Source organism: Streptomyces sp. NPDC002499 (genome assembly GCF_053595415.1).
Genome location: NZ_JBSFXO010000019.1, coordinates 57,672 through 114,363, shown reverse-complemented (window position 1 = coordinate 114,363; position 56,692 = coordinate 57,672). Strand labels below are relative to the sequence as shown.

The 56,692-nt window shown below is 70.9% G+C and carries 53 protein-coding genes (2 of these 53 only partly in view); 24 read left to right on the top strand and 29 right to left on the bottom strand.

Annotated elements, in window-relative coordinates; translation table 11 throughout:
• Window positions 1-549 carry the 5' end (the start) of a BACON domain-containing protein gene (locus tag ACWD5F_RS43530; RefSeq protein WP_451261665.1) on the bottom strand. Its footprint begins 1,158 nt before the window's first position, so the window shows 549 of its 1,707 coding nt (coding positions 1-549); the start codon lies at window positions 547-549; the stop codon falls past the left edge of the window.
• A 241-nt stretch (window positions 550-790) separates the two neighbouring features.
• Between ACWD5F_RS43530 and radA the strand changes: the two genes are divergently transcribed.
• Together radA and disA are read left to right on the top strand one after the other, a co-directional pair.
• Window positions 791-2,200 carry a DNA repair protein RadA gene (gene radA / locus ACWD5F_RS43525; RefSeq protein WP_451261664.1) on the top strand — a complete coding sequence of 470 codons (1,410 nt, stop codon included), beginning with the start codon at window positions 791-793 and terminating at the stop codon, window positions 2,198-2,200.
• Window positions 2,201-2,281: 81 nt separating this feature from the next.
• The gene (gene disA, locus ACWD5F_RS43520; protein ID WP_123998572.1) at window positions 2,282-3,406 is read left to right on the top strand and encodes a DNA integrity scanning diadenylate cyclase DisA; all 1,125 of its coding nucleotides are present in this window, start codon (window positions 2,282-2,284) and stop codon (window positions 3,404-3,406) included.
• A gap of 68 nt (window positions 3,407-3,474) precedes the next feature.
• Here the strand turns inward: disA and ACWD5F_RS43515 are convergent, their stop codons facing one another.
• Complete coding sequence (locus ACWD5F_RS43515) at window positions 3,475-4,296, bottom strand: hypothetical protein (protein ID WP_451261663.1); 822 nt, start codon at window positions 4,294-4,296, stop codon at window positions 3,475-3,477.
• 194 nt (window positions 4,297-4,490) lie between these two features.
• Here ACWD5F_RS43515 and ACWD5F_RS43510 point away from each other — a divergent pair, with 194 nt between their 5' ends.
• The 5 genes from ACWD5F_RS43510 to cseC all read left to right on the top strand — a co-directional run bounded on the left by ACWD5F_RS43510 (window position 4,491) and on the right by cseC (window position 9,054).
• Entirely contained in the window at window positions 4,491-5,438 is a 948-nt protein-coding gene (locus ACWD5F_RS43510; protein ID WP_401718610.1) for an HhH-GPD family protein, read from the top strand.
• A 271-nt stretch (window positions 5,439-5,709) separates the two neighbouring features.
• Entirely contained in the window at window positions 5,710-6,249 is a 540-nt protein-coding gene (locus ACWD5F_RS43505; protein ID WP_123998575.1) for a SigE family RNA polymerase sigma factor, read from the top strand.
• Entirely contained in the window at window positions 6,237-6,887 is a 651-nt protein-coding gene (locus ACWD5F_RS43500; RefSeq protein ID WP_401718613.1) for a hypothetical protein, read from the top strand. Before ACWD5F_RS43505 ends, ACWD5F_RS43500 begins: the two co-directional genes overlap by 13 nt.
• Window positions 6,888-6,967: 80 nt before the next feature.
• Entirely contained in the window at window positions 6,968-7,672 is a 705-nt protein-coding gene (gene cseB / locus ACWD5F_RS43495) for a two-component system response regulator CseB (protein ID WP_401718616.1), read from the top strand.
• A gap of 17 nt (window positions 7,673-7,689) precedes the next feature.
• On the top strand, window positions 7,690-9,054 hold the full coding sequence (gene cseC, locus ACWD5F_RS43490) for a two-component system sensor histidine kinase CseC (RefSeq protein ID WP_451261662.1): 1,365 nt from the start codon (window positions 7,690-7,692) through the stop codon (window positions 9,052-9,054).
• Window positions 9,055-9,359: 305 nt separating this feature from the next.
• Here cseC and ACWD5F_RS43485 read toward each other — a convergent pair whose 3' ends face one another.
• From ACWD5F_RS43485 to ACWD5F_RS43470, 4 genes are all read right to left on the bottom strand, one after another.
• Window positions 9,360-10,220 carry a class I SAM-dependent methyltransferase gene (locus ACWD5F_RS43485; protein WP_451261683.1) on the bottom strand — a complete coding sequence of 287 codons (861 nt, stop codon included), beginning with the start codon at window positions 10,218-10,220 and terminating at the stop codon, window positions 9,360-9,362.
• Window positions 10,217-10,663, bottom strand: coding sequence for a VOC family protein (locus tag ACWD5F_RS43480; RefSeq protein WP_451261661.1), 447 nt, complete (start codon window positions 10,661-10,663; stop codon window positions 10,217-10,219). Before ACWD5F_RS43480 ends, ACWD5F_RS43485 begins: the two co-directional genes overlap by 4 nt.
• A 59-nt stretch (window positions 10,664-10,722) precedes the next feature.
• On the bottom strand, window positions 10,723-11,145 hold the full coding sequence (locus ACWD5F_RS43475) for a helix-turn-helix transcriptional regulator (RefSeq protein WP_451261682.1): 423 nt from the start codon (window positions 11,143-11,145) through the stop codon (window positions 10,723-10,725).
• Window positions 11,146-11,385: 240 nt separating this feature from the next.
• Window positions 11,386-12,963: an MDR family MFS transporter gene (locus tag ACWD5F_RS43470; protein ID WP_451261660.1), complete on the bottom strand. Its 1,578-nt coding sequence runs from the start codon at window positions 12,961-12,963 to the stop codon at window positions 11,386-11,388.
• Window positions 12,964-13,154: 191 nt separating this feature from the next.
• On the opposite strand from ACWD5F_RS43470, the gene ACWD5F_RS43465 reads away from it, so the two are divergent.
• The gene (locus ACWD5F_RS43465; RefSeq protein WP_451261681.1) at window positions 13,155-13,763 is read left to right on the top strand and encodes a TetR/AcrR family transcriptional regulator; all 609 of its coding nucleotides are present in this window, start codon (window positions 13,155-13,157) and stop codon (window positions 13,761-13,763) included.
• Window positions 13,764-13,767: 4 nt separating this feature from the next.
• Here ACWD5F_RS43465 and ACWD5F_RS43460 read toward each other — a convergent pair whose 3' ends face one another.
• Window positions 13,768-14,472 (bottom strand): M23 family metallopeptidase, encoded by a 705-nt coding sequence (locus ACWD5F_RS43460; RefSeq protein ID WP_451261659.1) that lies wholly within the window; start codon window positions 14,470-14,472, stop codon window positions 13,768-13,770.
• A 371-nt stretch (window positions 14,473-14,843) separates the two neighbouring features.
• On the opposite strand from ACWD5F_RS43460, the gene ACWD5F_RS43455 reads away from it, so the two are divergent.
• The 4 genes from ACWD5F_RS43455 (at window position 14,844) to ACWD5F_RS43440 (ending at window position 22,279) form a co-directional block, all read left to right on the top strand.
• Window positions 14,844-17,801, top strand: coding sequence for an NACHT domain-containing protein (locus ACWD5F_RS43455; protein ID WP_451261658.1), 2,958 nt, complete (start codon window positions 14,844-14,846; stop codon window positions 17,799-17,801).
• Between the two features lie 111 nt (window positions 17,802-17,912).
• Window positions 17,913-18,530, top strand: coding sequence for an HAD family acid phosphatase (locus ACWD5F_RS43450; RefSeq protein ID WP_451261657.1), 618 nt, complete (start codon window positions 17,913-17,915; stop codon window positions 18,528-18,530).
• Window positions 18,531-18,635: 105 nt separating this feature from the next.
• A complete protein-coding gene (locus tag ACWD5F_RS43445; RefSeq protein ID WP_451261656.1) occupies window positions 18,636-18,986 on the top strand; it encodes a trypco2 family protein in 351 nt (116 codons plus the stop codon).
• Window positions 18,983-22,279 carry an NACHT domain-containing protein gene (locus ACWD5F_RS43440; protein ID WP_451261655.1) on the top strand — a complete coding sequence of 1,099 codons (3,297 nt, stop codon included), beginning with the start codon at window positions 18,983-18,985 and terminating at the stop codon, window positions 22,277-22,279. Before ACWD5F_RS43445 ends, ACWD5F_RS43440 begins: the two co-directional genes overlap by 4 nt.
• 62 nt (window positions 22,280-22,341) lie before the next feature.
• On the opposite strand, the gene ACWD5F_RS43435 is transcribed toward ACWD5F_RS43440, so the two are convergent.
• Window positions 22,342-24,870, bottom strand: coding sequence for an ATP-dependent Clp protease ATP-binding subunit (locus ACWD5F_RS43435; protein WP_280875617.1), 2,529 nt, complete (start codon window positions 24,868-24,870; stop codon window positions 22,342-22,344).
• Window positions 24,871-25,310: 440 nt separating this feature from the next.
• On the opposite strand from ACWD5F_RS43435, the gene ACWD5F_RS43430 reads away from it, so the two are divergent.
• On the top strand, window positions 25,311-25,940 hold the full coding sequence (locus ACWD5F_RS43430) for an SCO3374 family protein (RefSeq protein ID WP_451261654.1): 630 nt from the start codon (window positions 25,311-25,313) through the stop codon (window positions 25,938-25,940).
• A 37-nt stretch (window positions 25,941-25,977) separates the two neighbouring features.
• Here the strand turns inward: ACWD5F_RS43430 and ACWD5F_RS43425 are convergent, their stop codons facing one another.
• The 10 genes from ACWD5F_RS43425 to ACWD5F_RS43380 all read right to left on the bottom strand — a co-directional run bounded on the left by ACWD5F_RS43425 (window position 25,978) and on the right by ACWD5F_RS43380 (window position 34,228).
• Window positions 25,978-26,313: a histone-like nucleoid-structuring protein Lsr2 gene (locus ACWD5F_RS43425; RefSeq protein ID WP_401718648.1), complete on the bottom strand. Its 336-nt coding sequence runs from the start codon at window positions 26,311-26,313 to the stop codon at window positions 25,978-25,980.
• Window positions 26,314-26,553: 240 nt separating this feature from the next.
• Window positions 26,554-27,102: an amino-acid N-acetyltransferase gene (locus ACWD5F_RS43420; RefSeq protein ID WP_401718650.1), complete on the bottom strand. Its 549-nt coding sequence runs from the start codon at window positions 27,100-27,102 to the stop codon at window positions 26,554-26,556.
• 9 nt (window positions 27,103-27,111) lie between these two features.
• Entirely contained in the window at window positions 27,112-27,519 is a 408-nt protein-coding gene (locus tag ACWD5F_RS43415) for a BlaI/MecI/CopY family transcriptional regulator (protein WP_401718653.1), read from the bottom strand.
• 147 nt (window positions 27,520-27,666) lie between these two features.
• A complete protein-coding gene (locus ACWD5F_RS43410) occupies window positions 27,667-27,846 on the bottom strand; it encodes a hypothetical protein (RefSeq protein WP_451261653.1) in 180 nt (59 codons plus the stop codon).
• 54 nt (window positions 27,847-27,900) lie between these two features.
• Complete coding sequence (locus tag ACWD5F_RS43405; RefSeq protein ID WP_451261680.1) at window positions 27,901-28,539, bottom strand: hypothetical protein; 639 nt, start codon at window positions 28,537-28,539, stop codon at window positions 27,901-27,903.
• A gap of 229 nt (window positions 28,540-28,768) precedes the next feature.
• On the bottom strand, window positions 28,769-29,566 hold the full coding sequence (locus ACWD5F_RS43400) for a type III pantothenate kinase (protein WP_123998592.1): 798 nt from the start codon (window positions 29,564-29,566) through the stop codon (window positions 28,769-28,771).
• A gap of 9 nt (window positions 29,567-29,575) precedes the next feature.
• Window positions 29,576-30,565, bottom strand: coding sequence for a carboxylating nicotinate-nucleotide diphosphorylase (gene nadC, locus ACWD5F_RS43395; RefSeq protein WP_451261652.1), 990 nt, complete (start codon window positions 30,563-30,565; stop codon window positions 29,576-29,578).
• A 5-nt stretch (window positions 30,566-30,570) separates the two neighbouring features.
• Window positions 30,571-32,286, bottom strand: a complete 1,716-nt coding sequence (locus ACWD5F_RS43390; protein WP_451261651.1) for an L-aspartate oxidase — start codon at window positions 32,284-32,286, stop codon at window positions 30,571-30,573.
• Complete coding sequence (gene panC / locus ACWD5F_RS43385; RefSeq protein ID WP_401718660.1) at window positions 32,283-33,275, bottom strand: pantoate--beta-alanine ligase; 993 nt, start codon at window positions 33,273-33,275, stop codon at window positions 32,283-32,285. The genes ACWD5F_RS43390 and panC overlap by 4 nt, the downstream gene beginning before the upstream one ends.
• A complete protein-coding gene (locus tag ACWD5F_RS43380) occupies window positions 33,272-34,228 on the bottom strand; it encodes a Rossmann-like and DUF2520 domain-containing protein (RefSeq protein ID WP_401718663.1) in 957 nt (318 codons plus the stop codon). Before ACWD5F_RS43380 ends, panC begins: the two co-directional genes overlap by 4 nt.
• Window positions 34,229-34,413: 185 nt before the next feature.
• Between ACWD5F_RS43380 and ACWD5F_RS43375 the strand changes: the two genes are divergently transcribed.
• Complete coding sequence (locus ACWD5F_RS43375) at window positions 34,414-35,616, top strand: threonine aldolase family protein (protein WP_451261650.1); 1,203 nt, start codon at window positions 34,414-34,416, stop codon at window positions 35,614-35,616.
• On the opposite strand, the gene ACWD5F_RS43370 is transcribed toward ACWD5F_RS43375, so the two are convergent.
• A complete protein-coding gene (locus tag ACWD5F_RS43370; protein ID WP_401718669.1) occupies window positions 35,606-35,821 on the bottom strand; it encodes a hypothetical protein in 216 nt (71 codons plus the stop codon). The two genes, ACWD5F_RS43375 and ACWD5F_RS43370, sit on opposite strands and share 11 nt — an antisense overlap.
• 192 nt (window positions 35,822-36,013) lie before the next feature.
• Here ACWD5F_RS43370 and ACWD5F_RS43365 point away from each other — a divergent pair, with 192 nt between their 5' ends.
• Window positions 36,014-37,117 (top strand): DUF5937 family protein, encoded by a 1,104-nt coding sequence (locus ACWD5F_RS43365; RefSeq protein WP_451261649.1) that lies wholly within the window; start codon window positions 36,014-36,016, stop codon window positions 37,115-37,117.
• 51 nt (window positions 37,118-37,168) lie between these two features.
• On the opposite strand, the gene ACWD5F_RS43360 is transcribed toward ACWD5F_RS43365, so the two are convergent.
• On the bottom strand, window positions 37,169-37,840 hold the full coding sequence (locus tag ACWD5F_RS43360) for a response regulator (RefSeq protein ID WP_401718674.1): 672 nt from the start codon (window positions 37,838-37,840) through the stop codon (window positions 37,169-37,171).
• Window positions 37,841-37,936: 96 nt separating this feature from the next.
• Window positions 37,937-39,139, bottom strand: a complete 1,203-nt coding sequence (locus ACWD5F_RS43355; protein WP_451261647.1) for a DUF7134 domain-containing protein — start codon at window positions 39,137-39,139, stop codon at window positions 37,937-37,939.
• 200 nt (window positions 39,140-39,339) lie between these two features.
• Between ACWD5F_RS43355 and ACWD5F_RS43350 the strand changes: the two genes are divergently transcribed.
• Window positions 39,340-40,392, top strand: a complete 1,053-nt coding sequence (locus ACWD5F_RS43350; protein ID WP_451261646.1) for an SAM-dependent methyltransferase — start codon at window positions 39,340-39,342, stop codon at window positions 40,390-40,392.
• Between the two features lie 73 nt (window positions 40,393-40,465).
• Here ACWD5F_RS43350 and ACWD5F_RS43345 read toward each other — a convergent pair whose 3' ends face one another.
• Window positions 40,466-41,626: an NADH-quinone oxidoreductase subunit D gene (locus ACWD5F_RS43345; protein WP_451261645.1), complete on the bottom strand. Its 1,161-nt coding sequence runs from the start codon at window positions 41,624-41,626 to the stop codon at window positions 40,466-40,468.
• 31 nt (window positions 41,627-41,657) lie between these two features.
• On the opposite strand from ACWD5F_RS43345, the gene ACWD5F_RS43340 reads away from it, so the two are divergent.
• Window positions 41,658-42,170 (top strand): PH domain-containing protein, encoded by a 513-nt coding sequence (locus ACWD5F_RS43340; RefSeq protein ID WP_401718685.1) that lies wholly within the window; start codon window positions 41,658-41,660, stop codon window positions 42,168-42,170.
• Entirely contained in the window at window positions 42,167-43,504 is a 1,338-nt protein-coding gene (locus tag ACWD5F_RS43335) for a PH domain-containing protein (RefSeq protein WP_451261644.1), read from the top strand. Before ACWD5F_RS43340 ends, ACWD5F_RS43335 begins: the two co-directional genes overlap by 4 nt.
• A gap of 95 nt (window positions 43,505-43,599) precedes the next feature.
• Here the strand turns inward: ACWD5F_RS43335 and ACWD5F_RS43330 are convergent, their stop codons facing one another.
• Both ACWD5F_RS43330 and ACWD5F_RS43325 read right to left on the bottom strand, forming a co-directional pair.
• Entirely contained in the window at window positions 43,600-45,123 is a 1,524-nt protein-coding gene (locus tag ACWD5F_RS43330; protein WP_451261643.1) for a hypothetical protein, read from the bottom strand.
• Between the two features lie 193 nt (window positions 45,124-45,316).
• The gene (locus ACWD5F_RS43325; RefSeq protein WP_401718694.1) at window positions 45,317-46,444 is read right to left on the bottom strand and encodes an alpha/beta hydrolase; all 1,128 of its coding nucleotides are present in this window, start codon (window positions 46,442-46,444) and stop codon (window positions 45,317-45,319) included.
• A gap of 223 nt (window positions 46,445-46,667) precedes the next feature.
• Here ACWD5F_RS43325 and ACWD5F_RS43320 point away from each other — a divergent pair, with 223 nt between their 5' ends.
• From ACWD5F_RS43320 to ACWD5F_RS43295, 6 genes are all read left to right on the top strand, one after another.
• On the top strand, window positions 46,668-48,479 hold the full coding sequence (locus tag ACWD5F_RS43320; protein WP_401718697.1) for a phosphatidylglycerol lysyltransferase domain-containing protein: 1,812 nt from the start codon (window positions 46,668-46,670) through the stop codon (window positions 48,477-48,479).
• Window positions 48,480-48,625: 146 nt separating this feature from the next.
• Window positions 48,626-49,516, top strand: a complete 891-nt coding sequence (folP, locus tag ACWD5F_RS43315; protein ID WP_401718700.1) for a dihydropteroate synthase — start codon at window positions 48,626-48,628, stop codon at window positions 49,514-49,516.
• On the top strand, window positions 49,513-50,016 hold the full coding sequence (locus tag ACWD5F_RS43310; protein ID WP_451261642.1) for a nuclear transport factor 2 family protein: 504 nt from the start codon (window positions 49,513-49,515) through the stop codon (window positions 50,014-50,016). Before folP ends, ACWD5F_RS43310 begins: the two co-directional genes overlap by 4 nt.
• 248 nt (window positions 50,017-50,264) lie before the next feature.
• Complete coding sequence (gene folB / locus ACWD5F_RS43305) at window positions 50,265-50,624, top strand: dihydroneopterin aldolase (protein WP_401718706.1); 360 nt, start codon at window positions 50,265-50,267, stop codon at window positions 50,622-50,624.
• On the top strand, window positions 50,621-51,232 hold the full coding sequence (gene folK / locus ACWD5F_RS43300; protein WP_451261641.1) for a 2-amino-4-hydroxy-6-hydroxymethyldihydropteridine diphosphokinase: 612 nt from the start codon (window positions 50,621-50,623) through the stop codon (window positions 51,230-51,232). The genes folB and folK overlap by 4 nt, the downstream gene beginning before the upstream one ends.
• 58 nt (window positions 51,233-51,290) lie before the next feature.
• A complete protein-coding gene (locus ACWD5F_RS43295; protein WP_401718712.1) occupies window positions 51,291-51,776 on the top strand; it encodes a DUF3180 domain-containing protein in 486 nt (161 codons plus the stop codon).
• 22 nt (window positions 51,777-51,798) lie between these two features.
• Here the strand turns inward: ACWD5F_RS43295 and folE are convergent, their stop codons facing one another.
• From folE to ACWD5F_RS43270, 5 genes are all read right to left on the bottom strand, one after another.
• Window positions 51,799-52,404: a GTP cyclohydrolase I FolE gene (gene folE / locus ACWD5F_RS43290; RefSeq protein ID WP_123998613.1), complete on the bottom strand. Its 606-nt coding sequence runs from the start codon at window positions 52,402-52,404 to the stop codon at window positions 51,799-51,801.
• Between the two features lie 139 nt (window positions 52,405-52,543).
• Window positions 52,544-54,583: an ATP-dependent zinc metalloprotease FtsH gene (gene ftsH / locus ACWD5F_RS43285; RefSeq protein ID WP_401718715.1), complete on the bottom strand. Its 2,040-nt coding sequence runs from the start codon at window positions 54,581-54,583 to the stop codon at window positions 52,544-52,546.
• Window positions 54,584-54,790: 207 nt separating this feature from the next.
• Entirely contained in the window at window positions 54,791-55,351 is a 561-nt protein-coding gene (gene hpt / locus ACWD5F_RS43280) for a hypoxanthine phosphoribosyltransferase (RefSeq protein WP_451261640.1), read from the bottom strand.
• Window positions 55,352-55,444: 93 nt separating this feature from the next.
• On the bottom strand, window positions 55,445-56,467 hold the full coding sequence (tilS, locus tag ACWD5F_RS43275) for a tRNA lysidine(34) synthetase TilS (protein WP_451261639.1): 1,023 nt from the start codon (window positions 56,465-56,467) through the stop codon (window positions 55,445-55,447).
• Window positions 56,468-56,659: 192 nt separating this feature from the next.
• A protein-coding gene (locus ACWD5F_RS43270) for a zinc-dependent metalloprotease (protein WP_401718721.1) crosses the window boundary here: on the bottom strand, window positions 56,660-56,692 show its 3' end. The gene runs 1,092 nt beyond the window's last position; only the last 33 of its 1,125 coding nucleotides appear in the window; its start codon lies off the right edge, out of view; its stop codon occupies window positions 56,660-56,662.

The following is a 56,692-nucleotide window of genomic DNA, read 5'->3' as shown; positions in this document are numbered from 1 at the left end:
TTCGCGGGCGGCGGCGAGGTCCAGGCCGAGGACGGCGGCGACCTCGTGGGCGGCGAGGTGGTGGCGCACGGCGAGTTCGAGCGCCTCGCGCTGCTCCGGGGTGGTGCCGGCGGCCTCCGGCCAGGCGAGCAGGGCGAGTTCACGCCGCCGCTCCTCCTGGACCTCGATGGCGATCAACGGGACGGCGGTCTCCCGGTGACCCTCGTGCCGGCCCGCCGCGTGGGTGCCCTGACGTTTCTGCTTGGCCTCGGCCAGCTTGCGCAGACAGGCCCAGCGGGCCAGCGCGTACAGCCAGGCCCGGCGGTCGCCGTCCGCTTCCGGACCGCGGCGCCGCTCGGCGAGCGCGAGGACGTCGCCGAGCGCCGCGGTGGCCGTGTCGTGGTCGCACAGGACGGACAGACAGTAGGTGAACAGCCCGTCCAGATACGGCTCGTAGCGCGCGGGCGGCCGCTGCGCCAGCGTGCGCGCCGCGGCACGGTCACGCGCCTCCCGACGCGCCCGGTGCGCGCCGGTGGTGCGGGGCGAGGTCTCCGGACTGCTGCTCATCATCCGTGGACCGTAGGCGGCCCGCGAGGGCCCCTTCCGGCACCTTGAGCACTTTTAATCCGTACGGGTGAAACGATCCCTCAATCGGGTACAGGAACCCCGAATTCCGTGGCCTGTTCCTGACAGGAGGTGGCCGAATCCCGGGGGCGCGCACCGCGCGCCGGCCCGCCCGGACCGGTCGGCGGCCGCGATGTCGTCCCGGCGTCCGGCGGCGATGTCAGTGGCCTCGACTACGGTTCCGTCCATGGCTGCCCGTACGAAGACCACCAAGGACCGTCCGTCCTACCGCTGCACCGAGTGCGGCTGGCAGACGGCCAAGTGGCTCGGCCGCTGCTCCGAGTGCCAGGCGTGGGGGACGATCGAGGAGTACGGCACGCCCGCCGTCCGTACGACGGCACCGGGCCGCGTCACCACCTCCGCGCTGCCCATCGGCCAGGTCGACGGCCGCCAGGCCACCGCCCGCTCGACCGGTGTGCCCGAGCTGGACCGGGTGCTCGGCGGCGGTCTGGTCCCCGGCGCGGTCGTCCTCGTCGCGGGCGAACCCGGCGTAGGGAAGTCGACCCTGCTGCTCGACGTCGCGGCCAAGGCGTCGAGCGACGAGCACCGCACCCTCTATGTCACCGGCGAGGAGTCGGCGAGCCAGGTCCGGCTGCGGGCCGACCGCATCAAGGCCATCGCCGACCACCTCTATCTCGCCGCCGAGACCGATCTGGCCACCATCCTCGGTCACTTGGACGCGGTGAAGCCCTCGCTGCTGATCCTGGACTCGGTGCAGACGGTGGCCTCCCCGGAGATCGACGGCGCCCCCGGCGGCATGGCCCAGGTCCGCGAGGTGGCCGGCGCCCTGATCCGCGCCTCCAAGGAGCGCGGCATGTCCACCCTCCTCGTCGGTCACGTCACCAAGGACGGCGCGATCGCCGGCCCCCGCCTCCTGGAACACCTCGTGGACGTGGTGCTCTCCTTCGAGGGCGACCGCCACGCGCGCCTGCGTCTCGTACGGGGCGTCAAGAACCGCTACGGCACGACGGACGAGGTCGGCTGCTTCGAGCTGCACGACGAGGGCATCACGGGCCTGGCCGACCCCAGCGGCCTGTTCCTCACCCGCCGCGCGGAGCCCGTTCCCGGCACCTGTCTGACCGTCACCCTGGAAGGCCGCCGCCCCCTGGTGGCCGAGGTCCAGGCGCTCACGGTCGACTCCCAGATCCCCTCCCCCAGGCGCACCACCTCGGGCCTGGAGACCTCCCGCGTCTCGATGATGCTCGCCGTCCTGGAGCAGCGCGGCCGGATCAGCGCCCTCGGCAAGCGTGACATCTACTCCGCGACGGTCGGCGGAGTAAAACTCTCGGAACCGGCCGCGGATCTGGCGATCGCGCTCGCCCTGGCCTCCGCGGCGAGCGACACCCCCCTGCCGAAGAACCTCGTCGCGATCGGCGAAGTCGGCCTCGCGGGCGAGGTCAGACGGGTCACGGGCGTGCAGCGCAGGCTCTCCGAAGCACACCGCCTGGGCTTCACCCACGCCCTCGTCCCGGGCGACCCGGGCAAGATCCCCAGCGGCATGAAGGTGCTGGAAGTCGCGGACATAGGGGACGCTCTGAGGGTCCTTCCGAGCTCCCGTAGGAGAGAGGCCCCACGGGACGCGGAGGACCGCCGGTAGACTTTGCCCTGGTCTCGCCCGTCCGTACGAACGTGAAGTGCGAACGGCGGTGCCCCAGCAACCTGCGACCGGAGGAGTGCAGTGGCAGCCAACGACCGGGCAGCAGCTCCCGGGAAGCCCGGTGGGAGTTCCGGTGCCGATGGCCTGATGCGCGCCTCCCTGAGCGCCGTGGCACCCGGCACGGCGATGCGCGACGGCCTGGAGCGGGTGCTCCGCGGCAACACCGGCGGACTCATCGTGCTCGGCTTCGACCGGACGGTCGAGGCGATGTGCTCGGGCGGATTCGTCCTGGACGTCGAGTTCACGGCCACCCGTCTGCGTGAGCTGTGCAAGCTCGACGGCGGCATCGTGATCTCCTCGGACCAGTCGAAGATCCTGCGCGCGGGCGTGCAGTTCGTGCCCGACGCGACGATCCCGACCGAGGAGACGGGCACCCGGCACCGCACGGCCGACCGCGTCTCCAAACAGGTCGGCTTCCCCGTGGTCTCCGTCTCCCAGTCCATGCGCCTGATCGCCCTCTACGTCGACGGCCAGCGCCGCGTCCTGGAGGACTCGGCCGCGATCCTCTCCCGCGCCAACCAGGCCCTGGCGACCCTGGAGCGCTACAAGCTCCGCCTGGACGAGGTCGCGGGCACGCTCTCCGCCCTGGAGATCGAGGACCTGGTGACGGTCCGGGACGTCTCCGCCGTGGCCCAGCGCCTGGAGATGGTCCGCCGTATCGCCACCGAGATCGCCGAGTACGTCGTCGAACTGGGCACGGACGGCCGTCTGCTGGCCCTCCAGCTCGACGAACTGATCGCGGGCGTGGAGCCCGAACGCGAGCTGGTGGTCCGCGACTACGTCCCCGAGCCGACGGCCAAGCGCTCCCGCACGGTGGACGAGGCGCTCTACGAGCTGGACGCCCTCACCCACGCGGAGCTCCTCGAACTCCCCACGGTGGCCCGGGCGTTGGGCTACACCGGCTCCCCCGAAGCCCTCGACTCGGCGGTCTCCCCGCGCGGTTTCCGCCTCCTGGCCAAGGTCCCGCGGCTCCCCGGAGCCATCATCGACCGCCTGGTCGAGCACTTCGGCGGGCTGCAGAAGCTCCTCGCCGCGAGCGTGGACGACCTTCAGACGGTGGACGGCGTGGGCGAGGCCAGGGCCCGCAGTGTCCGCGAGGGCCTCTCCCGCCTGGCGGAGTCGTCGATCCTGGAGCGCTACGTCTGACGCCGGAGCGCCAGGTCTGACGCGGGAACGCCACGTCCGACCGACCGCCCGGCGACCGCCGGTCGCGGTCAGTCGTTGTCGAGCACGAACGAGGTCTGCAGCTTGGCGTACCCCGCCGCCTGGACCTCCACCAGATACGTGCCGGCCCCCGCGGACCCGGCCGGCGGCGTGGCGCACTCGGGCGCGCTCGGCTTGCGGTCCCACTTCACCGTGTAGGTGACGCTGCTCCCAGCGGGCACGCGGTACAGCAAACTGCCCGACGTCTTGGGGCAGTCGGCGGAGGACCAGTACGCGGTCCCGCCCTTGAGGATGGTCACGACCGCGCTCTTGGGTCCCAGGTCGACCTTGCAGTCGCTGCCGGCGGAGCTCTTCGCGGTGAGCAGCAACGAGGGCGTGTCGTCGGGCCCGTAGTTGTTGTGGAGGCTGCGCAGGCTCAACGTCACGTTGCTCGCGGTGCAGTTGGGCAAGGTGGAGTCGACGGGCACGGTGTCACCCGTACCGACACCACCACCTGAGCCACTGCCGCCGTCCGAGCCGGAAGCCGACCCCGTGTCACCCGAACTGCCGCCGGAGTCACCGCCGTTCGAGTCGCCGGAACCCCCGCCGGTGTCGCCGCTCGCACCGCCGTCGGCGCTGCCGCCGCTCGACTCGTCGCGCCCGCCCGGGGCTTCACTGATCGCGGGCCCCGAACCGGACGGCCCCGCGGAGATCGTGGGCGCGGGAGTCTTGCCGTTGGCCCCGTCGTCGTCCTTCTTGCCGCCCCCGCCGTCTGAGGTCACGATCCACGTGACCAGCAGCGCCAACAGGACGAGTACGGACAGCAGTACGGCCCTCCGACGCCAGTAGATGGTGGAGGGAAGCGGCCCGACCGGATTGCGCATAGATCCCACGGCGCAAACTGTACGAGAGATCGGAACGTTCCCTCGCCCCACCCGCCGCCAGTACCTCAACTTTTCCGGATCATCATCCCGGCACCCCCACACACGCGAGCACGCCGACGCACCGCCACGCCCCCGACCCACCCACCGGCACACAGCGCAACGGCGGTCCAACGACCGCGCACCATGGCAGGATCGGAAGCGCCATGACTGCGCCCACGAAACCCCCACACGACAGCCCCGCCGCCGGCTCCTCCTCCGACTCCCCCGTCGGAGAGACCGCCGGCGACCTCCACGCCCCCGTGATCGACTGGTTCGAGGAGCACGCCCGGGACCTCCCGTGGCGCCGCCCCGAAGCCGGTCCCTGGGGCGTGATGGTCAGCGAGTTCATGCTCCAGCAGACGCCCGTCAACCGCGTCCTGCCCGTCTACGAACAGTGGCTGGCCCGCTGGCCCCGCCCCGCCGACCTCGCCGCGGACGCCCCCGGCGAGGCGGTCCGCGCCTGGGGCCGGCTCGGCTACCCCCGCCGCGCCCTGCGTCTGCACGGCGCCGCGGTCGCGATAACGGAACGGCACGACGGCGACGTACCCACCGATCACGCCCAGCTGCTCGCCCTGCCCGGCATCGGCGAGTACACGGCGGCGGCGGTGGCGTCCTTCGCCTACGGACAGCGGCACGCGGTGCTGGACACCAATGTGCGCAGGGTCTTCGCGCGCGCGGTCACCGGCGTCCAGTACCCGCCCAACGCCACCACGGCGGCCGAACGCAGGCTGGCCCGCGCCCTGTTGCCCGACGACGAGCACACGGCGTCCCGCTGGGCCGCGGCGTCCATGGAGCTGGGCGCGCTGATCTGCACCGCGAAGAACGAGACCTGTCAGCGCTGTCCGATCGCCGCGCAGTGCGCGTGGCGGCTGGCGGGCAAGCCCGCGCACGAGGGTCCGCCGCGCCGCGGACAGACGTACGCGGGCACGGACCGCCAGGTGCGCGGCAGGCTGCTGGCCGTTCTGCGCGAGGCCCACGCGCCCGTGCCGCAGTCGGCGCTGGACCGGATGTGGCACGAGCCGGTGCAGCGGGCGAGGGCACTGGACGGACTCGTGTCGGACGGTCTGGTGGAACCTCTCCCAGGTGGTCTGTATCGACTCCCGTTGACGTGACGACGGCCGCGACAGCCGATGTCACGACAGACGTAACGTCCTCACCCCGCCCGCAAATCCCCCCACACCCTCACTAATCACCGCACCCGCTTACCCCGTCCCTACGGCTGTTACACAACCGACGGACAGCCGATTGCTAGCCGCGCGCTGCTTCGGACAGGCCCGTGACAACCCCTCCGTAGCTTCATCTACGTACCCGGCAGGTCCGGGGCGACTACGGACTGACCGCCGGCGAACGTCGGCGGAAACGGGGATCGGAAGGCGGTTCGACATGGCGCAGGGCGAGGTGCTCGAGTTCGAGGAGTACGTCCGCACCCGGCAGGACGCGCTGCTGCGCAGTGCCCGTCGGCTGGTCCCGGACCCGGTGGACGCCCAGGACCTGCTCCAGACGGCGCTCGTCCGGACGTACGGCCGCTGGGAGACCATCGAGGACAAGCGGCTGGCGGACGCCTACCTGCGCCGAGTCATGATCAACACGCGGACCGAGTGGTGGCGGGCCCGCAAGCTCGAAGAGGTGCCCACCGAGCAGCTGCCGGACGCCAGCGTCGACGACTCCACCGAGCAGCACGCGGACCGCGCGCTCCTCATGGACATCATGAAAGTTCTCGCACCGAAGCAGCGCAGTGTGGTGGTCCTGCGACACTGGGAGCAGATGTCCACGGAGGAGACCGCCGCCGCCCTCGGTATGTCGGCGGGAACGGTCAAGAGCACGCTGCACCGGGCGCTCGCCCGGCTCCGAGAGGAGCTGGAGAGCCGCGATCTGGACGCACGCGCGCTGGAGCGTGAGGAGCGGGAGCGGTGCGCGGTCTGACCGGCCGAGGGACCTTGCAGGCGGCGTTCACGGCGGTGGTCGTGCTCGCCGCCCTCGCCCTTTTCGTCTCCGCCTGCGCGACCGGCGGCACCGGCGCCCGTGACGAGGGCCCGGCGCACGAGGGTGCCTCGGACTCGGTGGCGGGCGCCGCGGTCTCGGCTGCGCCCACGCCGAGCCCGACCTCGACGACCGCGCGTGTGGACGCGGTCAAGCTGGTCGAGGACGATCCCGCGGTCGCCACGGAGGTCAAGCGCGAGCTGAAGCCGTGCGTGGCCGACGAGTACCCGGTCGACGTGTCGTACGGCGACCTCACCGGCGGGCGCGCGGACGATGTCGTGGTGAACGTACTGACCTGCGGCGACGCGGTCGGGATCGGCTCGTACGTCTATCGCGAGGTGAGCGGTCGGTACGAGAATGTGTTCAAGGTCGAGGAGCCTCCGGTCTACGCGGAGATAGACCGCGGCGACCTCGTGGTGACCAAGCAGGTCTACGAGAAGGGCGATCCGGTGTCGAGTCCGTCCGGCGAGAACGTGATCACGTACCGCTGGGGCTCGGGCCGCTTCACCGAGGAGTTCCGCACGCACAACGACTACAGCAACGCGGTCGGGGGCGACGCGACGCCGGCACCGGCGCCGTGAACCGTTCGTAGTCCTCGGACCGAACCCTCTTCAGCCGCACGCCTGCGCCACCAACCGAAACGAGAGCTGAGAACACCGGGATGGCAGACCAGACCCACGTCCTGTTCGTGGAGGACGACGACGTCATCCGTGAGGCCACCCAGCTCGCTCTGGAGCGGGACGGTTTCGAGGTCACCGCCATGCCCGACGGGTTGTCGGGTCTTGAGGCGTTCCGGGCCAAGCGCCCCGACATCGCGCTCCTCGACGTCATGGTGCCGGGTCTGGACGGTGTGAGCCTGTGCCGCCGGATCCGCGACGAGTCGACCGTGCCGGTGATCATGCTGTCCGCGCGGGCGGACTCGATCGACGTGGTGCTGGGCCTGGAGGCGGGCGCGGACGACTACGTGACCAAGCCGTTCGACGGTGCCGTGCTGGTGGCGCGGATCCGGGCGGTGCTGCGCAGGTTCGGGCACGCGAGCGGCGGCGACAAGGCCGAGGAGGCGCCCGCCGAGGTGGCCGGCGGGGTGCTGACCTTCGGCGAGCTGGAGATCGACACCGAGGGCATGGAGGTGCGCCGGTCCGGCGAGACGGTGGCGCTGACGCCGACCGAGATGCGGCTGCTGCTGGAGTTCTCCTCGGCGCCGGGCACGGTCCTCTCGCGCGACAAGCTCCTTGAGCGCGTGTGGGACTACGGCTGGGGCGGCGACACCCGGGTGGTGGACGTCCATGTGCAGCGGCTGCGGACGAAGATCGGCCAGGACCGGATCGAGACGGTCCGTGGCTTCGGCTACAAGTTGAAGGCCTGAGCGGGGACGTCAGGGACATGCGGGGGATCTTCCGGAACCCGGGGACGGGCGGCGACGCGAGCGGCGGCCCGGGCAGTGGCGCGGGCGGCATCCGCACCGGCCTGCGCTGGAAACTGAGCGCGGCGATCGCGCTGGTCGGCGCGCTGGTGGCAATCGCGCTGAGCCTGGTCGTGCACAACGCGGCCCGGGTGTCGATGCTGGACAACGCGCGCGACCTCGCCGCCGAGCGGGTGCGGATCGCGCAGCGCAGCTACGAGCTGTCCAACCGCCTGAACTTCCCGAACGTACGGATCGACGACCCGGATCTGCCGTCGGCGCTGCGCGAGAAGGTCGCGGAGGGCCGGCGGGCGACGTACGTGACGGACCTGGCGAACGGCGTGCCGGACATCTGGGCCGCGGTGCCGGTCAACGACGGGCATGTGCTGTCCCTGCACACCGGGTTCACCGACCGCAGCACCGACATCCTCAACGACCTCGACCAGGCCCTCGTCATCGGCTCCATCGCGGTGGTCCTCGGCGGCAGCGCGCTCGGCGTGCTGATCGGGGGGCAGCTGTCGCGCCGGCTGCGCAAGGCGGCCGCCGCGGCGAACCGGGTGGCCAGGGGCGAGACGGACGTACGGGTGCGGGACGCCATCGGCGGGGTGGTGCGGGACGAGACGGACGACCTCGCGCGCGCGGTGGACGCCATGGCGGACACGCTCCAGCAGCGCCTCGAGGCGGAACGCCGGGTCACGGCGGACATCGCGCACGAGTTGCGTACGCCGGTGACGGGACTGCTCACCGCGGCGGAACTGCTGCCCCCGGGCCGGCCCACGGAGCTGGTCCTGGACCGCGCGAAGGCGATGCGCACGCTGGTCGAGGACGTCCTGGAGGTGGCCCGCCTCGACGGGGCCTCCGAGCGTGCCGAGTTGCAGGACATCGTGCTGGGCGAGTTCGTGGCCCGGCGGGTGGCGGCGAAGGACCCGGACATCGAGGTGCGGGTGGTGCACGAGTCGCTGGTCACCACCGACCCGCGCCGCCTGGAGCGCGTGCTGTTCAACCTGCTGGCGAACGCCGCGCGGCACGGCAAGCCGCCGATCGAGGTCACCGTCGAGGGCCGCGTGATCCGCGTCCGCGACCACGGGCCCGGCTTCCCGGCCGACCTCCTCGCGGACGGCCCCAGCCGCTTCCGCACCGGCAGCACGGACCGCGCGGGCCACGGCCACGGCCTCGGCCTCACCATCGCCACCGGCCAGGCCCGCGTCATGGGCGCCCGCCTCACCTTCCGCAACATCCGCCCACCGGGCGCCCCGGACCACGTCCCGTCCGAGGGCGCGGTAGCGGTGCTGTGGCTCCCGGAACACGCACCGACGAACACGGGCAGCTATCCGATGCTGCCGTAGCCGTGCCCTCCGGGGGTTCGGCAGGGAGGGTGGTCGGCGAGGGGGCTGTACGAGGAAGCCGACCCCTCCCACGGCCCCCGGGACCGAACCAGGCGGACCGCGGCCGGGCGCGGCGGAACCAGACCTACGGGCTCGGGCCCGACAACACTCGCGGCACCGGCACCCGCAGTTCCGCCAGGCGGGACCGAGGGGGCAGCTCCGCCAGGCCGGACCAAGAGGGCCGGCGTCACGGTGCGGCAGCCCTCACGCCGTCCACGGCTCCGTGAGGCGGGACCGGATGGCGGGCGTCCCCGCGCCCCCGCCCCTCACACCCCCGCCACCACCAACTCCTCCCCCCGAGAAGGCCGCACCCCGTCCGTCCGCCCCGCGAAGTACCGCTCCGCCAGTTCCTCCGCCGACACGTGCCGGGCCGTTCGGAAGCCGGTCTCTCGGGCCAGGGCGAGGATCTGCGGCGGCCGGAAGAAGGTCTGGAAGGGCGTGCCCGCGGCCCGTGCGCCCTTCATCGCCGCCCTGAGCTGGGGCTGTTCCTCCGGCTCGACGTCCTCGATGGGGCGCAGGAAGGTCGACACCAGCGTCGATCCGGGTGCCAGGCCGGCGACAAGGGCGAAGGTCGCCTTGATGGCCTCCGGTGTGAGGTACATCGTGACGCCGGCGGAGGCCACCACCGCGGGCCGGCCGGGGTCGAGCCCGGCATCGAGCAGCCGCCCCCACCAGTCGCCCTCGAAGTCGACCGGCACGAGCCGCAGCCAGTCAGGCACGCCGAGGCCGAGCGCCTCCAGTCGCCGCCGCTTGAAGGCCTGCGGTCCGGGCCGGTCGACCTCGAAGACGCGCAGCCGGGCGGCGACGTCGGGCCGGCGCTGGGCGAAGGTGTCCAGCCCCGCCCCGAGGACGACGTACTGGTCCACGCCCTCCCCCGCCCGCTCCACCACCAGGTCCTCGACGAACCGGGCCCGCGCCACGATCGACGCCCGGACCCGCCGCGTGGCCCGCTCGTCCATGTCGGGACGGTCCCGCCAGTCGTCACCGGGATCCGCGAGCCGCAGCCCGAGTTCGTCCTCCAGCACGTGCGGCGCCGCGTCGGCCCGGACGTGCAGGGCCCGCCACAGCGCGGTCCGCACGGCGGTGTGGTCGGCGCCGGCGTGTCCCTGTCCGGTGGCGTCGCTCAGCACGCCCAGTCCTTCGACAGGTCGAGGTCACCCTCGCGGGGCTGGGTGAAGGAGAACCAGTTGCCGGAGTCGTCGCGGAACACCGCTTCGATGCCGTACGGACGCTCCTGCGGCTCCTGAAGGAACGCCACGCCCCGGTCCTTGAGCTTCTTGCAGTCCCCGTGGATGTCGTCCGTCGTCAGCGCGCCCGCGCCGAGGACTCCCTTGGCCACGAGCTTGCGGACCATCTCGGCGGACTCCGGGTCCATCGCGGGCGGTCCCGGCACCATCAGCGTGAGATCGACGTCCGGCTGGTTCTCGGCACCGACGGTGAGCCAGCGCATGCCGCCCTCGCCCATCGTGATGTCCGAGCGGACCTCAAGGCCCAGCTTCTGGGTGTAGAACTCCTTGGCCCGGTCCTGGTCGAGAACCCAGACGGTCGAGATCTTGAGTCCCTTGATCACGGTGTGCTCCTGCCGACGGTGACTGTCCTCCTGCCCCGTCACCGTAGGCAGCGGCGGAGTCAGCCCGCTTCTCCAGAATTGCGCCGCTCCCCGCCGGGTCCGCTTCTGAAGCCACCGGCCCAGAGCATGGCGTAGCACCCCGGTATGAGCGCGGCCCCGCGGCCCACGTGCTTGGCGCGGTACTCCGTGGGGGTCAGCCCGGTCCATGCCTTGAACCGGGTCGAGAACGTGCCCAGACTGCTGAAGCCGACCAGGTTGCAGATCTCGGTCACCGACAGATTCGCGGTGCGCAGCAGATCCTCGGCCCGGTCGATCCGCCGGTGCGTGAGGTACTGGCCCGGCGTCTCCCCGTACGCCTCCTTGAAGGCGCGGATGAAGTGGTACCGCGAGTACCCGGCATGCGCGGCCACCGCGACCAGGTCCAGTTCCGCGTCGGCCCAGTCACGGTCCATCGCGTCCTTGGCCAGCCGCAACTGCCGCATTTTGTCCATACGGCGATGGTGGCACGGGCCACTGACAATCAGACTTCGCTCACATCAGCCCGTCCGGCGTTCGAGGACGAGGCCCTCCGGGCCGAAAGGGGGGGCCCGGGGGCACAGCCCCCGGCAACGGCGCCGCACCCGGACACGAAGACGTACCCGAACACACCGAACCGCCCCCGAACACGAAGAAGGCCCCCCGGGGCGGACACCAACCGGGGGACCTTCGGCTCATTGTGACGTTCAGACGGCCTCGACAAGCGGCGCCGGGGCCGACCCTTCCTCGCCAGGCTTAGGCGCAGCCGGCCCCGCTCCACGGAGCGTGACCTCCTTGACGAACACCGCCGCCACCAGCGCGGCCACCGCCACGATCGCGCCCAGCAGGAACGCGGAGTGGACGCCCGCGGAGACCGCGTGCTGGTAGGCCTCCCGCGCAGCGGCCGGCAGCTTCGCCAGGCTCGCCGCGTCCAGCTGTGCCGACTGCTCGGTGACCTTGGAGCCCAGCGCGCCGGCCCGCTCGGACATGACGTCCTGGACCCGGTTGTTGAACAGGGCACCCATGATCGCGACACCGAAGGAGGAGCCGAGCGTGCGGGACAGCGTGCTCGTGGAGGACGCGACGCCCATGTCCTTCATCTCGACGCTGTTCTGCGCGACCAGCATGGTGATCTGCATCAGGCAGCCCATGCCGAGTCCGACGACGGCCATGAAGACACCGGACATGAAGCGCGAGGTGTCGGTGTCCATGGTCGACAGCAGGTAGAGCCCGATGATCATCGCGATGCTGCCGACGACCGGGAACACCTTGTACTTGCCGGTGTTGGTGGTCACGCGCCCCGCCACCATCGAGGTGACCAGCATCGCGCCGAGCATCGGCAGGAGGAGCAGCCCGGAGTTGGTCGCGGACGCGCCCTGCACGGACTGCTGGTACAGCGGCAGGAAGAGCGTCGCGCCGAACATCACGAAGCCGGTGATGAAGCCGATGATCGACATCAGGGTGAAGTTGCGGCTGCGGAAGATGTGCAGCGGCACGACCGGCTCGGCGGCCTTGGTCTGCCAGTACACGAACCCGACCAGCGAGACCACGCCGATCCCGATGAGCTCCATGATCCGCGCGGAGGACCAGGCGTACTCGGAGCCGCCCCAGGTGGTGACGAGGACGGTGGAGGTGATGCCGACGGTCAGCAGGATGACACCGAGGTAGTCGATGCCCGCCTTGGACCGCTTCTTCGGCAGGTGCAGCACGACGCTGATCAGGCCGAGCGCGAACACGCCGAGCGGCAGGTTGATGTAGAAGGACCAGCGCCAGCCCCAGTTGTCGGTGATGGTGCCGCCGACCAGCGGACCGCCGATCATCGCGAGCGCCATGACGCCGGCCATCATGCCCTGGTACTTGCCGCGTTCCCGCGGCGGGATCAGGTCACCGATGATCGCCATGACGCCGACCATCAGACCGCCGGCGCCCAGACCCTGGATGGCCCGGAAGCCGATCAGCTCGCCCATGTTCTGGGCCATGCCGCTGAGCGCGGAGCCGATCAGGAAGATCACGATCGAGGTCATGAAGGTGGCCTTGCGGCCGTACATGTCGCCGAGCTTGCCCCAGACCGGGGTCGAGGCGGCGGTCGCGAGCGTGTACGCCGTCACCACCCAGGAGAGATGCTCCAGGCCGCCGAGTTCGCCGACGATCGTCGGCATCGCGGTGCCCACGATCATGTTGTCGAGCATCGCCAGCATCATGGTGATCATGAGCGCCAGCAGCACGACCCGTACGCTGCGCGGCTGTTTGCCCGTGTCCACGTCCACCGTCTGTGTGTCCGCCATTGTCGTCACTCCCCTGTACTTCCCTGTACATCCCCCCGGCCGGCTACTTACTTGCCGCCCGGCTAGTTGACTACACTGCAGGAAGGTAGACCCGGAACTAGCCGGGCGTCAAGTAAGTTTTCTAGTCGGGCGGCAAGTAAGTTAGGTACCGGTCGCCAGGTAATTTTTCAGGGGCCCCGATGACCGCGAGGATGGTTGGCACCATGGACGGCACGAAGCAGCAGCGCCGCGGCAACACCCGCCAGCGCATCCAGGACGTCGCGCTCGAACTCTTCGCCGAGCAGGGGTACGAGAAGACCTCGCTCCGCGAGATCGCCGAGAGCCTCGACGTCACCAAGGCGGCCCTCTACTACCACTTCAAGACCAAGGAAGAGATCCTCGTCAGCATCTTCGACGATCTGACGCAGCCGATCCTCGACCTGACCGAGTGGGGCAGGCAGCAGCCGCACACGCTGGAGACGAAGCAGGAGATCGTACGGCGGTACAGCGAGATCCTGGCCGGCGCGGCACCGCTGTTCCGCTTCATGCAGGAGAACCAGGCGGCCGTGCGCGAACTGCGGGTCGGCGAGACCTTCAAGGACCGTATGCAGGGCCTGCGCGAGATCATCGTGGACCCGGACGCGGCCCTGGTCGACCAGATCCGCAGCGTCAGCGCGATCTTCACCCTGCATGCCGGGATGTTCTTCATCCAGGACCTGGACGCGACCCCCGAGGAGAAGCGCAAGGCCGTCCTGGAGGTCGCGACCGACATGGTGACCCAGGCCCACCAGGGCATGAAGGCCGCCGCGGAACCGTCCTAGACGGTCAGACGGTCAGGCCCTTGGCGCGCAGGAACTTGACGGGGTCGATCGCCGAGCCGTAGTTGGCGGTCGTACGGATCTCGAAGTGCAGGTGCGGACCACTGGAGTTACCGGTGTTGCCGGACCGGGCTATGTGCTGCCCGGTGGCGACGACCTGGCCGACCTTGACGTCGATCCGCGACAGGTGGGCGTACTGCGAGTACGTGCCGTTGGCGTGCTTGACGACGATGGCGTTGCCGTACGCGGCTCCGTCGCCGGCACCGTTCGAGCCGGCCTTGACGACCGTGCCGCCGTGCGCGGCGCGGACGTCGGTGCCGCTCGCGACGGCGAAGTCCTGGCCGCTGTGGGTGGACTGCCACATGCCGCCGGCCTGCGCGAAGGTCGCGGAGAGCGTGTAGCTCTTCACCGGCGCGACCCAGGAGACGGCCTTCTTGGCGGCGGCCTTCCGCACCGCGGCCTTCTTGGCGGCAGCCTTCTTCGCGGCGGTCGCCTTGGCGCTCGCGGCGGCCTTGGCGGCCTTCGCCTGCGCGGCGGCCTGCGCCTCGACACCGCTCGCGGCGGCGGAGGTGCTCACCACGGAGGTGGCGTCGGCGGCGACCGCGACCCCGGCACCCAGCGCGACCGACACACCGAGACCGGCGGTCAGGACGGCCGCGCGGGTGCGGAGCGTAGACGTACGGGCGGAGCGGAACGGGACGCGCGAAGACATCGAAACCTCATGGGGACGGGGACAGAAAAGCCACCCGGCACACGGACGGCCGCCGGATGGACCGTCCCTTGGTAACCCCGACCCCCACGGACCCCAAAACCCAAGATCTACGACGGAAGCTAGTACTTAATCTCAAAACTTCCGACTCCTTGACACAACCACCATCGGGAATGAATCCACCCACGACGGACGAACCCGCCATGAGGTTCCGGGACAAAAGTCCTTTTTGCCCAGATCGGGCCATCTACTACCCCAGGCAGTAACGGACAAATCGCCTGTGCGGCATGTCACCGACCCACAAGATCAAGGCCCTTGGGAATGTGACGGGGACTACTCTGCTGTCCCATCGACGAGGCTCAGGGGGAGGCCGAGTGGATCCGACGGTCATCGGCACCAGGCTCGCGTCCGGCCTGATCGGCCCACTGGTGAAGAAGCTCTTCCTACGGGAGGGCCCGGGCGCCGGCCTGGTCGACAAGCCCGTACGCGTCTCGGCGCTGGTGTCCTTCCGGGGCGAGCGGCGCACCCTCGGCCAACGGGAGCTGCGCAAACTGGTCCGGGAGCTGGTGGAGCGCGCGGCCCGCGAGACCCGGGAGGCGCCGCTGGACACCGCGGAGCTGGAGGCGGTGGCCGACGCCCTGCGCCGCACCCTCCTCGCCCTCGGCGATCTGGACCTGGACGACATGCAGGCCGTCCGGCTGGGCTACGAGGCACTGGCCGACCGCCTGTTCGCCGAAGCGGGCGGCGACGACCTGCTCCGCCTGCTCAGCTACGACTCGACCTTCCTCTACTTCCATCTCCTCAACAGCGCCTGCCTGCACATCCTGCACTTCTTCACCCAGCGGTCCACCTTCGTCGCCCACACTCTCGTCGAACAGAGCCGCCGCCTGGACGAGCTGATCCGGCTCACCGACGTCCTCGTCGAACGCCTGACCTCGCGCACCGCGCAGGACGCGGTCTTCGAGCAGCAGTACGCGCACTACATCGCCACCCGCCACAGCCGGCTCACCATCTACGGCATCGATCTCGACGAGTGCCGGGAGTGGCCGCTGGACGCGGCGTACCTGAGCCTGGTGGCGACGCGGGAGGCGGAGCCCTTCGTGGCGGCGGGCGACCCGCTCGACCCGGCGGGTCCCGAACGCCGTCTGCCGTCCGCGCCGCAGCCCGTCGAGCGAGCGCTGTCCGGCCATGAACGCGTGCTGCTGCGCGGAGTCGCGGGCTCCGGCAAGACGACGCTCGTGCAGTGGCTCGCGGTCACGACGGCCCGCCAGGAGGAACTCACCGGACAACTGGCCCACTTGATGGGCCGCATCCCGTTCGTCCTCCCCCTGCGCACGCTCACCCGCGCCGGCGCCCACCTCCCCGTCCCCGGCGACTTCCTGAAGGCGGTGAGCTGTCCGCTGGCCGGCTCGCAGCCGCCGGGCTGGGCGGACCGCGTGCTCACCGCGGGCCGCGGGCTGCTCCTGATCGACGGCATCGACGAGGTCCCGGAACAGGAACGGGCCCGCACCCGCCGCTGGTTGGCCGACCTGCTCGCCGCCTTCCCGGGCAACCTCTGGCTGGTCACCTCCCGCCCGTCCGCCGTCCGCGACGACTGGCTGGCCGGCGACGGCTTCACCGAGCTGACGCTCTCCCCCATGAGCCGCGAGAACGTCACGGTCTTCGTCCACCGCTGGCACGAGGCGGCGGAGGCGGAACCGGCCCTGGCGGAAGCCCTGTTGAACGCGGTCCGCACGAAACAGGACCTGGGCCGCCTCGCCACCAACCCCCTGATGTGCGCCCTGATCTGCGCCCTGCACCGCGAACGCCGGGGCTTCCTCCCACGCGGCCGCAAGGCCCTCTACGACGCCGCCCTCTCCATGCTCCTCGAACGCCGCGACCGCGAACGCGACCTCGCCGTCGAGCTGGACGAGGAGTCCCAGATCGAGCTGCTGCAACGGCTGGCGTACTGGCTCATCCGCAACGGCCGCGCGGAGATGTCCCGTTCGGACGCCGTCCACCAACTGGACCGGCTCCTGCCGTCCATGCCCTACGTCGCCGCCCAGGGCTCGGCCGAGGAGATCCTCCGCCACCTCCTGGTCCGCTCCGGCCTCCTGCGCGAACCGGCCGTCGGCGCCGTGGACTTCGTACACCGCACCTTCCAGGACTACCTGGGCGCCCGCGCGGCCGTCGAGGAACGCGACTTCGACGCCCTGATCGCCCACGCCCACCTGGACCAGTGGGAGGACGTGCTGCGCATGGCGGTCGCGCACGGCCGACCGGACGAACGGGCGCGGTTGCTCGGGGGGTTGGTGGAGCGGGGGGATCAGGAGGAGCCGTTCCGGGCGCGATTGCATCTGCTGGCGATGGCCTGCTTGGAGCATGCGGCGAAGTTGGATCCCGGAGTGCGGGCGGAAGTGGAGCGGCGGGCGGGGGAGTTGATTCCGCCGCGTCATCCGGACCTTGCGCGGGACCTCGTCGGCATCGGCTCTCTCGTACTGGAACTGTTGCCCGGTCCGGAGGACGTGGACGACGACGAGGCCGCGTGCGGGGTCGTCCACACAGCGGGCCTGATCGGCGGCGACGCAGCTCTGCTCTGCATGACGCGGTACCGGAACCACACGTCCACGATCGTGCAGGACTATCTCAGCTTCCACTGGGACAAGTTCGACACCGAGATCTACGCGGACGAGATCATTCGGCACCTGCTGAGCTCACCGACCACGACCCTCTATATCCGCACAGCCGAACAGCTGGCAGCGCTGCGCCGCATGGGAGGCCACAACCGGGTCGATCTGGTGGGGGACTTCGGCCAGGACCTGATCATGGAGTGCTTCGCCGAGACGCAGCTCGAAACCCTGTCGTTGGCCGACAACTCGATCAGCGACCTCACGTTCCTGACCTCCTACCAGGAACTGAAGGTGCTCTACCTGCAGAGCTGCGAGAACCTGATGTCCCTCGCCCCGCTGAAGCAACTGCCCCTGGAATCAGTGGGGCTGATGAACCTGCCGGGCATCCAAGATCTGGACGTGCTGAACGAGCTGAACCTGCTCAGCACGCTGAGTCTCGGCCCGGCGGAGGTCACCGGCCTCGCGTCCGAAGGGATCCGCCTGGAGAACATCCGCCACGTCTCCCTGACAGGCGACGCGTCGGCGGCGCGACTCCGGTCGGCAGTGACGGCATTCCCTCGGATGGTGTCCTTACGGGTGCTCTCCGGCACCGAACTCGACCTGGGCCCTCTGGCAACCCACCCAACCCTGCGCCGCGTGACGACTCCCCCCAACTGCCGCCTCCTGAACGCCGATCGGCTCCCGGACACCATCGCCCTGAATCCCGACCGCCGCACAACATGACGCACACCCCTAGCTAACTACCGTCCAGTAACCCTACGGTTCCCCTCGCGCCACCCTCGCCCCGCACCATGCACCAGACACCGGCATCCGGACGTGAGTGAGAGGACCCCCATGACAACAAGACGCCCCTGGGCGCGCCGCCTGGCCACCGCCGCCGTCTCCGTCTCCGCCCTCGTGGCGCTGGCGGCCCCCGCCGACGCGGCGACGAGCACCACCAGCACCGCCGCCGCCGAGGACGTCGACTACGCGACCTGGCAGACGGACTGCCGGGCGGTCATGGACCAGGCCCTGCCCTACCTGAAGCAGCGCATCGCCGCCGCGAAGCCGGGCGAGAAGCAGGCGATCGTCTTCGACATCGACAACACCACCCTGGAGACCGACTTCGGCTTCAGCTGGCCGCAGCCGGCCAACAAGCCCGTCCTGGACGTCGCGGAGTACGCCCAGGAGCACGGCGTCTCGCTGTTCTTCGTCACGGCCCGCCCGGGCATCATCTACCTGCCCACCGAGTACAACCTCGAGCACGACGGCTACGAGGTCTCCGGCCTCTACGTCCGCGGCCTCTTCGACCTCTTCAAGGATGTCGCCGCCTACAAGACAGCCCAGCGCGTCGACATCGAGAACAAGGGCTACACGATCATCGCGAACGTCGGCAACAGCGCCACCGACCTCTCGGGCGGCCACGCCGAGAAGACGTACAAACTCCCGGACTACGACGGCCAGTTGTCCTGACTCGCACCCCGGACCCCCAGTTGGGCTGATCGCCGGGCGCGTCTCCTGTGGGGCCGGTACTTTCGGGTACCGGCCCCACCGAGTCGACGGGCCGAGGGGGATTCCATGAGCGCCACAGAGCCGCCGCGCGTCGAACTCGCGGACGCCGTACAGACCATCCGCGACGAGCTGCTCACCGCGGCCCGGCGCTCCACGGGACAGGACGTCGCCTTCGAAGTGGGCGACATCCAGATGGAGTTCACCGTCGAGTTCCGCAAGGAGAACAAGGCCCACGCCAAGGTGCTGGCCTGGGTCGTCGACGCGGGCGCGGACACCACGCGCGCCAACAGCCGTACGCACAAGGTGTCCTTCACCCTGCGGGCGCGGGACGCGCGCACGGGCGCGCCCTGGAAGGTGCGCAACGAGACGGAGGGCAGCGTCGACGCGTTCGGCCGTGGTGCGCCCACCACGCCGTGATACTGCGTTCGGCCGTCGAGCGGTCCGTGGTGGTGCTGGCCGGATCGCAGGGCAGCGGCGTCATGCTCACCCCACGCCTCGTGCTGACCAGCGCGCACGTGCTGCGGAACAAGGAGTGGATCCGCACGGTCCACCCGGAGAGCGAACAGCCCCTGCCCAGCCGGGTGGTGTGGCGCGACGAGGAGACCGACGTCGCTCTGCTGCTCACCGGAGAGGAGCTGGTCGCCCCGGACCGCTGGGCACTGGCGAGACTGCGCTGGGGAGCCGTCGGCGCCTCCGATCCGCTGCCCGGCTGCCAGATCGTCGGCTTTCCGCAGGTCCAACGGTTCGGCCCGGACGACCAGTTGGAGTACGACCAGCTCACCGGAACCGTGCTGCCCATGGCCGGGCGGATCAGATCGACGCTGGTGTGCGAGTTCGACCGGGCACCGGTGGCCGCCCCGAAGCCGGGCGAATCACCGTTCGCCGGACTGTCCGGGGCGCCCCTGTTCGCCGGCGCGGTCCTGATCGGCATAGTGACCCAGGTCCCGGACAAGCGCGACCACCGCCGCATCGAGGCGACCCCCGTGGACCGCATCCTCCAGGCGCCGGACTTCCCCCGCCAGGTGATGGGCAGCGAACCGGGCCACGTCCCCCCGGTGTTGGAGACGGTCGGGCCGGGCTCCCACTTCCAGGACGAGCGGTTCGAGCGCCAGTACGCGCGCGCCCTCAAGACCCGGTACCGCAAGATCGAGATCTTCGGGCTCGACGAACTGGGCACCACCGAGACCAACTGGGACCTGGACACGGCGTACTTGAGCCTGGAGGCGATCTCCGCCACGGAGACCCGGGGGACCCGGGAGACTCGGGAGAACGCCCCCCTGCCCCAGACCGTGTCCGTACCGCGCCGGATCAACGACCTGCTCGCCGACCGCCCTCGAACCGTCCTGCGCGGCGAGGCCGGCGCCGGCAAGACCACGCTGGTGTGGTGGCTCGCCTCCCATGCCGCCTGCGGCGCCCTCGATCACGAACTCGCCGAACTGAACGACCTGGTCCCCTTCGTGATCCCCATGCGCAGCTTGCTGGCCCGGGGCAAGGCCTTCCCCCGGCTCCCCGAACTGGCCACGGTCGCCGAGCTCCAGATCGACGAACTCCCCGACGGCTGGACCGGCCGCGTCCTGGCAGCGGGACGCGCGCTCCTCCTCGTCGACGGCATGGACGAAGTGCCGCCCGCCGACCGGGAGGAGGCCCGCCGCCGTCTGTCCGATCTCCTGGCGGCGTATCCGCACAACCGGTGCCTGGTCACCGTACGACCGCTGGCGGTGGCCACCGACTGGCTCGGCTCGGAGGACTTCGAGGAACTCCGGCTGCTCCCCATGCGGGACGAGGACGTCCTGGCCTTCTCTCGGGCCTGGCACGCGGCCGCGCGCCTCGAATGCGCCGGCCTGCGCGACCCGCATCGGGCAGCCGTGGAGGAACAGAACCTCCACGCCCTGGAACGCGCCCTGGAACAGGAGTTGGAGCGCAACCCGACCCTCCTCCACCTCTCCCGCACCCCGCTCCTGGCGGCCGTGGTCTGCGCCCTGCACCGCCGCCGCAGAGGATTCCTGCCGGAGACCCGCTGGTCCCTCTACAACGCCTCGCTCACCATGCTGCTCGGCGGCCGCGACACCCTGCGCCGGGTCGGCGCGCCCGAGGGCATAGTCCTGGGCGTCGAGGAACACCAGCAGCTGCTTCAACGCATCGCGGCCTGGCTCGCCCGCAGCGGGAACACCGAGTTCAACCACGCCCAGGCGGAACACCAGATCGCACTGGCCATGCGGAGCATGCCCCAGGTGCGGGAGCAGGGTTCCGCCGAGGCCGTCCTCACCCATCTCCTCAACCGCAGCGGACTGCTCCAGGAACGCAACGAGACGGCCATCCAGTTCATCCACCGCACCTTCCAGGACTACTTGGCGGCGAAGGAACTCCAGGAGAGCGACGGCCTGGGCGAGTTGCTCCAACACGCAGGCGAGGAGGAATGGCAGGACATCATCCTCCTGGCCGTCGGCCACTGCCACCGGGGCGAGGTCCGCCGCCTGATAGAGCAACTGATCGAGAAGGGCGACGGCACCGAGGACCGGGCATTGCGCGCCAACATCCATGTGCTGGCGGCCCGTTGCGCGCTGAGCGCGGTGGTGCTGGAGGAGGAGGTACGGGAGGAGGTGGCTGAGCGGGTGCGGGGGTTGTTGCGGCCGCTGGAGTACGACAACATCGTCGCCCTGGTGTCCCTCGGCTCGTACGTGCTTCCTCTGGTGCCTGACCCGGAGGGGCTGGACGAAGCCCAAGTCGTACGGCTCGTCCAACTCGTACGCGATGTAGGCGACCCCGCGTCCTTGCCGTTGCTCCGGCGGTTCGCCACGCACACCTCCGTCAGTGTCCGAGACCTGCTCCAGAACGCGTGGTCACGTTTTCCCACTGACCACTACGCCCGTGAAGTTCTCGCCCATGTACCCCTTGAGGACGACCTTGTCATCGTGATCAACCCCGCCATGGTCGCGGCATTGCAGCACTGCGGCCCCATCGGCACGGTCATGGCCGACATGGCCGTCAGCGGTGCCGACCTGGCCGATCTCCTGCCGCGTACTGGTATCAGAGGGCTCCACGTCATCGACAACTCACTGCTGGACGACCTCTCCTTCGTCCGCGGGCTGTCCGGACTGACCTCTCTGCAGCTCAGTGTGTGCCCCAGAGTCAGGACACTGTCCGCACTCGAAGGCCTGCCGCTCACCTCGCTCAGCGTGGAACTCCAAGAGATGTCCAAGTCCGAACTGGTCTCCCTGGAACGACTGGACCGGCTGACCGAACTCTCGCTGACGGGCCCCCCGCTCGACAGCAACATCCCCATTCCTTCAAGGCACCCGACGGTCGAACGGCTCACGGTGATCGGCCACTCGGAGATGATGATCAACGACCTGTCCCAGTGGCCCGCTCTGCGTGAACTCGTCGTGCAAGGCGACTGCAATGTGCCCGCGCTGCTACTGGCAGCCGCCAAGGCCCCTTCGCTCAGCAGCCTCGACTTCAGGGTCGGCTTCAGGCTCGCGACACTGCCGCGCAGATCCTGGGACCTCGGTCCTCTACCAGGAATCCGTGACCTCACCCTCAGAGGCATCGACCGTGCCAGCTCCGCGACGGACCTGGCCCAGCTGTTCCCCTCGCTCACCCGACTCAGCATCGAGTGCGCCCCAGGCACCGCACTGGACCTGTCCCCGCTCCAGGACCACCCCGACCTGACCATCGAGATCAACGGCCGGCCAGCGCACCCAAGCCCATGAAGAAGGGGCCGGCGCCCAAAGGCACCGACCCCTAACTCGTCGTTCGGCGAATCCCGGAAGGGCTACGCCTCCTTGCTCAGGTTGGGCCCAGCCCCGCCCGCCGCCTGCTCGATCGGCGGAACGTCCGGCAGTGCCGACTTCTCCTCACCCCGGAAGGTGAAGATCTTGGCCTCGCCCTCGCCCTCGGTGTCCACGACCACGATGTGACCGGGGCGCAGCTCGCCGAAGAGGATCTTCTCCGAGAGCGTGTCCTCGATCTCGCGCTGGATGGTGCGCCGCAGCGGACGCGCACCCAGCACCTGGTCGTACCCCTTGGTCGACAGCAGCTCCTTGGCGGACTGGGAGAGCTCGATGCCCATGTCCCGGTCCTTGAGGCGCTCGTCCACCTTGGCCACCATCAGGTCGACGATCGCGAGGATGTCGGCCTGGGTGAGCTGCGGGAAGACGACGACGTCGTCGACGCGGTTGAGGAACTCGGGCCGGAAGTGCTGCTTGAGCTCGTCCGAGACCTTGTTCTTCATGCGCTCGTAGTTCGACTTCGTGTCACCCGTGGCCGCGAAGCCCAGGTTGAAGCCCTTGGAGATGTCACGGGTGCCGAGGTTGGTCGTCATGATGATGACCGTGTTCTTGAAGTCCACGACCCGGCCCTGGGAGTCGGTCAGGCGACCGTCCTCCAGGATCTGCAGCAGCGAGTTGAAGATGTCCGGGTGGGCCTTCTCGACCTCGTCGAAGAGGACCACCGAGAACGGCTTGCGCCGCACCTTCTCCGTCAGCTGGCCGCCCTCTTCGTAGCCCACGTAACCGGGGGGCGAACCGAAGAGCCGCGAGACCGTGTGCTTCTCGCTGAACTCCGACATGTCGAGGGAGATCAGCGCGTCCTCGTCACCGAAGAGGAACTCCGCCAGCGCCTTGGACAGCTCGGTCTTACCGACACCGGACGGGCCGGCGAAGATGAACGAACCACCGGGACGCTTCGGGTCCTTCAGACCGGCACGCGTACGACGGATCGCCTTCGAGAGCGCCTTGACGGCGTCCTTCTGGCCGATGACCCGCTTGTGGAGCTCGTCCTCCATGCGCAGCAGACGCGAGGACTCCTCCTCGGTCAGCTTGAAGACCGGGATGCCGGTGGCGGTCGCGAGGACCTCGGCGATCAGCTCGCCGTCGACCTCGGCGACGACGTCCATGTCGCCGGCCTTCCACTCCTTCTCCCGCTTGGCCTTGGCGGCCAGGAGCTGCTTCTCCTTGTCGCGGAGGGAGGCGGCCTTCTCGAAGTCCTGCGAGTCGATCGCGGACTCCTTGTCGCGGCGCACGCCCGCGATCTTCTCGTCGAACTCGCGCAGGTCCGGCGGCGCGGTCATCCGGCGGATGCGCATCCGGGAGCCGGCCTCGTCGATCAGGTCGATCGCCTTGTCCGGCAGGAAGCGGTCCGAGATGTACCGGTCGGCCAGGGTGGCGGCCTGGACCAGCGCCTCGTCCGTGATGGAGACACGGTGGTGGGCCTCGTACCGGTCACGCAGACCCTTGAGGATCTCGATCGTGTGCGGCAGCGAGGGCTCGGCGACCTGGATGGGCTGGAAACGGCGCTCGAGAGCGGCGTCCTTCTCCAGGTGCTTGCGGTACTCGTCGAGCGTGGTGGCACCGATGGTCTGCAGCTCACCGCGGGCCAGCATGGGCTTCAGGATCGAGGCCGCGTCGATGGCGCCCTCGGCGGCACCCGCACCGACCAGCGTGTGCAGCTCGTCGATGAACAGGATGATGTCGCCGCGGGTGCGGATCTCCTTGAGCACCTTCTTCAGGCGCTCCTCGAAGTCACCGCGGTAGCGGGAGCCGGCGACCAGCGCACCGAGGTCGAGGGTGTAGAGGTGCTTGTCCTTGAGGGTCTCGGGCACCTCGCCCTTGACGATGGCCTGGGCGAGCCCCTCGACGACGGCGGTCTTGCCGACGCCGGGCTCACCGATCAGGACCGGGTTGTTCTTCGTACGGCGGGACAGCACCTGCATGACCCGCTCGATCTCCTTCTCGCGCCCGATGACCGGGTCGAGCTTGGACTCACGAGCGGCCTGGGTGAGGTTCCGGCCGAACTGGTCGAGGACCAGGGACGTGGAGGGCGTGCCCTCGGCAGGACCGCCACTGGCGCCGGCGGTCTCCTTGCCCTGGTAGCCGGAGAGCAGCTGGATGACCTGCTGCCGCACCCGGTTGAGGTCGGCACCCAGCTTGACCAGGACCTGGGCGGCGACGCCCTCGCCCTCACGGATCAGGCCGAGCAGGATGTGCTCCGTGCCGATGTAGTTGTGGCCCAGCTGAAGGGCCTCGCGGAGCGAAAGCTCCAGGACCTTCTTGGCACGAGGGGTGAAGGGGATGTGCCCGGACGGGGCCTGCTGGCCCTGACCGATGATCTCCTCCACCTGCTGGCGGACCGCCTCGAGCGAAATCCCGAGGCTCTCAAGGGCCTTGGCGGCGACACCCTCACCCTCGTGGATCAGACCCAGGAGGATGTGCTCGGTGCCGATGTAGTTGTGGTTGAGCATCCGGGCTTCTTCCTGAGCCAGGACGACAACCCGCCGCGCGCGGTCGGTGAACCTCTCGAACATCGTTAATCGCTCCTCAGAGCGGTCAGGCAGTGGGGGGAACTTCCCCTCCCTGTCCTTCCGCAGCTTAGTCCCGCAAGCGGGGACCGCTCATTCCAACTGCCGACACCGGACCGAGAACCAGCACTGCCTCCTGACCCCGAACGCCGACATCTGCTCCAACTCGATGGTGCGAGACGATGTTCCCGCAGGCCAGACAGTTACCCCCACCATCAGTACGCCGATGGCGAACGTGAGACGCCCCGTCCTGCGTGTCGCCCCCTCTCACTAGGGATGTCTTACCCGTGCGAACGGACACTCCATGCCGCGCGCACCGGTTCCCTCCGCTATGGGCGAACACCCTTGCACCTCGCCGCACCCCCGCACGCCCCCTTTTCGACACGCTGTGCAATTGCCGGAACACCCAGCGTAACTCGCGGCCTCTTCGGACGGTTGCGCTTGTCATGGTTGGCAGCGACCCCTCGCTCACTCCCCCGCCCACCGCGGTCGGCACCAGGGTCCCGGCCCCGCGCCGCCCCCTCGATCCGGACGAGCGGCTCCGCCGGTGGTACGAGGTCGAGCTGGGCTGGCCGACACTGCCCCCGGACCCCACCGGCGCCGGTTCTCCGCTACGACTGCGCGTGGGCGAGCGTTTCGACGTTCTGGACGTGCCGGCCGAGGCGGGCCGGGCGGCGCTGCGGCATCTCGCGCCGGGCTCTCCGGTGGCCGTCCGGGGCGATCGGATGCGGCTGCTGGTGGCCGCGGGCGGCGCGGAGGAGCTGCCGGGGCTGCTGGACTGGCTGGAGTGGCGCGCGCTCGCGCTCGATCTCACCGCGATCGGCGAGGGCGGCCGGATGGACGCGCCGCTGCTGCCCGGGCGGGTTCCGGTCCGCGCGGACGCCCTGCAGGGGGCCGCCGTATGGTTGCGGCCCCCCGAGCCGGGGTGCGAGGTCGAGGCCTCGCTGCCGACACTGTCGGCCGTGGGGGGCCTTGGGGGCGCCCCCGATCTCGTACGACTGGTGGACACGGTGGCGACGCAATGCCACCGGCTGCGGCTGCGGCGCGCGTGCGCGAAGCCGCTGTCCTTTCCCTAGGCCCGCGAGCGGGCTTTCGGGACGGTAATGCCCACGGTCAGGCGTTGGCCTTCTCGTAGGCCTCACGGATGGACGCGGGGACGCGGCCACGGTCGTTGACCTCGAAGCCGTTCTCCTTCGCCCACGCGCGGATCTGTGCGGTGTCCTGGCTGCCGCCCGTCGTGGCACGCGCCTTTCCGCGCCCGCCCGAAGCGCGGCCTCCGGTACGCCGACCGCCCTTGACGTAAGGGTCGAGAAGGCCGCGAAGCTTGTCCGCATTGGCAGTCGTGAGATCGATCTCGTACGTCTTGCCGTCCAGCGCGAACGTGACGGTCTCGTCCGCCTCGCCGCCGTCGAGGTCGTCGACAAGAAGGACCTGAACCTTCTGTGCCACCGGATTTCCTTTCATCCATAACTTGAGGGCCGGGGCTCTGCGGCGTCTGCCGTTTCGCCGTCCCTTGTTATATGCAGTACTGCAGTACGTCGGAAAGCAAACCGCTTTTGCTGGAAAAACACAAACCCCCGGGAGAGACCGGTCGACCCGGTCCGGTCCGGAAACATGCGCGTTTCGGACATAGGGAACCTGGGCAGGGGTCGCGCGGAATACAGCCTGGTGATCGGCGATCACAGATCCTCACAGATGCAGAAGCATCCGGCTGTTGCCCAAGGTGTTCGGTTTCACTCGTTCGAGTCCGAGGAACTCGGCGACGCCCTCGTCATAGGAACGCATCAGCTCCGCGTAGACATCCGTGTCGACAGGCGTCTCACCGATCTCGACGAAGCCGTGCTTGCCGAAGAAGTCCACTTCGAAGGTCAGGCAGAAAACGCGACGAACGCCGAGCCAGCGCGCGGTCTCCAGCAACTTCTCCAGCAACTGATGCCCGACACCGGCGCCCTTGAGGCCGTCCTTCACCGCGAGAGTACGGACTTCCGCGAGGTCTTCCCACATCACATGCAGTGCGCCGCAGCCGACCACCTCGGCGCTTGAGTCGGCATCCCGTTCGGCGACCCAGAACTCCTGGATGTCCTCGTAAAGCGTCACCGTCGCTTTGTCGAGCAGGATGCGGTCACGGACGTACGCGTCAAGGAGCTGGCGCACGGCCGGGACATCGCTGGTACGGGCCCGCCGGACGGTGATGGCTTTAGCGCTGACTTCGGGGCCTTCGGGGCTCACTGCTGACATGAGCGGACGCTATCGCCCGCCGTCACCCGGCGCGGCGCCGGGGTTCGCCTCTTCCTGTTCCCGGGTTTCCGGTCCCTGGACCATGCGTACGGCGTCGCGCAGAGCATGTCGCTGTTCGTCGCTCATCATGCCGAAGAACGCGACGAGAGCGGCGGCGGGGTTGTCACTCTGCGCCCACGCGTCGTTCATCAGGGCAGCGGCGTACGCGGCCCGCGTGGAGACTGCCTCATATCGATAGGCCCGGCCTTCGGCCTCACGCCGCACCCAACCCTTCTGATGGAGATTGTCCAAAACGGTCATCACGGTGGTGTACGCGATGGACCGTTCCTGCTGAAGGTCTTCCAGGACTTCCCGAACGGTCACCGGGCGGTTCCACTTCCACACCCGCGTCATGACCGAGTCTTCGAGTTCTCCCAATGGGCGAGGCACAGCTCGCACAATAGTGGGAGATCACCGCATTGGCGTGCCGGACGTGCGCTTCACCGGCAAACGACAACAAAAAGGGCGTACGACTCGAAAAACAAGCGAGTCGTACGCCGATGAGGGCGCCCTTGGGCGAACCGCTCAGCCGTCGCCCTTGGCGGGGGCCTGCCGGGCACCCTCCGCGCGCGCGAGGACGGCGTCCACGGCGGCGTCCTCCTTGGCCTTGTTGGCCCCGCCCTGGGTCTTCACGATCACCCTGATCACGCCGATGAAGAACACGGCCATCACGATGGGCGGCACGAGCGCGGAGACGTAGTCCATGCCTCCAGGGTAGCCACGGGGCGTGCGGCGGCCGGGCGGGGGGTCCGGGTGCGCTCAGCCCGCCGCGAGTTCCCGGGGCGGGGTCGCCGTGCTCGGCGCGGTCGGTTTGCGGCGCGGGAAGACCTCGCCCGGGGTGGGGATGGGCCGGTTCGGCTTCGGGGCCGCCGGAGCGGGCGCCGGCTTCGGGGCGGCCGGCTTCTCCGCGGGCCGCTTCTGGGGATCCCCCTCCGCCGCCTCACCGACCGCGCCCGAGAGACCGCCGGGCAGGGCCGTGAGGCGCGTGCGGGAGACGGGGACGACCGGAGCGGCCGGACGGATCGCGCGACGCGCCAGACGGGCGCGTACGTCCTGTTCCGCGAGCGTCTGGCAGCGGTCCAGGAGCGCGGCGGCGACCGGATTGCCCCGCAGGGCGCGCAGGGCCGCGAGGTCGTCGGGTTCCGGGCGGTACCCGGACCCCAGCGCCTCCTCCAGAAGGGCGAGATATCCGGCGACGGTGCCGGGCAGCGCGGCGCGGTAGCGACCCAGGTCGGCCACCAGGAAGGCGCGCAGCCGGGCCCCCTCGCGCAATGCCTCGTCGAGGGACTCGGCCAGGCGGAGGCAGTCTTGGACGTCCTCGGCCGAGGCGGGGCTGGGGCGAAGGGCGAGGGCGAGAGCGCGGCGGAGCACACGCAGCTCCTCCACACCGAACGCCATGCCGCCGCGGGATCCGTATGGCGTGGGCATGCGCCGACGGTACGCGCTAATCAGACAAACTCGACATAGGGGGACGGTGTGGCGTGCGGGAGCCACCCGGTTGATCAGCCGGGACACACGGCGGCACGCACGTGACACCCGCCGGCTCGACGCGCCGCGTGCGCGGGACGCCCGCACGCACTGCGACCCGCCCGCCGAGCCCCCTGCCAGGGGCCCGGCGGCGCCGTCGTCACATCCGGGACACGTTCCGCTCGTAGACCAGGCGCAGTCCCACCAGTGTCAGCCATGGTTCGTGCTCGTCGATCACCGAGGCCTCGCCCAGGACCATCGGGGCGAGGCCGCCGGTGGCGATCACCGTCACGTCGTCGGGGTCCGTGGCGAGTTCGCGGGCCATGCGGGTGACGACGCCGTCGACCTGGCCGGCGAAGCCGTAGATGATGCCGGACTGCATCGCCTCGACGGTGTTCTTGCCGATCACGCTGCGCGGCCGGGCGACCTCGATCTTGCGGAGCTGAGCGCCACGGACGCCGAGTGCCTCGACGGAGATCTCGATGCCGGGGGCGATGACACCGCCGACGTACTCACCGCGCGCGCTGACCGCGTCGAACGTCGTCGCCGTGCCGAAGTCGACGACGATCGCCGGACCGCCGTAGAGCTCGACGGCCGCGACGGAGTTGATGATCCGGTCCGCGCCGACCTCCTTGGGGTTGTCGGTGAGGATCGGGACGCCCGTCTTCACACCCGGCTCGACGAGGACCGCGGGCACGTCGCCGTAGTAGCGCCGCGTCACCTCGCGCAGCTCGTGCAGGACGGAGGGGACGGTCGCGCAGATGGCGATGCCGTCGATGCCGTCGCCGAGCTCGTCCCCGAGCAGCGGGTGCATGCCCATCAGGCCCTGCAACAGCACTGCCAGTTCGTCGGCCGTGCGGCGCGCGTCCGTGGAGATCCGCCAGTGCTCGACGATGTCCTCACCGTCGAACAGGCCGAGGACCGTGTGCGTGTTCCCTACGTCGATGGTCAGCAGCATGGCCGGTTCCTACTCCGCCGCTCGCAGGTCCAGGCCGATGTCCAGGATCGGCGAGGAGTGGGTCAGGGCCCCCACGGCCAGGTAGTCCACGCCGGTGTCCGCGTACGACTTCGCGTTCTCCAGGGTGAGCCGGCCCGACGCCTCCAGGACGGCGCGGCCGTTCACGATGCCCACCGCCTCCTCGCACTCGCCGGGCGTGAAGTTGTCCAGCAGGATCAGGTCCGCGCCCGCGTCGACGACCTCGCGCAGCTGGTGCAGCGTGTCGACCTCGACCTCGATCGGCACCTCGGGGAACGCCTCCCGCACCGCCTCGAAGGCCTGCGCGACGCCGCCCGCGGCGACCACGTGGTTGTCCTTGACGAGCGCCGCGTCGGACAGCGACATCCGGTGGTTGACGCCCCCGCCGCAGCGGACCGCGTACTTCTCCAGGGCGCGCAGCCCCGGTGTCGTCTTGCGGGTGTCGCGCACCCGCGCCTTGGTGCCGTCCAGCGCGTCCGCCCACGCGCGCGTATGGGTCGCGACGCCCGACATGCGGCACAGCAGGTTGAGCGCGCTGCGCTCGGCGGTGAGCAGGTCACGCGTGCGCGTGGTGACCGACAGCAGCCGCTGCCCGGCCTCCACCCGGTCGCCGTCCTCGACGTGCCGCTCGACCTCGAACTCGTCCGTGCACACCACGGACAGCACCGCCTCGGCGACCCTGAGGCCGGCCACGACGCCCGCCTCGCGCGCGGTGAAGTCGGCGGTGGCGACCGCGTCCTCGGGGATGGTGGCGACCGTGGTCACGTCCACGCCGTGGTCGAGGTCCTCCTGGATGGCCACGTTGGCGATGTCCTCGACCTCCAGGGGGTCGAGTCCGGCGTCGGCCAGGAGCTGCGCGAGCGCGGGGTCGAGCCCGCACTCCATGTACTCGGCCAGGTCGTTGGCGTCGCCCTCGGCACCGCAGGCGCAGCCGTCGCCACAGCCTCCGGACGGGGCGAGGGGGAGGTCGGGGGTGCTCACGTCTGTCACTGCTCCTGATGGGGCTGCCGGGTCGGGGGGAAGTCTGCGGTATCGGTGGTGTGCAGGGCGAGCGCGCGGTCCGGATTCAGCCGTACGACGATGTGGCGCCGCCATGCCGTGTCGTCGCGCTCGGCGTGGTCCTCGCGCCAGTGGCAGCCCCGCGTCTCCTCGCGCGTGCGGGCGGCGGCGACCAGGACGCGGGCCACGTAGAGGAGGTTGGTGGCCTCCCAGGTGTCGACGCCGGGCTCGGACGTCTTGCCGTTCTCGGCGAGGTCGTCGCGGGCCTCGGTGTCCAGTCGCTGGAGCTGGTCGGCGGCCCGGGCGAGGGACGCGGCGGAGCGCAGGACGCCCGCGCCGTCGGTCATGATCCGCTGGATCGCGAACCGGTTCTCGGGGGCCAGCAGCGGATGCGCGGGCGTCCGCGGGTGCTCGACGGGCTCGGGCACGCGCGCATTGAGGCCGTCCTGCGCGAGGGTCGCCCCGATGTCGGCGGCGATGCGCTCGGCGTAGACGAGGCCCTCCAGGAGCGAGTTGGAGGCGAGCCGGTTGGCGCCGTGCACGCCGGTGCAGGCGACCTCGCCGCACGCGTACAGGCCCGGGACGGTCGTACGGCCCTGGGAGTCGGTGCGCACGCCGCCGGAGGCGTAGTGGGCGGCCGGCGCGATCGGGATGGGGTCGGTGACCGGGTCGATGCCGTGCGCGCGGCAGGCGGCGAGGATCGTCGGGAAACGGTGCTCCCACATGTCGGCGCCGAAGTGCCGGGCGTCCAGGAACATGTGCTCGGCGTCCTGCTCCTGCATGCGCCGCATGATGCCCTTGGCGACGATGTCCCGGGGCGCGAGTTCGGCCAGTTCGTGCTGTCCCACCATGAAGCGCACGCCGTCGGCGTCGACCAGGTGGGCGCCCTCGCCGCGCACGGCCTCGGAGACCAGCGGCTGCTGGCCCTCCGCGTCGGCGCCCAGGAAGAGCACGGTGGGGTGGAACTGCACGAACTCCAGGTCGCTCACCTCGGCCCCGGCGCGCAGCGCGAGCGCGACGCCGTCACCGGTCGACACCGACGGGTTGGTGGTCGCCGAGAAGACCTGGCCCATGCCGCCGGTCGCGAGGACGACCGCGGGCGCGTGCACGGCGCCCACGCCGTCGTGCTGGCCCTCGCCCATGACGTGCAGGGAGACACCGGCGGTGCGGCCGTCGGCGTCGGTCAGCAGGTCGAGCACGAGCGCGTTCTCGATCGTGCGCAGTCCTCGCGCGCGTACCGCCTCGACGAGCGCCCGGGAGATCTCCGCGCCGGTGGCGTCGCCGCCCGCGTGCGCGATCCGGCGGCGGTGGTGGCCGCCCTCCCGGGTGAGTTCGAGCAGGCCCTCGGAGGACTCGTCGAAGTGCGCGCCGGTGTCGATGAGCCGGCGTACGGCGTCGGGTCCCTCGGTGACCAGGATCCGTACGGCCTCCTCGTCGCACAGGCCCGCGCCCGCCACGAGCGTGTCGTCGAGGTGCTGTTCGGGGGTGTCGCCCTCGCCGAGGGCCGCGGCGATGCCGCCCTGCGCCCAGCGCGTGGAGCCGTCGTCGAGGCGGGCCTTGGTGACGACGACCGTGCGCAGGCCCGCGGCCTCGCAGCGCAGGGCCGTGGTCAGGCCGGCCACTCCGGAGCCGACGACCACCACGTCCGCGGCGATGGACCAACCCGGGGGCTGTGCGTGCAGTCGTATGCCTGTGCTGGTCACGAGGCGGCTCCGAAGGTGAGGGGGAGGTTGTCGATCAGCCGGGTCGTCCCGACCCGGGCGGCGACGGCGAGGACGGCCTCGCCGGTGAATCCGTCCTCGATCTCGGTGAAGTCGGACGGGTCGACGAGTGCCAGGTAGTCCAGTTCCAGCGGCGGCGACAGGCGCGCGCCCTCGTCGAGGGCGAGGCGAGCCGCCGCGCGGACGGCGGAGGGGGCGCCCGGGAGCGCCTTGGCGACGGCGTGCGTGTCGGCGGCGGCGCGGGACTCCCCGATGGCGCTGAGCGCCTCGGCACGCGCGTGCGTGGCGGGCACCTCACGCGCCCGCGCCCGCAGCGCCTCCTGCGCCGCGTGCCGGTCGCGGCCCGCGAACAGCGCGCGGGAGAGCGCGAGGGCCGTGCGCCGCTCCTGCGGCGAGAGGAATCGGTTGCGGCTGGAGAGGGCGAGCCCGTCGTCCTCACGGACGGTGGGTACGCCGACGATCTCGATGCCGAAGTTCAGGTCCCGCACCATGCGGCGGATGACGGCGAGCTGCTGGGCGTCCTTCTGGCCGAACAGGGCCACGTCGGGACGCGTGAGGTGGAGCAGCTTGGCGACGACGGTGAGCACACCGTCGAAGTGCCCGGGCCGCGAGGCACCCTCCAGGCGCTCCCCCATGGGGCCCGCGGTGATGCGGACCTGGGGCTGTCCGCCCGGGTAGACCTCGTCCACGGAGGGCGCGAACACGGCGTCGGCGCCGGACAGTTCGGCGAGCTTGAGGTCGGCGTCGAGGGTGCGCGGGTAGCGGTCGAGGTCCTCACCCTGGCCGAACTGGAGGGGATTCACGAAGACGGTGACGACGACCTCGCCGTCCGGCCCCGCGATCTCGCGCGCGGTGCGGATCAGGGTGGCGTGGCCCTCGTGCAGGGCGCCCATGGTCATCACGACGGCGCGGCGGCCGGTACGCGTTCGTGCGTGCAGTTCGTCGGCGGTGCGCAGCAGGGCGGTGGTCATCGGGCATCTCCCTCGGCGCCGTCGGTCCCGGTGGATCCGTTGGTCCCGGTCGTCCCGTTCGCGAGCACTCCGAGCAGGTCCTCGGCGTATTCGGGCTTGAGCAGGCCGTGGGCGAGCGCGCGGTCGGCGGTCGCGCGGGCCATCGCCAGATAGCCGGCGACGGTCTGCGGGGCGTGCTTGCGCAGCTCCGCGACGTGCGCGGCGACGGTGCCCGCGTCTCCGCGCGCGACCGGACCGGTCAGGGCCGCGTCCCCGGAGCGCAGCGCGTTGTCGAGCGCGGCGCCCAGCAGCGGGCCGAGCATCCGGTCGGGCGCCTCGACACCGGCTTCGCGCAGCAGCTCCATGGACTGGGCGACCAGCGTGACCAGGTGATTGGCGCCCAGCGCGAGGGCCGCGTGGTACAGCGGGCGGCGCTCCTCCTCGATCCACTCGGGCTCGCCGCCCATCTCGATCACCAGGGCCTCGGCGGCCAGCCGCAGCTCGTGCGGTGCCGTGACGCCGAACGAGCAGCCGGCCAGGCGCTGGACGTCCACCGGGGTGCCGGTGAAGGTCATCGCCGGGTGCAGGGCCAGCGGCAGTCCGCCCACCCGCAGGGCCGGGTCCAGGACCTTGGAGCCGTACCGCCCCGAGGTGTGCACGAGCAGCTGTCCCGGCCGCACGGCCCCGGTCTCGGCGAGTCCCTCGACCAGCCCGGGCAGGGTGTCGTCCGGGACGGTCAGCAGCACCAGCTCGGCGCGGGCCAGCACTTCCGCGGGCGGCACGACGGGCACGTCCGGCAGCAGCAGCGCGGCGCGCCGCCTGGAGGCGTCGGAGACTCCCGAGACGGCCACCGGGCGGTGCCCGGCGAGCTGGAGCGACGCGGCCAGCGCGGGGCCCACCCGACCGGCTCCGACGACGCCGACGGTGAGCCGCGCGGGGCGGTCCCTGGGGTCTGGCTGTTGGACTGTACTCACGCGACCGAGGCCTTCCCGTTCCAGTCCGCTCTGGGTACCGGACGATTTCTCGTCATGTTAACGCGATTGGTTCGAGGGGCGTTCGGTTGTCCACAGGCTGTGGGCGACGGCACGTCGCGCCCGCACCGGAAAGCCTGTGGAAAACCTGGTGCCCGCGTGCGAGGGCGTTGGGCATGATCCGGGCCATGAGCGATACGGCGCAGAGCGATACGGCGGAACAGATCAAGCGGCGGCGCGAGCGGCGCATCACCGCGAACCGGACGGCGGAGCGCGCGCTGGCCCGCATGGGTTTCCTCAACCCCCTCCGCGAGCGGCTGGCGTTGCTGGCCGACGCGCACGAGGTGTACGACCTGGACGAGACGGCGGACGTCTACGGCAACGGGATCGTCGAGGCCCTGGAGGAGAAGGTCGCGGGACTGCTCGGCAAGGAGGCCGCCGCGTTCTTCCCCACGGGCACGATGGCCCAGCAGGTCGCGCTGCGCAGCTGGGCGGGCCGCACCGGCAACCCGACCGTCGCCCTGCACGCCCTCGCCCACCCCGAGATGTACGAACGGCACGCGTTCAGCCAGGTCAGCGGCTTGCGCCCGGTCCGCGTGGCGAGCGAGCCCCGACTGCCCGGCGCCGACGAGGTGCGCGACTTCGAGGAGCCCTTCGGCGCCCTGATGCTCGAACTGCCGCTCAGGGAGGCCGGTTTCGTGCTGCCCACCTGGGAGGAGCTGACCGCGGTCGTGGACGCGGCGCACGAGCGCGACGCGGTGGTGCACTTCGACGGGGCGCGCCTGTGGGAGACCACCGTCCACTTCGGTCGTCCCCTTGCCGAGATCGCGGACCTCGCGGACAGCGTCTACGTGTCGTTCTACAAGTCCTTCGACGCCTTCGGAGGCGCCGCGCTCGCCGGCCCGAAGACCCTGATCGAGGAGGCGAAGGCCTGGCGGCACCGGTACGGGGGCGCGGTCTTCCAGCAGTTCCCGACCGTCCTGTCGGCCCTCGCGGGCCTGGAGCGGGACCTGCCCCGGCTCCCCGAGTACGTCACCCACGCACGCGTGGTGGCCGACGCCCTGCGCGAGGGCTTCGCGGCGGCCGGGGTTCCGTGGGCGCGGATCCATCCCGAGGTCCCGCACACCTTCGACTTCCAGGTCTGGCTGCCGTACGGCGTCGACGACCTCGCCGAGGCCGCGATCCGGCAGGCCGAGGAAACGGGGATCTCCCTGTTCGGCAACCACTGGGACGAGCGGTGCCCGGGTCTGGCGATGACCGAGGTCTACGTCCGCGCCGACGCCCTGGAGTGGACGGCGGCGGACGTGAAGACGGCGGTCGCGGAGTTCGTGTCCCGCCTGACGGAGGTGACCGGCGGGTCGGGAGCGGATAGCGACGCGGTCAGCACGTAGAACGCGGCCGCAGGTGCAGCCACCGACCCAGGGCCTGCCGTATCCGCCCGTGGGCCGGGCGACCGGCGGCGACGGCGCGGAGCTGCCACTGGTCGCGCAGTTCCCGGACGACCTGCCAGTCGTCGGCGCCGGGGGCGGGCGGCGCGGGCTCGCCGAGCCTGCGGGCGCGGTAGGTGTCGAGGAGGTACTGCTGCGTGATGCTCATGACGGATCGCCTTCTCGGGACGTGGAAACGGTGAAGGACGTGACGTCAGGAGGACCTGACGTCGGAGATCCGTGGGCTCCGCGGCTGCCCCGGGGTGTCCACAGTGCGCCGGTACGTCGGTCGCGTCGCGCCGATTGACGGCCGCCGTCAATCGGGCGGGGCGTTGTCAGTGGCGGGGTGCACCATGAAGTCATGAGCGTGCGCATCGACATCGCGGGGCTGCGGCCGGAGAGGGTCGCCGTCGTCCCCTCGCCCCTGGCCGAGCTCGGCATGGCGCTGCACGCGCTGTCCGAGCCGGGGCACCATCCCGGACTCCAGGGCTGGGTGACCGGCGTGACCGCCCGGATGGACCCGCAGCTGGCCGACCGGATGTGCGAGGCCGACTTCCTGTGGCGGACGACGTTCTCGGACCTCTTCATGCCCTGCGCCGGCATCCCGGGCCGGACCACGCTGCCCGGGGCGACGCTCGCCGAGGAGCTGGACCAGCTCGACAAGCTGACGGACGAGCAATTCGTGGACGCGGCCCTGGAGTTCACCTGCGCCATGCCCTACGGCACGGGCCCGAGCCCCCTCGTCGACGCCGGGCTGCGCCGCCGGGCCCTGGAGCTGGCGGCCTCGCGCGGGCCGCAGCAGGTGCGCTTCAGCGAGCGGCTGCTGGCCGACCCGCCCCGGATCCGGGCCTGGCTGCGGCAGTTCCTGGCCGACTGCGACGAGGCGTTCTTCGCGGACACCTGGTCCCGGTTGCGCCATCAGCTGGCCGCCGACGCCCGGCTCAAGACGGATCTGCTGCGCCACCGGGGTCTGGCCGAGATGCTGACCGCGGTCTCCCCGGTGGTCACGCTCGACGAGGGCGCCGGCCAGATCACGGTCGACAAACTGAGCGTCGGGCACACGGCCACGGCGGACGGCGGCCTCCTCCTCGTACCGACGAGCCTGGGCTGGCCGCACCTGTCCGTCCTGTACCGCCCGCACTGGCAGCCGGTCGTGCACTACCCGGTCGCCACGCCCGAGCTGACGTCACCGGCCTCCGTGGAGCAGCTGACCCTGCGCATGACCGCGCTGTCCCACCCCGTCCGCATGCGCATCTGCCGGCATCTGGCCCGCAGCGCCTACACGACGAGCGAGCTGGCCCAGGTGCACGGCATGACGGCCCCCGAGATATCCCGCCACCTGAGCGTCCTGAAGAAGGCGGGCCTGATCACCACACGCCGCCGCGGCCGCTACGTCCTCCACCAACTGGACGTGACGGTGGTGGCCCGCCTGGGCAGCGACTTCCTGGAGGGAGTCCTGCGCTGAGCCGTCCGGCGGCTCCCAGCCGGCCTGCGCCGAGCACCCGGCACGGGACCGTCAGCCGTGCCCGCCCGCCCGCACCAACCCCGTCTCGTACGCGAGGACGACGACCTGTACCCGGTCCCGGAGCCCCAGCTTGGTCAGTATGCGGCCGACGTGGGTCTTCACCGTGGCCTCGGACAGGACCAGCCGGGCCGCGATCTCGCCGTTCGAGAGGCCCTGCGCGACCAGCACCATGACCTCGCGCTCACGGTCGGTCAGGCGCTCCAGTTCCTTGTGCTGGGGCTGCTTCCCGGCGCTCGGCAGCATCGGTGCGAACCGGTCGAGCAGCCGGCGTGTGGTCGAGGGGGCCACCACCGCGTCGCCGCTGTGCACGGCGCGGATCGCGGCGAGGAGCTCGCCGGGCGGCACGTCCTTGAGCATGAAGCCGGAGGCACCGGCCTTGAGCCCGGAGAAGGCGTACTCGTCGAGGTCGAAGGTGGTCAGGATCAGCACCTTGGGCGGGTTGTCGTCCTGGCAGATGCGGCGGGTCGTCTCCACGCCGTCGAGCTTGGGCATGCGGACGTCCATCAGGACCACGTCGACGGTCGTCGCGCGCAGCACCTCGAGAGCCTCGACACCGTCCCCCGCCTCCGCGACGACCTCCATGTCCGGCTGCGCCGCGAGCACCATCCGGAATCCGGTGCGCAGCAGCACCTGGTCGTCCACGAGCATCACGCGGATCGTCATCGGGGCCTCTTCCGTTCTCTTCACGTTCGGGTCGACAAGGTCACTGGTCATTACGTCGGCGGGGCGTTACAGGTGTCAGCGGGGCGCACGTCCACGTCAGTGTGCGGGTTTCAGCGGCAGCAGCGCACTGATCCGGAATCCGCCGCCCGGGCGCGGGCCCGCGTCCAGGGTGCCGCCCACCATGCCGACCCGCTCGCGCATGCCGATCAGGCCGTGCCCCTGTCCGTCGACGCCGCCCTCCTCGTACAGCTCGTGCGGGGCGCCCTTGCCGTCGTCCTCGACGAGCAGCCCCAGGCCGTCGTCGAAGTAGACCAGCCGCACGCTGGCGCCCGTGTTGGGTCCGCCGTGCTTGCGGGTGTTGGTCAGCGCCTCCTGGACGATGCGGTACGCGGTCAGCTCGACACCGCTGGGCAGCGGGCGCGGGGTGCCCTCGACCTTGAAGTCGACGGGCAGGCCCGAGGTGCGGCACTGCGCGATCAGGTCGTCGATCTGCTCGACGTCGGGCTGCGGCACGTACTCGCCGGCCTCCTTGTGCTCGCCGGTGCGCAGCACACCCAGCAGGCGGCGCATCTCGGCGAGGGCCTGGCGGCCGGTGGAGGAGATGGTCTCCAGGGCCTTCTTGGCCTGGTCGGGCGCGGAGTCCAGGACGTAGGCGGCGCCGTCGGCCTGCACCACCATCACCGACACGTTGTGCGCGACCACGTCGTGCAGCTCGCGCGCGATCCGGGCGCGCTCGGCGGCCACCGCGACCTTCGCCTGCGCCTCGCGCTCCTTCTCCAGTCGGGCGTTGCGCTCCTCCAACTGCTCGAAGTACGCACGCCGCGTACGTATCGAGTCGCCCAGCACCCAGGCGAGCGCGAACGGCACCGTCTGGAAGACCACGACCCCCACGTTGTTCAGGACGCTCGTGTCCTCGTTGGGCCAGCGCAGATGCGCCACCGTGGCGGCGCCCAGGCTGGCCACCAGCGCCAGCCGTGAGGCCCAGCGGGCGCCCGTCGCGGCCACCGTGTAGACGATCACCAGCATCGCGAAGTCGGCCGGCGTCACCGCGACGTCCACCACCAGCTGCACGATGCCGAGCCCCAGGGTCAGCAGCAGCATCTTCTCCGGCATCCGCCGGCGCAGCGCGATCACCAGGGACAACAGGAACGCGATCGGCACGATCAGCACCTGCGCGTCGGTGCCCGGATCCTCCGTACGAGCCGAGGCGCTCGCCACGGAGACCCCGAACAGGATGACGGCCCAGAAGGTGTCGACCCCGGTCGGGTGTCTGCGGAGGAAGTCATAGAGGCGCTGCACGTAACCCAGCGTAGGGATGCGGGATGCGTGCAGGGGTCAACCGGAGGACCGATCCGTATCCGCCGCGCATACTCCGCAAGGTGGAGGCTCCGCTCTCCCGTTCGGGCAGGACCCGGGGTTTCGCACGGTCACGTCGTCCACCAGGTGGCGCACACGGGCATAGCCGACCCGTTCCCAAGGACAGGCCCTAGCCTGACCCGGTGACGGAAGACATTGCGGGCGAGACCGGCGAGTGGCACGGCTGGCGTACGGCGACGCAAGACGCCCTTTACGGGCCCGGCGGTTTCTACCGGCGGCCCGAGGGGCCAGGAGGGCACTTCCGTACGTCGGTGCACGCCTCGCCGCTGTACGCGGAGGCGGTGGCGCGGCTGCTGTGCTGGGTCGACCGGTCGCTGGACCGGCCCGACCCGCTGGACTTCGTCGACATGGCGGCGGGGCGCGGCGAGTTGGCCGTGGGCGTACTGGCCGCGCTGCCCGCCGAGGTGGCCGCACGCACGCGTGTCTACGCCGTCGAGCTCGCCGACCGCCCGGCGGGGCTCGGCACCCGGATCGAGTGGCTGCCCGAGCCGCCGCGCCGGATCACCGGCCTGCTGTTCGCCAACGAGTGGCTGGACAACGTCCCGGCGGAGGTCGCCGAGGTGGACGCCGCCGGCACCGCCCGCCGGGTGCTCGTACGCCGGGACGGTGCCGAACGCCTCGGAGAACCGGTCTGGGGCGCGGAGGCGCGCTGGCTGGCGCGGTGGTGGCCGCTGCCGCCCGAGGAGGGAGCGCGCGCCGAGATAGGCCTGCCCCGCGACGAGGCCTGGGCCGAAGCGGTCTCGGCGCTCGAGCGGGGTCTCGCGGTCGCCGTCGACTACGCGCACACCGCGGCCGCGCGCCCCCCGTTCGGGACGCTCACCGGCTTCCGCGAGGGGCGTGCGACGGTTCCCGTGCCGGACGGATCGTGCGACATCACGGCGCACGTCGCACTGGACGCCTGCGCGGCGCACGAGACCGCGCGCACACTCCCCGCCGCGCACCTGCTCACGCAACGCGCCGCCCTGCGCGCCCTCGGCGTCGCCAGCGCGCGCCCCCCACTCACCATGGCGTCCACCCACCCCGCGGCCTACGTCCGTGCCCTGGCGACCGCCGGCGAAGCCGCCGAACTCACCGCACCGGGCGGCCTCGGCGACTTCGGCTGGCTGCTGCAACCGGTCGGCCTCCCGGACGCACTCCTCGAGAACGCGCTTTTCGAGGGCTCCCGATCCGACTGACGTTCGAAACCCCGAACCGCCTCTGATCCCGGCCGCCGCCCTCGACGCCACGCACCGCCCGCCGGGCGACCCGCTACTTGTCGATGTCCCCGACCACGAAGAACAGCGACCCCAGGATCGCCACCATGTCCGCGACCAGCGTCCCCGGCAGCAGCTCCGCGAGGGCCTGGATGTTGTTGTACGAGGCCGAGCGCAGCTTCAGCCGGTACGGGGTCTTCTCGCCCTTGCTGACGAGGTAGTAGCCGTTGATGCCCAGCGGGTTCTCGGTCCACGCGTACGTGTGTCCCTCGGGCGCCTTCAGGACCTTCGGGAGCCGCTGGTTGATCGGCCCGGGCTCCAGTTCGGCGAGCCGGTCGAGGCAGGCGTCGGCGAGGTCGAGGGCGTTGTGGGTCTGCTCCAGGAGCACCTCGAAGCGGGCGAGGCAGTCGCCCTCCTGGCGCGTGACGACCTTCAGGGTGTCCTGGAGCTCGCCGTACGCGAGGTACGGCTCGTCGCGGCGCAGGTCGAAGTCGACGCCCGAGGCGCGCGCGACGGGCCCGCTCACGCCGTACGCGTGCACGGCCTCCGGCGAGAGCACCCCCACGTCCCGGGTGCGCCCCCGGAAGATCTCGTTGCCGAGCACCAGGTCGTCGAAGCGGTCCATCCGGGAGCGCACGGCGGCGACGGCCCCACGCGCGCGTGCCGCCCAGCCCGCCGGCAGGTCCTCCTTGAGGCCGCCGACGCGGTTGAACATGTAGTGCATGCGCCCGCCGGAGATCTCCTCCATGACGTTCTGGAGGACCTCGCGCTCCCGGAACGCGTAGAAGACCGGCGTGATGCCGCCCAGTTCCAGCGGGTAGGAGCCGAGGAACATCAGGTGGTTGAGCACCCGGTTCAGCTCGGCGAGCAGCGTGCGCGTCCACACCGCGCGCGGGGGCACCTCCATGCCGAGCATGCGCTCCACGGCGAGGACCACGCCGAGCTCGTTCGAGAAGGCCGACAGCCAGTCGTGCCGGTTGGCGAGCATGATGATCTGGCGGTAGTCGCGCGCCTCGAAGAGCTTCTCGGCGCCCCGGTGCATATAGCCGATCACCGGCTCCGCGCGCGTGATGCGCTCGCCGTCGAGGACCAGCCGCAGCCTGAGCACACCGTGCGTGGACGGGTGCTGGGGCCCGATGTTGAGCACCATGTCCGTGCTCTCCGCGGCACCGCCGACACCGACCGTGGTCTCCGTCGTCCCCGTCGTAGGAGTCATGCGCACAGTCTGTCCTACGTACGCTGGCCGTATGGAGACGGGGAGCGCGCGCGAGGCGGGCACGGCGGGGGACGACACTGCGGGGCCCGAGTGGCGCGGGCTGCCGCCGGGCCTGCTGCGGATGCGACGGCTGTTGCTGGTGGTGTGGCTGGGGCTGATCGCCCTGGCCGTCGGACTGCTGCTCGGCCTGCTCGCCGGGCCCGGCTGGGCCGCGTTCGCGCTGCTGCCACTGGCCCTCATGGCCTGGGGCTGGGTGCTGCTGGGCCGCAACTGGCGCTCCTGGCGCTACGCCGAGCGCGCAGACGACCTGCTGCTCAGCCGGGGCGTGCTGTGGCGCGAGGAGACGGTCGTGCCGTACGGGCGGATGCAGCTGGTCGAGGTGACCTCCGGACCCGTCGAGCGGCACTTCGGGCTGGCCAGCGTGCAGCTGCACACGGCCGCCGCGGCGACCGACGCGACCATCCCCGGGCTCGAACCGGCCGAGGCGGAACGGCTGCGCGACCGGCTCACCGAACTCGGCGAGGCCCGATCGGCGGGGCTGTGACGGCGCCGGGCGTCGACGACGCCGTACGGGAGAAGGCACCGCTCGCCGAGCACCGGCTGCACCCCGTGACGCCGCTGCGGCGGGCGTGGGCGCCGGTGGCGGTGCTCATCGGGTGGGCCGTGCACGACCCGGACCAGGCGCAGCGCCAGCTGACGAAGCTGACGTCCACCACGCTGCTGATCGCGCTCGCCGTGCTCGTCCCGGCCGCCGCCCTGTACGGCTTCCTCACCTGGTGGTTCACCCACTTCGCGGTGACGGACTCCGAACTGCGCATACGGACCGGCCTGTTGTTCCGGCGCACCGCGCACATCCGCCTCGAACGCATCCAGGCCGTCGACATCACCCAGCCGCTCCTCGCGCGCGTGGCGGGCGTCGCCAAGCTGAAGCTCGACGTCATAGGCACCGACAAGAAGGACGAGCTGGCCTTCCTGGGGGCGGACGAGGCGCGTGCGCTGCGCGCGGAACTGCTGGCGCGCGCCGCCGGTTTCGCCCCCGAGACCGCGCACGAGGTCGGCGAGGCGCCGGCGCGCCAACTGATGCACACGCCCCCGCTGGACCTCGCGATCTCCGTGGTGCTGACGGGCGCCACCTGGGGCTCCCTGGCCGCCGCCCTCGTCGTACCGCCGCTCCTCTGGTTCGCCACCCACAGCGTGTGGTCGGTCCTCGCGACCGGCCTGCCGCTGCTGGGCGCGGCGGGCGCGAGCAGTGTGGGGCGCTTCGTCGGCGAGTACGACTGGACGGTGGGCGAGTCGCCGGACGGGCTGCGCATCGACCACGGCCTCCTCGACCGTACGCACGAGACCGTGCCGCCCGGGCGCGTGCAGACCGTGCGGATCGTGGAGCCGCTGCTGTGGCGGCGGCGCGGGTGGGTGCGGGTGGAGCTGGACGTGGCCGGCTCGTCCAACTCCGTGCTCGTGCCGGTGGCCCCGCGCGAGGTCGCCGAGTCGGTCATCGCGCGCGTGCTGCCCGGCGTGCGCGTGGCGGAGGCCGCGGCCCTGTCCCGGCCGCCGCGCCGGGCCGGGCGGTGCATGCCGCTGTGGTGGCGCGGCTACGGGATCGCCGTCACCGACACCGTGTTCGCCACCCGGCACGGCCTGCTCAGGCGGAGCCTGGCGCTGGTTCCGCACGCCAAGGTCCAGAGCGTACGGCTGTCTCAGGGGCCCTGGAAGCGCCTGTGGGGCCTCGCCGACGTCCACGTGGACACGGGGGCCAACAAGACCGTCACGGCCCGGCTGCGGGACGCCGAGGAGGCCGCGGAGCTGCTGCGGGGGCAGGCGGAGAGGTCACGCACGGGACGCCGGGACGCGCTGCCGGACCGCTGGATGGCGTCGTAGACCGGCCCGGCCCCCGGCACCGCCCTCGTGACGAGGACCGTGCCGGGGGCCGGGCCGGAGACCAGGTCGCAGTCCGCGGACCAGGTCGCAGTCCGTCAGGAAACCGCGCTCCGGATGGTCCGCAGGCCCTGAAGGTCGATGTGTTCCGTCTCGTCGTGTGCCGTCAGGTCGATCACCTGGCCGACGCCGCGCGACCGCTCGTCGGCCGGCTTGAACTCCGCCTCCGCCTCGGCCTTGTGCAGCGCGAGGGCCTCCTGGCCGACCACGTCGGCGAGGTCCTCGTTCTGCACGACGTCCAGGGCACCGTGCGCCATCTCGCTCTTCGTACCGAAGAAGTCGAACCCGCCCTCGACGGACGGCCGCCGCACGGGCGCCGCGGGCACCACGGCCACCGCGGTCGGCGCGACGAAGTGACCCGACGGCTGCTGCACGGGCGCGGACGGGACGGGCCCGACCGAAGGGGCGGCGGCCGCGCGCTCATGCCCGTCGACCGCCTCGGGCTTCCCCTGCGCCTCGTCCTCCTGCGCCGCGGCCTCCGTACCGGAACCGGCGGCGGCCTCGGGCGCGGCGGTGGCCGCCGCGGTGGCGGCACCGGCCTTCGCCTTCACCGGCTCGCGCTTCGCGGAGCGCCGCCCCTTCGTGGGGCCGTCGTCCTTCGGGGAGTCGTCACCCTTCGGGGACTCGTCGTCCTCGTCGGCCACCGTGTCGGCCTGGGGAGCGGTGTCGTCCTGAGAGCCGTCCTCGGCTGCCACGACCTCCGCGCCGGCCTCGGCCTCGGCAGCCTCTTCGGCTTCGTCCCCGGCCTCGGTCTCGTCCTCGGCCGCGGCCGCGTCGTCATCCTTCAAGGAGTCGTCCGTCGAAGAGTCTTCCGTCGAGGAGTCGTCCTTGGGAGAGCCCTCGCCGTCCCCGTCGAACTTCTTCAGCGCCGCCTTCGCCCGCAGGAACAGGTGCGAGCCTTCCGGCGAGAACACCGGTGTGGCCGCCGGCCTCTCGTCGTCTTCGTCGTCGAAGTCGTCATCGTCGTCGTCGAAACCCTCGGCGAGGTCCGCGTCCGCCGGCTCGTCCGCGTCCACCGAGGCAGCCACAGCCTCGGTCTCCGCCTCGACGCCTTCGACGCTCTCGGCGTCCTCGCCCTCCGCGTCCGCCCATTCCGGATCCGGATCCGCGGCCTCTATCTCCAGCAGGCGGCGGCCCTCCAGGGCGCTCGCACGCTCGGTCTCGGCCGTCGCGTACCGCCGCAGCAGGGCCGCGTGCTCGTTGCGCAGGCCCGCCAGTTCCGCGCGCTTGCCCCGCAGCCGCTGCTCCAGCTTGGTGCGCAGCTCGCGCGACTCGTCGAGGTCGGTCTCCAGCTCGGCGATCCGCTCCTCGTGCCGCCAGTCGTCGCTCGCCCGCGCGCGCGTGAGGTCGGCGACCTGTTTGCCCGCCTGGGCGTCCCAGCGCCGCATGACGGCCGCGCCGACGACCGCCGTGGCCGCGGCGAAGGCGGCTATGACGCGGAGCACGGACGATTGTGTGAACACCCACGGCCCGAAGGCGCAGACGAGCGAGACGCCCGCTATCGCCGACGGGGGCAGCAGCCTGTGCAAGGGCGGTGAATGGCGATGACGTCCACGTGGCATGGCCAGAAACTTACCGCGCGTAGGCGAACGTTGGTGCCCCGCCCCGTAAAAACACAGCCATACCGAAACGTTCACAGGGCATCAGGAATTGCAATGCACCGAATTCACCAAGATCGACAATGCCCGACGCCCTTGTCGAGCTGCCTCTCGGGCTCCTCTCCGGCCCGCTCTCCGGCCCTCTCGGACGCCCTTGTCAGCGGTCGCTCAGCCGCCCGCTGATCCACTGGAGCGTCGCCGGAATCTCCCGTCGCCAGGTGTTGAAGTTGTGCCCGCCGCTTTCGAGGATGATCGACGAGATCCGGGTCAGCTTGGTGGCCCGTACGCGCTCTATGAACTTCAGTGTGTCCCGGTAGTTGGATTCCCCGATCCGGCTGCTGGTGACGAGCAGTGAAGTGTCCGGCGCGGGCGCGTGCTTGAGGAACCACCACAGGTTCGCCCGGTCCCGCAGCCGCTTGTCGCCCTGGAAGAGATCGCCCGTGGTGGGGTCGATCGGCGCCTTGTAGTACGGCGACAGGCCCGCCCCCGCCGCGTAGGAACCGGGGTGGTGCATCGCGAGCTTGAGCGCGCAGTAGCCGCCCGTGGAGTCGCCGATGATTCCCCAGGAACCCGGTTTAGCGCCCACCCGGTAGTGCGCGAGCACGGCCTCGGGAAGGTCTTTCGCGAAGAACGTCTCGGTCTGCGGCCCGCCGGGGACATCCACGCACTCGGTGTCCCGGGGCGGCGCGACCGTCGGACGCATCATCACCAGGATCATCGGTTGCATACGGCCGTCCTTCGCGAGTTCCTGGGCCGTGCGCGGGTAGTGCAGCTTGTCGACGAGCGCCTTGGCGGTGCCCGGATATCCGGTCAGGACGACCGCCGCGGGAAAGGTACGCGCGCGATAGCGGGCCTGGAAGTACTCCGGCGGGAGATACACGTACGCGGGGGTGGCGATGTGTGTCGTCCGCCCGACGATGTCGACCTGCTGGATCTGTCCGGCCACGTCCGGACGCGAACCGGCCGCGCCACGCACGCGTGCCGTGTCGACCACCTCCAGGGGGCCGCCCGAGCCGCCGAGCGCACTGTGGTCGACGACCACGCCCTGACCCTTCTCACGCCCCATCAGGTCCGCCCAGCTGGCGTAGAACCCGAAGGCCTGGTTGGCGGCGAGGGCGACGCACACGAAGAGGGCCAGCTGGGTGGCCAGGAGCAGCCCCACGCGCCCGCTGACGGCCCGCCAGTTCCGCCGGGCCAGCCGCGGCCACAGCCACACCGTGCCACCGAACAGCAGTACGGCGAACACGATCGCCCCTACCAGCACCTGATTGCTCGTCAGTCCCATGAGATGCTTCCCGCCTGCGCTTTCTCCCTGGTCCCCCACTCCTTCGCGAGGGCTTGTCCGGGACTTTCCCGGGCCTTTGAACCGGCTTTGAGGAGCAGAGTGAACCTCTCTCCCCGAGACACCGTCCTAGAGGGCGCAATGTCGCCGGATGCCCGAATCGGGCCCGGATCCAAGCTTTCTCGCAGAACTACGGGATGCGATGTCTGTCAGGACAGATGAGGAAATGTCGGGCGGGGTTCCGACCCGAACACGCGGCGCGCGGCGCGTACTGAACGGTCCGCGCCCCGAAGCCGTCCCCGTCCTCGTCGCCAGAGCCTGCGCTCTCGTAGGACTTCTGGACATCGCCGCGGGCGTCTTCCCACGCTTCAGGCACAGCCGTATGCACACCCTCGCCGAGGTGCTGCCCGGCGCGCTCGGACCGTTCGCGGCGGCGCTCGCGCTCAGCACCGGCGTGCTGTTGCTGCTGCTCGCGCACGGCCTCAGGCGCCGCAAGCGCCGGGCCTGGCGAGCCGCGGTGGCGCTGCTGCCGGCCGGCGCGGTGGCGCAGTTCACGTACCGCCACTCCCTGATCGGCGTGGTCATCTCGCTCGCGCTGCTCGCGCCGCTGCTGCGCCACCGCGACCAGTTCGCGGCCCTGCCCGACCCGCGCAGCCGCTGGCGCGCGCTGGCCAACTTCGTCCTCATGGGCGCCGGTTCCCTCGTCCTCGGACTGGTCATCGTCAGCGTCCACCCCAGGCGCATGGTCGGCGACCCGAGCCTGGCCGATCGCATTACGCACGTCCTGTACGGCCTGTTCGGCTTCGAGGGACCGGTCGACTACGAGGGCAGCACCTCCTGGACCGTCGCCTTCTCGCTGGGCGCGCTCGGCCTGCTCACCGCGGTGACCACCATCTACCTCGCCTTCCGGCCCGAACACCCGGCCGCGCGGCTGACCGAGGCCGACGAGGCACAGCTGCGCCTCCTGCTGGACAAGCACGGCGGCCGGGACTCCCTCGGCCACTTCGCGCTCCGCCGCGACAAGGCCGTCGTCTTCTCGCCCAGCGGCAAGGCCGCGGTGACCTACCGCGTGGTGTCCGGCGTGATGCTCGCCAGCGGCGACCCCATCGGAGACGTCGAGGCCTGGCCCGGCGCCATCGAACGGTTCATGGACGAGGCCAGGGCGCACTCCTGGACCCCGGCCGTCATGGGCTGCTCGGAGACCGGCGGCGAGGTCTGGACCCGCGAGACCGGCCTGGACGCCCTCGAACTGGGCGACGAGGCGGTGGTGGACGTCGCGGATTTCTCCCTGGCCGGCCGCGCGATGCGCAACGTGCGCCAAATGGTCAAACGCATCGAGCGCGCCGGGTACGAGACCCGGGTACGACGAGTCCGTGACGTCGGCGAGGCCGAACTGGAGCGGATCCGGCAGGCCGCCGAGGACTGGCGCGGCACCGACACCGAACGCGGCTTCTCCATGGCGCTGGGCCGCGTCGGCGACCCCTCCGACGGCGACTGCCTGATCGCCACCGCCCACAAGAGCGACGAACACCCCGGCCCCTACGGCGATCTGAAGGCGATCCTGCACTTCGTCCCCTGGGGCACCGACGGCGCCTCCCTGGACCTGATGCGCCGCGACCGCACCGCCGACCCCGGCATGAACGAACTGCTCATCGTCGCGTCCCTGGAGGCGGCGCCGAAACTCGGCATCACGCGCGTGTCCCTCAACTTCGCGATGTTCCGCGCGGCGCTCGCGCGCGGCGAGAAGATCGGCGCGGGCCCGGTGCTGCGGGCCTGGCGCGGACTGCTGGTGTTCCTCTCCCGCTGGTTCCAGATCGAGTCCCTCTACAAGTTCAACGCCAAGTTCAAGCCCCGCTGGGAGCCGCGCTTCGTCGTCTACCGGGCCTCCGCGGACCTGCCCCGGATCGGCTTCGCCGCGATGCAGGCGGAGGGCTTCGTCAACCTCGCGCTGCCGCTGCCGCGCTTCCTGCGCCGCCGTCGGACACCCGCACGCGCGTGTGCCCACGCGGTGGCCGAAAGAGACGTCAGAGCGGCCTAGGGCCGCATCCCGATGCCGTCGGAGCGGCCCGTGGCCCTCGTGTGACACCCCGGGACAGGCCCGGGCGGAAGTCCCCCTCCAGCCCTGAGGGCCTCCGCCCGGGCCGCGGCGTCCTGCGTGCCCTGCCCTGGGCCTACGCTGAACGCATGAGCAAGCAGAGCGGACGCGGGCGCGTCGCGGGCCTACCGGAATGGGACCGCTGCGCGGTCATGGGAGTCGTGAACGTGACCCCCGACTCCTTCTCCGACGGCGGCCGCTTCTTCGACACCACGGCCGCCGTCAAACACGGTCTCGACCTCGTCAGCGAGGGCGCCGACCTGGTCGACGTCGGCGGCGAGTCGACCCGCCCGCACGCCGCCCGCGTCGACGAGGCCGAGGAACTCAAGCGCATCATCCCCGTCGTGCGGGGCCTGGCCTCCGAGGGCGTCACCATCTCCGTCGACACCATGCGCGCCTCGGTCGCCGAGCAGGCCCTCGCCGCCGGCGCCGTCCTCGTCAACGACGTCAGCGGCGGCCTCGCCGACCCCGCGATGATCCCCGTGGTCGCCGCGGCCGGCGCCCCCTTCGTCGTCATGCACTGGCGCGGCTTCCTGGCCGGCGAGAACGTCAAGGGCGTCTACGACGACGTCGTCACCGAGGTCGTCGACGAACTGCACGCACGCGTGGAGGCCGTCCTGGCCGGCGGCGTCGCCCCCGACCGCATCGTCGTCGACCCCGGCCTCGGCTTCTCCAAGGACGCCGAACACGACCTCGTCCTCCTCGCCCACCTCGACCGCCTGCTCGGTCTCGGCCACCCCGTGCTGGTCGCCGCCTCCCGCAAGCGGTTCCTGGGACGCGTCCTGGCCGGACCGGAGGGCGCGCCGCCACCCGCGCGCGAGCGCGACGCCGCCACGGCCGCCGTCTCCGCGATCGCGGCGCACTCCGGCGCATGGGCGGTCCGCGTCCACGAGGTGCGCGCGACGGCGGACGCGGTGCGGGTGGCACGCGCCGTGGAAGGAGCGCGCGCCGCGCGAAACGGCGTGGAAGGAGCCCTGTGAGCGCCCCCCACACCGACGTGGAACAGGTGGAAGCCGCCAACACCGCCTTCTACGAGGCGCTGGAGCGCGGCGACTTCGAGGACCTGTCCGCGCTCTGGCTCACCCCGTCCGACCTGGGCATCGACGAGGAGTACCACGACCCGGCCGACGCCGCGGTGGTCTCCTGCGTGCACCCGGGCTGGCCCGTGCTCACCGGCCGCGGCGAGGTCCTGCGGTCGTACGCGCTGATCATGGCGAACACCGACTACATCCAGTTCTTCCTCACCGACGTGCATGTCTCCGTCACCGGCGACACCGCCCTGGTCACCTGCACCGAGAACATCCTCAGCGGCGGCCCCGCGCCCGAGGGCAGCGAGGAACTCGGGCCGCTCGTCGGCCAGCTCGTGGTCGCCACGAACGTGTTCCGGCGCACCCCCGAGGGCTGGAAGTTGTGGTCCCACCACGCCTCTCCCGTTCTGACCGAGAACGACGAGGAAGAGGACGAGGAGACACCCTCCTGAGTGGGTAGGCGCCCCACAGGGACCAACAAGTGGTTGGAATCACGAACCCGTGGGTAGGGGCGGCTACCAACCCGTGAGCCGCCGGGTCCCCCAGGGGGAACGACCGATGAAACCTCCTGGCCCCGGCACCGGCCCGCACCCCGGCGGACCGGCGCTGTCGGTGCCCGCGGGTAGATTCGTTCGAGGCCGGTGTGCCGCCCGCACACGGCACGGACCGGCCGTCAACGACGACTGCAGGAGTGATTCGCGTGGATCGTGTCGCGCTGCGCGGCCTCAAGGCCCGTGGGCACCACGGGGTGTTCCCCAAGGAGCGCGAGGAGGGCCAGACCTTCATCGTGGACCTCGTCCTGGGCCTGGACACCCGACCGGCCGCGGCCGACGACGACCTGGCGAAGACCGTGCACTACGGCATCGTCGCGGAAGAGGTCGTGGCCGACGTCCAGGGCGAGCCCGTCAACCTCGTCGAGACACTCGCCGAACGCATCGCCCAGACCTGTCTGAAGCACGACGGGGTCCAGGAGGTCGAAGTCTGCGTCCACAAGCCGGACGCGCCGATCACGGTCCCCTTCGACGACGTCACCGTCACCATCACCCGGAGCCGAGTATGACCGCGTCCTTCACCCAGGGGCACAGCGACCCGACCGTCCAGCCGGTGCCCGCCGCCGTGGTCCAGCAGGTGGACGCCGCCGACGTCACCCTCAGCAACCCCAGGCGCGCCGTGATCTCCCTCGGCGCCAACCTCGGCAACCGCCTGGAGACCCTCCAGGGCGCCATCGACGCCTTGGAGGACACCCCCGGCGTCCGCATCAAGGCAGTCTCCCCCGTCTACGAGACGGAGCCCTGGGGCGTCGAGCCCGGCAGCCAGCCCGCCTACTTCAACGCGGTCGTGCTGCTGAAGACGACCCTGCCGCCGTCCTCGCTCCTGGAGCGCGCGCACGCCGTCGAGGAGGCCTTCCACCGCGTCCGGGACGAGCACTGGGGCGCCCGCACCCTCGACGTCGACATCGTCGCCTACGCCGATGTCGTGGACGACGACCCGCAGCTCACGCTCCCGCACCCGCGCGCCCACGAGCGGGCCTTCGTCCTCGCCCCCTGGCACGACATCGACCCGGAGGCGCAGCTGCCCGGCCACGGCGCGGTCGCGGCCCTTCTCGACGTCGTCACCCTCGACGGCGTGGCCGCCCGCAAGGACCTGGAACTTCACCTGCCCGAGTAGTCGTTAAGGTCAGGACGAGCACAGTCCGGGATCGGTCCGGGGGAGCTGAAGGGACACCGTGAGAGAGCTGCGCATCAGGTTGCTGGCCGGCGTGTTCGTCGTCGCAGGCGTCCTGTCCTGGGCGGGCGCCCGCCTCTGGAACTCGATCGGGACCCTGCCCAGCGTCCCCCTGGCCGCACCCATCGTGCTGGCGCTGATCGCCGTCGTCCTGCTGGCCACGGCCCTCTCGATCCGCGGCCGCCTCAAGGCCCAGCGCGAGCGCCGCCCCGACGCCAAGGGCGTCGACCCCCTGATGGCGGCCCGCGCGGTCGTCTTCGGCCAGGCCAGCGCCCTGGTGGCCGCCCTGGTCTCCGGCATGTACGGCGGCACGGGAGCCTTCCTCCTGGAGCTCCTGGACACCCCCGCCCGCCGCGACCAGGCCTTCTACGCCGGCTTCTCGGTCCTCGCGGGCATCGCGGTGATAGCGGCCGCCATCTTCCTGGAACGCATCTGCAAGCTCCCGGAGGACGACGAGCACAACAACGGGGCGACGTCCGCGGCCTGACGGGCCTGACGCCCGCCTCGGGTCAGCGCGCCAGTATCAGGCTCATCGCCTCGGCACGGGTGGTGGCGTCCCGGAGCTGACCGCGCACCGCCGAGGTCGTGGTCTTGGCGCCCGGCTTGCGGACGCCCCGCACCGACATGCACATGTGCTCGGCCTCGATGACGACGATCGCCCCCCGGGCCTCCAGAATGCGCATGAGGGAGTCCGCGATCTGGGTGGTGAGTCGTTCCTGCACCTGCGGGCGGCGGGCGAACACCTCGACCAGACGGGCCAGCTTCGACAGGCCGGTGATCTTGCCGGTCTCGGCCGGGATGTACCCGACGTGTGCGACGCCGTGGAACGGCAGCAGATGGTGCTCACAGAAGGAGACGATCTCGATGTCCTTCACGAGGACCATCTCGTCGTGCCCCAGATCGAACGTGGTCGTCAGCACGTCCTCGGGCTCCTGCCAGAGCCCCGCCAGCAGCTCCCGATAGGCCCGGGCCACCCGCCCCGGCGTCTCCCTCAGTCCCTCCCGGTCAGGATCCTCGCCGACCGCGATCAGGAGTTCGCGGACGGCGGCCTCGGCGCGCTTCTCGTCGAACTCGCCGATCGTGCCCTCGCCGTCCAGCGTCACGGGGTCGGTCATCCTGTGCCTCGTTCCTGTGCGGGTCACGCGTGTGGGTTACGCGCCTCTGTGCAGACATGCGAAAAATGCCGTGCCCCTCAGGCTAGGACCTGAGGGGCACGGCATGCATTTCCGGGCCGGTGGGACCGCGGGAGCCAGATCAGCTCTCGGGGCGTTCCTCCGGGGCCGTCTCGGTCACCGGGGCGTGCTCCGTGACCGTCGCCTTGGCGGTGGTGATCGCCGGCGTCGAGCCGTTGGCGCCGTTCGTCAGTGCGAGCTCCTTGGGGGAGAGCACCGGCGGACGGGTGGACGGCGTACGGCGGGAAGAGCCCGTCCAGGCAGGCCGCGGGGGGCGCTTGACGATGGTGGCGAAGACCTCGGCGATCTCCTCCTTGCCCAGCGTCTCCCGCTCGAGAAGCTGCAGGACGAGGTTGTCGAGGACGTCGCGGTTCTCGACCAGGATCTCCCAGGCCTCGTTGTGCGCGTTCTCGATGAGCTTCTTGACCTCCTCGTCCACCAGAGCGGCGACCTCTTCCGAGTAGTCGCGCTGGTGAGCCATCTCACGTCCGAGGAAGGGCTCGGTGTTGTCGCCGCCGAACTTGATCGCACCCAGTCGCTCGGTCATGCCGTACTGGGTGACCATCGCGCGGGCGGTGGCCGTGGCCTTCTCGATGTCGTTCGCGGCACCCGTGGTCGGGTCGTGGAAGACGAGCTCCTCGGCCGCACGGCCGCCCAGCATGTAGGCCAGCTGGTCCAGCATCTCGTTGCGGGTCGTGGAGTACTTGTCCTCGTCCGGCAGGACCATCGTGTAACCGAGGGCCCGTCCGCGCGACAGGATCGTGATCTTGTGCACCGGGTCGGAGTTCGGGGAAGCCGCCGCGACCAGGGCGTGTCCGCCCTCGTGGTACGCGGTGATCTTCTTCTCCTTGTCCGACATGATCCGGGTCCGCTTCTGCGGGCCCGCCACCACTCGGTCGATCGCCTCGTCCAGCGCGCCGTTGTCGATCAGCTTCTTGTCGCTGCGGGCGGTGAGCAGCGCGGCCTCGTTGAGGACGTTGCTCAGGTCCGCGCCGGTGAAGCCGGGGGTGCGACGGGCGACGGCCGAGAGGTCGACGTCCGGGGCGACCGGCTTGCCCTTCTGGTGGACCTTGAGGATCTCCAGGCGGCCCAGCAGGTCCGGCGGGTCGACCGCGATCTGGCGGTCGAAGCGACCGGGGCGCAGCAGCGCCGGGTCGAGGATGTCGGGCCGGTTCGTCGCGGCGATGAGGATCACGCCGCCCTTGACGTCGAAGCCGTCCATCTCCACGAGCAGCTGGTTCAGCGTCTGCTCGCGCTCGTCGTGACCACCGCCGAGGCCGGCGCCGCGATGGCGGCCGACCGCGTCGATCTCGTCGACGAAGACGATCGCCGGGGCGTTCGCCTTGGCCTGCTCGAAGAGGTCACGGACCCGGGAGGCACCGACACCGACGAACATCTCGACGAAGTCGGAACCCGAGATCGAGTAGAAGGGCACCCCGGCCTCGCCGGCGACGGCACGCGCGAGGAGCGTCTTGCCGGTGCCGGGACGGCCGTAGAGGAGTACGCCCTTGGGGATCTTGGCGCCGACGGCCTGGAACTTCGCCGGCTCCTGGAGGAACTCCTTGATCTCCTGGAGCTCCTCGACGGCCTCGTCGCAGCCCGCGACGTCCGAGAAGGTCGTCTTCGGGGTGTCCTTGGTGATGAGCTTCGCCTTGGACTTGCCGAAGTTCATGACCCTGGAGCCGCCACCCTGCATCTGATTCATCAGGAACAGGAAGACGACCACGATGAGGACGAAGGGGAGCAGGGAGAGCAGGATCCCGAGGAAGGGGTTCTGCTTGGACGGCGAAACGGTGTAGCCGTCCGGGATCTGCTTGTCCTGGTACTTGGTCTGCAGGGTATTGGCGAGGTTGACGCCCTGGTCGCCGATGTAGCTCGCCTGGATCTTCGAGCTGCCCTCGACCTTTTCGCCGTCCTTGAGCTGGACCTTGATGGTCTGCTCGTCGCCTGTGGTCAGCTTGGCCGACTCGACCTTGTTGTCATTGATCGCCTGGACGACCTGGCCGGTGTCCACCGTCTTGTAGCCGCCGGACGAGCCGACGACCTGCATCAACACGACCACGGCAAGGACGGCCAGCACGATCCACATGACCGGCCCACGGAAGTATCGCTTCACGTCCATCCATACGGAGCGAAGTCGCCCCGTCCCTCCTGCCATAGTGAGTTTGATAAGACAGTTCTTCTGACGGTACCCCAGCATCGCCGCCCGCAACTGCACGGGAGGTCTGACGAACCCGTCTGCATGCTCCAACGGCGCGCAACCCGCCGGGGTTCCCGATCGTCCTACAGGACTGGCCCGTACGGCTCAGCCGCCGCATCGGGCACGGTGTCAGCCGCCGTAGACGTGGGGCGCGAGCGTACCGACGAACGGGAGGTTGCGGTACTTCTCGGCGTAGTCGAGGCCGTAGCCCACCACGAACTCGTTCGGGATGTCGAAGCCGACCCATTCGACCTCGATGGCGACCTTGGCGGCGTCCGGCTTGCGCAGCAGGGTGCACACCTTGAGGGACTCCGGCTCGCGCGAGCCGAGGTTCGACAGCAGCCAGGACAGGGTCAGGCCGGAGTCGATGATGTCCTCGACGATCAGGACGTGCTTGCCCTTGATGTCGGTGTCGAGGTCCTTGAGGATCCGCACCACACCGGAGGACTGGGTGCCCGCGCCGTACGACGACACGGCCATCCAGTCCATGGTGACGGGGGTGGACAGCGCCCGGGCGAGATCGGCCATGACCATCACCGCGCCCTTGAGGACTCCGACGATGAGCAGGTCCTTGCCCGCGTACTCCGCGTCGATCTTCGCGGCCAGTTCGACGAGTTTCGCGTCGATCTCTTTCTTGGTGATGAGTACCTTCTCGAGGTCGGCACCCATGTCGTTCGCGTCCACCCGCATCACTTTCGGTCGTCCTACCGGCCGCTCGATGCCTCCCCGGGGGAGTACCCGGTGAACTCGGTGAGTTCGGGGTGCCCCCGGGAGAGGTGAGATTCAGCCTTGCCGAATCACCAGTCTGCCACCCTGGCGCTGGGCCATGACCTTGCCCGGGAGATTGATGGCTCCCTGGCCGCGCCAGCCGGTGATCAGCCGGTCGAGTTCCTCGATGTGACGGGCGAACAGCGAACCGGCGGGCGCACCGGCCTCGATGGCGGCCCGGCGCAGGATGCGGCGGCGTACGGCGGGCGGCAGGGCGTAGAGCTTGGCGCACTCCAGGAGGCCCGTGGCGTCGCGTACGGCGGTCTCGGCCTGGCTGGCCCAGGCGTCGAGGGCGTCGGCGTCGTCGCGGGAGAGCTGGGCCGTACGGGCGAGCGCCTCGACGACTCCTTTGCCCAGCGCCTTCTCCAGGGCGGGCAGGCCCTCGTGGCGCAGCCGGGACCTCGTGTACGCCGGGTCGGCGTTGTGCGGGTCGTCCCAGACGGGCAGGGACTGGACCATGCAGGCCTTGCGGGCGGTCTGCCGGTCGAGCTGGAGGAAGGGGCGCCGGTAACGGCCGTCGGCCCCCGAGACCGCGGCCATTCCGGACAGGGAGCGGGTGCCGGAGCCGCGGGCGAGGCCGAGCAGGACGGTCTCGGCCTGGTCGTCGCGGGTGTGGCCGAGCAGGACGGCGGTGGCGCCGTGGCGGGCGGCGCAGGCGTCCAGGGCGGCGTAGCGGGCGTCGCGGGCGGCGGCTTCCGGGCCGCCCTCGCGTCCGACGGTGACGGCGATGGACTCGACCGGGTCCAGGCCCAGTTCGCGCAGGCGCAGGACGACTTCGTCGGCGCGCAGATCGGATCCGTCCTGAAGGCCGTGGTCGACGGTGACCCCGCCGGCGCGGATGCCGAGCTTGGGGGCCTCGAAGGCGAGGGCGGAGGCGAGGGCCATGGAGTCGGCGCCGCCGGAGCATGCGACGAGCACGAGCGGGGACGGCGGGCGCTCGTGCGGGGTGGGCCCGGAGGCCTGGTGTTCGTTGAGGATGTCGTGGAGGGCGCGGCGGACCGCCAGGCGTATCGCCGCGACCGCAGGATGGGGACCCATGTCCGGTTCCCTTCATGAAGTTTTCGGGGAGTGAGCCCGTGTTCGGTCACTCAGAGTGTGTAGATGGTGACAGAACCGGGCCGTTCCCCGAGCATTGCACGCCTACCCACCGCTCACGGTCCCTCGGACGGGTGATTGAAGGGGCGTTCGCCTGCCGACGGCCGGATTCGTTTCACGACCCTTCTCCGTCCTTCACGACTCGGTCTTGCGATGCACCCGCGCGAC

What these genes read in the sequence shown, in the direction of transcription:
- radA (WP_451261664.1), top strand. Translation starts at nt 791, where the DNA reads ATGGCTGCCCGTACGAAGACCACCAAGGACCGTCCGTCCTACCGCTGC.
- ACWD5F_RS43510 (WP_401718610.1), top strand. Translation starts at nt 4,491, where the DNA reads ATGACTGCGCCCACGAAACCCCCACACGACAGCCCCGCCGCCGGCTCC.
- ACWD5F_RS43505 (WP_123998575.1), top strand. Translation starts at nt 5,710, where the DNA reads ATGGCGCAGGGCGAGGTGCTCGAGTTCGAGGAGTACGTCCGCACCCGG.
- cseB (WP_401718616.1), top strand. Translation starts at nt 6,968, where the DNA reads ATGGCAGACCAGACCCACGTCCTGTTCGTGGAGGACGACGACGTCATC.
- cseC (WP_451261662.1), top strand. Translation starts at nt 7,690, where the DNA reads ATGCGGGGGATCTTCCGGAACCCGGGGACGGGCGGCGACGCGAGCGGC.
- ACWD5F_RS43475 (WP_451261682.1), bottom strand. Translation starts at nt 11,145, where the DNA reads ATGCGGCAGTTGCGGCTGGCCAAGGACGCGATGGACCGTGACTGGGCC.
- ACWD5F_RS43470 (WP_451261660.1), bottom strand. Translation starts at nt 12,963, where the DNA reads ATGGCGGACACACAGACGGTGGACGTGGACACGGGCAAACAGCCGCGC.
- ACWD5F_RS43465 (WP_451261681.1), top strand. Translation starts at nt 13,155, where the DNA reads ATGGTTGGCACCATGGACGGCACGAAGCAGCAGCGCCGCGGCAACACC.
- ACWD5F_RS43460 (WP_451261659.1), bottom strand. Translation starts at nt 14,472, where the DNA reads ATGTCTTCGCGCGTCCCGTTCCGCTCCGCCCGTACGTCTACGCTCCGC.
- ACWD5F_RS43450 (WP_451261657.1), top strand. Translation starts at nt 17,913, where the DNA reads ATGACAACAAGACGCCCCTGGGCGCGCCGCCTGGCCACCGCCGCCGTC.
- ACWD5F_RS43445 (WP_451261656.1), top strand. Translation starts at nt 18,636, where the DNA reads ATGAGCGCCACAGAGCCGCCGCGCGTCGAACTCGCGGACGCCGTACAG.
- ACWD5F_RS43435 (WP_280875617.1), bottom strand. Translation starts at nt 24,870, where the DNA reads ATGTTCGAGAGGTTCACCGACCGCGCGCGGCGGGTTGTCGTCCTGGCT.
- ACWD5F_RS43430 (WP_451261654.1), top strand. Translation starts at nt 25,311, where the DNA reads ATGGTTGGCAGCGACCCCTCGCTCACTCCCCCGCCCACCGCGGTCGGC.
- ACWD5F_RS43420 (WP_401718650.1), bottom strand. Translation starts at nt 27,102, where the DNA reads ATGTCAGCAGTGAGCCCCGAAGGCCCCGAAGTCAGCGCTAAAGCCATC.
- ACWD5F_RS43410 (WP_451261653.1), bottom strand. Translation starts at nt 27,846, where the DNA reads ATGGACTACGTCTCCGCGCTCGTGCCGCCCATCGTGATGGCCGTGTTC.
- ACWD5F_RS43405 (WP_451261680.1), bottom strand. Translation starts at nt 28,539, where the DNA reads ATGGCGTTCGGTGTGGAGGAGCTGCGTGTGCTCCGCCGCGCTCTCGCC.
- ACWD5F_RS43400 (WP_123998592.1), bottom strand. Translation starts at nt 29,566, where the DNA reads ATGCTGCTGACCATCGACGTAGGGAACACGCACACGGTCCTCGGCCTG.
- panC (WP_401718660.1), bottom strand. Translation starts at nt 33,275, where the DNA reads ATGACCACCGCCCTGCTGCGCACCGCCGACGAACTGCACGCACGAACG.
- ACWD5F_RS43375 (WP_451261650.1), top strand. Translation starts at nt 34,414, where the DNA reads ATGAGCGATACGGCGCAGAGCGATACGGCGGAACAGATCAAGCGGCGG.
- ACWD5F_RS43370 (WP_401718669.1), bottom strand. Translation starts at nt 35,821, where the DNA reads ATGAGCATCACGCAGCAGTACCTCCTCGACACCTACCGCGCCCGCAGG.
- ACWD5F_RS43365 (WP_451261649.1), top strand. Translation starts at nt 36,014, where the DNA reads ATGAGCGTGCGCATCGACATCGCGGGGCTGCGGCCGGAGAGGGTCGCC.
- ACWD5F_RS43360 (WP_401718674.1), bottom strand. Translation starts at nt 37,840, where the DNA reads ATGACGATCCGCGTGATGCTCGTGGACGACCAGGTGCTGCTGCGCACC.
- ACWD5F_RS43345 (WP_451261645.1), bottom strand. Translation starts at nt 41,626, where the DNA reads ATGACTCCTACGACGGGGACGACGGAGACCACGGTCGGTGTCGGCGGT.
- ACWD5F_RS43340 (WP_401718685.1), top strand. Translation starts at nt 41,658, where the DNA reads ATGGAGACGGGGAGCGCGCGCGAGGCGGGCACGGCGGGGGACGACACT.
- ACWD5F_RS43330 (WP_451261643.1), bottom strand. Translation starts at nt 45,123, where the DNA reads ATGCCACGTGGACGTCATCGCCATTCACCGCCCTTGCACAGGCTGCTG.
- ACWD5F_RS43325 (WP_401718694.1), bottom strand. Translation starts at nt 46,444, where the DNA reads ATGGGACTGACGAGCAATCAGGTGCTGGTAGGGGCGATCGTGTTCGCC.
- ACWD5F_RS43320 (WP_401718697.1), top strand. Translation starts at nt 46,668, where the DNA reads ATGTCGGGCGGGGTTCCGACCCGAACACGCGGCGCGCGGCGCGTACTG.
- folP (WP_401718700.1), top strand. Translation starts at nt 48,626, where the DNA reads ATGAGCAAGCAGAGCGGACGCGGGCGCGTCGCGGGCCTACCGGAATGG.
- folK (WP_451261641.1), top strand. Translation starts at nt 50,621, where the DNA reads ATGACCGCGTCCTTCACCCAGGGGCACAGCGACCCGACCGTCCAGCCG.
- folE (WP_123998613.1), bottom strand. Translation starts at nt 52,404, where the DNA reads ATGACCGACCCCGTGACGCTGGACGGCGAGGGCACGATCGGCGAGTTC.
- ftsH (WP_401718715.1), bottom strand. Translation starts at nt 54,583, where the DNA reads ATGGACGTGAAGCGATACTTCCGTGGGCCGGTCATGTGGATCGTGCTG.
- hpt (WP_451261640.1), bottom strand. Translation starts at nt 55,351, where the DNA reads ATGCGGGTGGACGCGAACGACATGGGTGCCGACCTCGAGAAGGTACTC.
- tilS (WP_451261639.1), bottom strand. Translation starts at nt 56,467, where the DNA reads ATGGGTCCCCATCCTGCGGTCGCGGCGATACGCCTGGCGGTCCGCCGC.